The organism is Longimicrobium sp., assembly GCF_048594345.1.
Lineage (GTDB): Bacteria > Gemmatimonadota > Gemmatimonadetes > Longimicrobiales > Longimicrobiaceae > Longimicrobium.
Map to the genome: position 1 here is coordinate 1 of NZ_JBMDXM010000036.1, position 56,538 is coordinate 56,538.

General features: G+C 67.9%; 47 protein-coding genes and 1 riboswitch (1 of these 48 only partly in view). Of the genes, 21 read left to right on the forward strand and 26 right to left on the reverse strand.

Going from position 1 to position 56,538, the window contains the following annotated elements:
- The first annotated feature begins 607 nt into the window (after window positions 1-607).
- Window positions 608-3,304 carry a histidine kinase N-terminal 7TM domain-containing protein gene (locus tag ACOJUJ_RS03750; protein WP_420125506.1) on the forward strand — a complete coding sequence of 899 codons (2,697 nt, stop codon included), beginning with the start codon at window positions 608-610 and terminating at the stop codon, window positions 3,302-3,304.
- Window positions 3,305-3,436: 132 nt separating this feature from the next.
- On the opposite strand, the gene ACOJUJ_RS03755 is transcribed toward ACOJUJ_RS03750, so the two are convergent.
- The 4 genes from ACOJUJ_RS03755 to ACOJUJ_RS03770 all read right to left on the reverse strand — a co-directional run bounded on the left by ACOJUJ_RS03755 (window position 3,437) and on the right by ACOJUJ_RS03770 (window position 8,223).
- On the reverse strand, window positions 3,437-4,261 hold the full coding sequence (locus ACOJUJ_RS03755; protein WP_420125507.1) for an HNH endonuclease: 825 nt from the start codon (window positions 4,259-4,261) through the stop codon (window positions 3,437-3,439).
- Window positions 4,261-4,641, reverse strand: coding sequence for a (deoxy)nucleoside triphosphate pyrophosphohydrolase (locus ACOJUJ_RS03760; protein ID WP_420125508.1), 381 nt, complete (start codon window positions 4,639-4,641; stop codon window positions 4,261-4,263). The genes ACOJUJ_RS03755 and ACOJUJ_RS03760 overlap by 1 nt, the downstream gene beginning before the upstream one ends.
- 307 nt (window positions 4,642-4,948) lie before the next feature.
- Window positions 4,949-6,685, reverse strand: a complete 1,737-nt coding sequence (locus tag ACOJUJ_RS03765; RefSeq protein WP_420125509.1) for a DUF6119 family protein — start codon at window positions 6,683-6,685, stop codon at window positions 4,949-4,951.
- A 389-nt stretch (window positions 6,686-7,074) separates the two neighbouring features.
- Window positions 7,075-8,223, reverse strand: a complete 1,149-nt coding sequence (locus tag ACOJUJ_RS03770) for a tetratricopeptide repeat protein (protein ID WP_420125510.1) — start codon at window positions 8,221-8,223, stop codon at window positions 7,075-7,077.
- Window positions 8,224-8,739: 516 nt separating this feature from the next.
- On the opposite strand from ACOJUJ_RS03770, the gene ACOJUJ_RS03775 reads away from it, so the two are divergent.
- Window positions 8,740-9,057 (forward strand): hypothetical protein, encoded by a 318-nt coding sequence (locus tag ACOJUJ_RS03775; RefSeq protein WP_420125511.1) that lies wholly within the window; start codon window positions 8,740-8,742, stop codon window positions 9,055-9,057.
- 4 nt (window positions 9,058-9,061) lie between these two features.
- Here ACOJUJ_RS03775 and ACOJUJ_RS03780 read toward each other — a convergent pair whose 3' ends face one another.
- On the reverse strand, window positions 9,062-10,336 hold the full coding sequence (locus tag ACOJUJ_RS03780) for a hypothetical protein (RefSeq protein ID WP_420125512.1): 1,275 nt from the start codon (window positions 10,334-10,336) through the stop codon (window positions 9,062-9,064).
- Window positions 10,337-10,654: 318 nt separating this feature from the next.
- On the opposite strand from ACOJUJ_RS03780, the gene ACOJUJ_RS03785 reads away from it, so the two are divergent.
- Window positions 10,655-12,478: a serine/threonine-protein kinase gene (locus ACOJUJ_RS03785; RefSeq protein WP_420125513.1), complete on the forward strand. Its 1,824-nt coding sequence runs from the start codon at window positions 10,655-10,657 to the stop codon at window positions 12,476-12,478.
- 101 nt (window positions 12,479-12,579) lie between these two features.
- On the opposite strand, the gene ACOJUJ_RS03790 is transcribed toward ACOJUJ_RS03785, so the two are convergent.
- From ACOJUJ_RS03790 to ACOJUJ_RS03805, 4 genes are all read right to left on the reverse strand, one after another.
- Window positions 12,580-13,056 carry a hypothetical protein gene (locus ACOJUJ_RS03790; RefSeq protein WP_420125514.1) on the reverse strand — a complete coding sequence of 159 codons (477 nt, stop codon included), beginning with the start codon at window positions 13,054-13,056 and terminating at the stop codon, window positions 12,580-12,582.
- A 16-nt stretch (window positions 13,057-13,072) separates the two neighbouring features.
- Window positions 13,073-13,837: a hypothetical protein gene (locus ACOJUJ_RS03795; protein ID WP_420125515.1), complete on the reverse strand. Its 765-nt coding sequence runs from the start codon at window positions 13,835-13,837 to the stop codon at window positions 13,073-13,075.
- Between the two features lie 428 nt (window positions 13,838-14,265).
- Window positions 14,266-15,042 (reverse strand): metallophosphoesterase family protein, encoded by a 777-nt coding sequence (locus tag ACOJUJ_RS03800; RefSeq protein ID WP_420125516.1) that lies wholly within the window; start codon window positions 15,040-15,042, stop codon window positions 14,266-14,268.
- Between the two features lie 102 nt (window positions 15,043-15,144).
- A complete protein-coding gene (locus ACOJUJ_RS03805; protein WP_420125517.1) occupies window positions 15,145-15,960 on the reverse strand; it encodes a 2,3,4,5-tetrahydropyridine-2,6-dicarboxylate N-succinyltransferase in 816 nt (271 codons plus the stop codon).
- Window positions 15,961-16,530: 570 nt separating this feature from the next.
- Here ACOJUJ_RS03805 and ACOJUJ_RS03810 point away from each other — a divergent pair.
- A complete protein-coding gene (locus ACOJUJ_RS03810; RefSeq protein WP_420125518.1) occupies window positions 16,531-17,205 on the forward strand; it encodes an SCO family protein in 675 nt (224 codons plus the stop codon).
- A 102-nt stretch (window positions 17,206-17,307) separates the two neighbouring features.
- Complete coding sequence (locus ACOJUJ_RS03815; protein ID WP_420125519.1) at window positions 17,308-17,970, forward strand: hypothetical protein; 663 nt, start codon at window positions 17,308-17,310, stop codon at window positions 17,968-17,970.
- Window positions 17,971-18,143: 173 nt separating this feature from the next.
- On the opposite strand, the gene ACOJUJ_RS03820 is transcribed toward ACOJUJ_RS03815, so the two are convergent.
- The 5 genes from ACOJUJ_RS03820 to ACOJUJ_RS03840 all read right to left on the reverse strand — a co-directional run bounded on the left by ACOJUJ_RS03820 (window position 18,144) and on the right by ACOJUJ_RS03840 (window position 24,958).
- On the reverse strand, window positions 18,144-19,034 hold the full coding sequence (locus tag ACOJUJ_RS03820; protein ID WP_420125520.1) for an aldo/keto reductase: 891 nt from the start codon (window positions 19,032-19,034) through the stop codon (window positions 18,144-18,146).
- Between the two features lie 423 nt (window positions 19,035-19,457).
- Window positions 19,458-20,873 (reverse strand): acyl-CoA reductase, encoded by a 1,416-nt coding sequence (locus ACOJUJ_RS03825; RefSeq protein ID WP_420125521.1) that lies wholly within the window; start codon window positions 20,871-20,873, stop codon window positions 19,458-19,460.
- 10 nt (window positions 20,874-20,883) lie between these two features.
- Window positions 20,884-22,980 (reverse strand): hypothetical protein, encoded by a 2,097-nt coding sequence (locus tag ACOJUJ_RS03830; protein ID WP_420125522.1) that lies wholly within the window; start codon window positions 22,978-22,980, stop codon window positions 20,884-20,886.
- Between the two features lie 107 nt (window positions 22,981-23,087).
- The gene (locus ACOJUJ_RS03835) at window positions 23,088-23,636 is read right to left on the reverse strand and encodes a hypothetical protein (protein WP_420125523.1); all 549 of its coding nucleotides are present in this window, start codon (window positions 23,634-23,636) and stop codon (window positions 23,088-23,090) included.
- Window positions 23,637-24,226: 590 nt separating this feature from the next.
- Window positions 24,227-24,958, reverse strand: coding sequence for a CPBP family intramembrane glutamic endopeptidase (locus ACOJUJ_RS03840; protein ID WP_420125524.1), 732 nt, complete (start codon window positions 24,956-24,958; stop codon window positions 24,227-24,229).
- A gap of 137 nt (window positions 24,959-25,095) precedes the next feature.
- On the opposite strand from ACOJUJ_RS03840, the gene ACOJUJ_RS03845 reads away from it, so the two are divergent.
- From ACOJUJ_RS03845 to ACOJUJ_RS03860, 4 genes are all read left to right on the forward strand, one after another.
- Window positions 25,096-25,497 (forward strand): BON domain-containing protein, encoded by a 402-nt coding sequence (locus tag ACOJUJ_RS03845; protein ID WP_420125525.1) that lies wholly within the window; start codon window positions 25,096-25,098, stop codon window positions 25,495-25,497.
- A gap of 818 nt (window positions 25,498-26,315) precedes the next feature.
- On the forward strand, window positions 26,316-26,957 hold the full coding sequence (locus ACOJUJ_RS03850) for a transglycosylase SLT domain-containing protein (RefSeq protein ID WP_420125526.1): 642 nt from the start codon (window positions 26,316-26,318) through the stop codon (window positions 26,955-26,957).
- A 206-nt stretch (window positions 26,958-27,163) separates the two neighbouring features.
- Complete coding sequence (locus tag ACOJUJ_RS03855) at window positions 27,164-27,946, forward strand: gamma-glutamyl-gamma-aminobutyrate hydrolase family protein (protein ID WP_420125527.1); 783 nt, start codon at window positions 27,164-27,166, stop codon at window positions 27,944-27,946.
- A gap of 161 nt (window positions 27,947-28,107) precedes the next feature.
- Window positions 28,108-28,536: a hypothetical protein gene (locus tag ACOJUJ_RS03860; RefSeq protein ID WP_420125528.1), complete on the forward strand. Its 429-nt coding sequence runs from the start codon at window positions 28,108-28,110 to the stop codon at window positions 28,534-28,536.
- 568 nt (window positions 28,537-29,104) lie between these two features.
- On the opposite strand, the gene ACOJUJ_RS03865 is transcribed toward ACOJUJ_RS03860, so the two are convergent.
- Window positions 29,105-30,049 (reverse strand): alpha/beta hydrolase, encoded by a 945-nt coding sequence (locus ACOJUJ_RS03865; protein ID WP_420125529.1) that lies wholly within the window; start codon window positions 30,047-30,049, stop codon window positions 29,105-29,107.
- 749 nt (window positions 30,050-30,798) lie between these two features.
- Here ACOJUJ_RS03865 and ACOJUJ_RS03870 point away from each other — a divergent pair.
- Window positions 30,799-31,482 carry a nitroreductase family protein gene (locus ACOJUJ_RS03870; protein ID WP_420125530.1) on the forward strand — a complete coding sequence of 228 codons (684 nt, stop codon included), beginning with the start codon at window positions 30,799-30,801 and terminating at the stop codon, window positions 31,480-31,482.
- A gap of 119 nt (window positions 31,483-31,601) precedes the next feature.
- Here the strand turns inward: ACOJUJ_RS03870 and ACOJUJ_RS03875 are convergent, their stop codons facing one another.
- Entirely contained in the window at window positions 31,602-31,745 is a 144-nt protein-coding gene (locus tag ACOJUJ_RS03875; RefSeq protein WP_420125531.1) for a hypothetical protein, read from the reverse strand.
- 154 nt (window positions 31,746-31,899) lie between these two features.
- Complete coding sequence (locus ACOJUJ_RS03880; protein WP_420125532.1) at window positions 31,900-34,029, reverse strand: putative bifunctional diguanylate cyclase/phosphodiesterase; 2,130 nt, start codon at window positions 34,027-34,029, stop codon at window positions 31,900-31,902.
- A 12-nt stretch (window positions 34,030-34,041) separates the two neighbouring features.
- Window positions 34,042-34,133: riboswitch (cyclic di-GMP riboswitch) on the reverse strand.
- Between the two features lie 270 nt (window positions 34,134-34,403).
- Here ACOJUJ_RS03880 and ACOJUJ_RS03885 point away from each other — a divergent pair.
- The 7 genes from ACOJUJ_RS03885 to ACOJUJ_RS03915 all read left to right on the forward strand — a co-directional run bounded on the left by ACOJUJ_RS03885 (window position 34,404) and on the right by ACOJUJ_RS03915 (window position 40,358).
- Entirely contained in the window at window positions 34,404-34,670 is a 267-nt protein-coding gene (locus tag ACOJUJ_RS03885; protein ID WP_420125533.1) for a hypothetical protein, read from the forward strand.
- A 434-nt stretch (window positions 34,671-35,104) separates the two neighbouring features.
- Window positions 35,105-35,377: a hypothetical protein gene (locus tag ACOJUJ_RS03890; protein ID WP_420125534.1), complete on the forward strand. Its 273-nt coding sequence runs from the start codon at window positions 35,105-35,107 to the stop codon at window positions 35,375-35,377.
- 163 nt (window positions 35,378-35,540) lie between these two features.
- Window positions 35,541-36,026: a hypothetical protein gene (locus ACOJUJ_RS03895; protein ID WP_420125535.1), complete on the forward strand. Its 486-nt coding sequence runs from the start codon at window positions 35,541-35,543 to the stop codon at window positions 36,024-36,026.
- A 14-nt stretch (window positions 36,027-36,040) separates the two neighbouring features.
- Window positions 36,041-36,424, forward strand: coding sequence for a nuclear transport factor 2 family protein (locus tag ACOJUJ_RS03900; RefSeq protein ID WP_420125536.1), 384 nt, complete (start codon window positions 36,041-36,043; stop codon window positions 36,422-36,424).
- Between the two features lie 319 nt (window positions 36,425-36,743).
- Complete coding sequence (locus ACOJUJ_RS03905; protein ID WP_420125537.1) at window positions 36,744-38,153, forward strand: amidohydrolase family protein; 1,410 nt, start codon at window positions 36,744-36,746, stop codon at window positions 38,151-38,153.
- 352 nt (window positions 38,154-38,505) lie between these two features.
- Window positions 38,506-39,870, forward strand: a complete 1,365-nt coding sequence (locus tag ACOJUJ_RS03910) for a DUF3696 domain-containing protein (protein WP_420125538.1) — start codon at window positions 38,506-38,508, stop codon at window positions 39,868-39,870.
- On the forward strand, window positions 39,867-40,358 hold the full coding sequence (locus ACOJUJ_RS03915) for a hypothetical protein (RefSeq protein ID WP_420125539.1): 492 nt from the start codon (window positions 39,867-39,869) through the stop codon (window positions 40,356-40,358). Before ACOJUJ_RS03910 ends, ACOJUJ_RS03915 begins: the two co-directional genes overlap by 4 nt.
- Before the next feature lie 113 nt (window positions 40,359-40,471).
- Here ACOJUJ_RS03915 and ACOJUJ_RS03920 read toward each other — a convergent pair whose 3' ends face one another.
- Window positions 40,472-41,332, reverse strand: coding sequence for a DUF2306 domain-containing protein (locus ACOJUJ_RS03920; protein WP_420125540.1), 861 nt, complete (start codon window positions 41,330-41,332; stop codon window positions 40,472-40,474).
- Window positions 41,333-41,816: 484 nt separating this feature from the next.
- Between ACOJUJ_RS03920 and ACOJUJ_RS03925 the strand changes: the two genes are divergently transcribed.
- A complete protein-coding gene (locus ACOJUJ_RS03925; RefSeq protein WP_420125541.1) occupies window positions 41,817-42,470 on the forward strand; it encodes a hypothetical protein in 654 nt (217 codons plus the stop codon).
- Between the two features lie 150 nt (window positions 42,471-42,620).
- Here the strand turns inward: ACOJUJ_RS03925 and ACOJUJ_RS03930 are convergent, their stop codons facing one another.
- Window positions 42,621-42,749 carry a hypothetical protein gene (locus tag ACOJUJ_RS03930; RefSeq protein ID WP_420125542.1) on the reverse strand — a complete coding sequence of 43 codons (129 nt, stop codon included), beginning with the start codon at window positions 42,747-42,749 and terminating at the stop codon, window positions 42,621-42,623.
- A 186-nt stretch (window positions 42,750-42,935) separates the two neighbouring features.
- On the opposite strand from ACOJUJ_RS03930, the gene ACOJUJ_RS03935 reads away from it, so the two are divergent.
- The gene (locus tag ACOJUJ_RS03935; protein WP_420125543.1) at window positions 42,936-44,951 is read left to right on the forward strand and encodes an amidohydrolase family protein; all 2,016 of its coding nucleotides are present in this window, start codon (window positions 42,936-42,938) and stop codon (window positions 44,949-44,951) included.
- Between the two features lie 150 nt (window positions 44,952-45,101).
- On the opposite strand, the gene ACOJUJ_RS03940 is transcribed toward ACOJUJ_RS03935, so the two are convergent.
- Both ACOJUJ_RS03940 and ACOJUJ_RS03945 read right to left on the reverse strand, forming a co-directional pair.
- Window positions 45,102-45,266 carry a hypothetical protein gene (locus tag ACOJUJ_RS03940; protein WP_420125544.1) on the reverse strand — a complete coding sequence of 55 codons (165 nt, stop codon included), beginning with the start codon at window positions 45,264-45,266 and terminating at the stop codon, window positions 45,102-45,104.
- A gap of 522 nt (window positions 45,267-45,788) precedes the next feature.
- Window positions 45,789-46,079 (reverse strand): hypothetical protein, encoded by a 291-nt coding sequence (locus ACOJUJ_RS03945; RefSeq protein ID WP_420125557.1) that lies wholly within the window; start codon window positions 46,077-46,079, stop codon window positions 45,789-45,791.
- On the opposite strand from ACOJUJ_RS03945, the gene ACOJUJ_RS03950 reads away from it, so the two are divergent.
- Both ACOJUJ_RS03950 and ACOJUJ_RS03955 read left to right on the forward strand, forming a co-directional pair.
- Entirely contained in the window at window positions 45,963-46,709 is a 747-nt protein-coding gene (locus ACOJUJ_RS03950) for a serine/threonine-protein kinase (RefSeq protein WP_420125556.1), read from the forward strand. The two genes, ACOJUJ_RS03945 and ACOJUJ_RS03950, sit on opposite strands and share 117 nt — an antisense overlap.
- Window positions 46,696-48,018 (forward strand): hypothetical protein, encoded by a 1,323-nt coding sequence (locus ACOJUJ_RS03955; protein ID WP_420125545.1) that lies wholly within the window; start codon window positions 46,696-46,698, stop codon window positions 48,016-48,018. Before ACOJUJ_RS03950 ends, ACOJUJ_RS03955 begins: the two co-directional genes overlap by 14 nt.
- Here ACOJUJ_RS03955 and ACOJUJ_RS03960 read toward each other — a convergent pair.
- The 5 genes from ACOJUJ_RS03960 to ACOJUJ_RS03980 form a co-directional block, all read right to left on the reverse strand.
- Window positions 48,003-48,695 (reverse strand): hypothetical protein, encoded by a 693-nt coding sequence (locus ACOJUJ_RS03960; protein ID WP_420125546.1) that lies wholly within the window; start codon window positions 48,693-48,695, stop codon window positions 48,003-48,005. The genes ACOJUJ_RS03955 and ACOJUJ_RS03960 overlap by 16 nt on opposite strands.
- 168 nt (window positions 48,696-48,863) lie before the next feature.
- Window positions 48,864-52,040, reverse strand: a complete 3,177-nt coding sequence (locus ACOJUJ_RS03965; RefSeq protein WP_420125547.1) for an efflux RND transporter permease subunit — start codon at window positions 52,038-52,040, stop codon at window positions 48,864-48,866.
- Window positions 52,041-52,578: 538 nt separating this feature from the next.
- Window positions 52,579-53,751, reverse strand: coding sequence for an efflux RND transporter periplasmic adaptor subunit (locus ACOJUJ_RS03970; protein ID WP_420125548.1), 1,173 nt, complete (start codon window positions 53,749-53,751; stop codon window positions 52,579-52,581).
- Between the two features lie 131 nt (window positions 53,752-53,882).
- Window positions 53,883-55,325 carry a TolC family protein gene (locus tag ACOJUJ_RS03975; protein ID WP_420125549.1) on the reverse strand — a complete coding sequence of 481 codons (1,443 nt, stop codon included), beginning with the start codon at window positions 55,323-55,325 and terminating at the stop codon, window positions 53,883-53,885.
- Between the two features lie 533 nt (window positions 55,326-55,858).
- Window positions 55,859-56,538: the 3' portion of an HAD family hydrolase gene (locus ACOJUJ_RS03980; RefSeq protein ID WP_420125550.1), read on the reverse strand. The gene runs 7 nt beyond the window's last position; 680 of the gene's 687 nt are visible here — the last part of the coding sequence; its start codon lies beyond the right edge, outside the window; it ends in the stop codon at window positions 55,859-55,861.

Below are 56,538 nucleotides of genomic sequence, written 5' to 3' on the forward strand. Positions count from 1 at the left end.
TGTGAGGGTGTGAGGGTGTGAGGGTGTGAGGGTGTGAGGGTGTGAGGGTGTGAGGGTGTGAGGGTGTGAGGGTGTGAGGGTGTGAGGGTGTGAGGGTGTGAGGGTGTGAGGGTGTGAGGGTGTGGAATGCTCTCCAAACCCGTCCGCGAAGGCGGACATCACGTTTTCACAGCCGCGGAGATGCCCATTGAGAATCTGAACCGGCAACGTGCCGTCCGCCTGCAGGAGCGAATGAAGAATTGCTCCACAAAGTCCACCTTCGTGGACTCGGCGGCCCGACCGTGTGCGGCATCCCATGCACCGGCGCGTCCGCAACCGCGAGATCACGGGATTAGGTCCGCAATCAGCATCATTCGACCGGCGGCCGGCGCGCGATGGCCTTAGCTCAACGCGCCCCGCACTTTCGCACTTTCGCACTTTCGCACTTTCGTACTTTCGTACTTTCGTACTTTCGTACTTTCGCACTCACGCACTCACGCACTTCCCCGCCGCTTGCGGTCACCCGGCGGCCGGAGCATCTTTCATCCACCTTCCCACCCTTCCGCGCGCCCGGGACCGGGCGCTCCCCAACCGCTCCGCCGCGGCGCGCGGCGGACCGTGTGTGCGCATGGTCTGGCAGCCCACGCCCGTCTTCATCCCGCTCCTGGCGAGCGCGCTGGTGTGCGCGGCGCTGGCGCTGTTCGCGTGGCGGCACCGGCGCGTGCCCGCCGCCACCGGGTTCGTGCTGCTGATGGCCTCGTCGTCCGCGTGGGCGCTGTTCTACGCGCTCTACCGGGCCAGCGCCGACTTTCACAGCAAGCTCGCGCTGGGGCAGGCCACGCAGGTGGGCGCCATCATCGTCCCCCTGGCCTGGGCCGTGTTCGCGCTGCAGTACACGCGGCGCGAAGCGTGGCTCACCCCCCGTGCCCTCACCCTGCTGGGCGCCATCCCCCTGCTCACGCTGGTGATGGCGCTCACCAACCCGCTGCACCACGCCTTCTGGACCCGCTTTGCCCTGGTGGAGCGCGACGGACGCGCCGCCATCGACTCCCTGAACGGCTGGGGGTTCTGGCTGCACGTGGCCTACTCGTGGGCGCTGCTCTCCCTCGCCGTGGCCATCGTCGCGCTGCGGGCGCTGCGCTCCACTCACCTGTACCGCCGCCAGGCCGCCGCCATCGTGACGGCCGCGGCGGTTCCGTGGATCGGCAACGTGCTGCACCTGTCGCAGACGGTGCGGTTCCCGGCCAATCCCGGCCCGTTTCTGTTCGCGCTGAGCGGCGCCGTCTTTTTCTGGGCGATCTTTCGCCTGCGGCTGCTGGACCTGGTGCCCGTGGCGCGCGAGGCGCTGGTGGAGGAGATGCCGGACGGCGTGGTCGTGGTCGATGAGACCGGGCGCGTACTGGACCTGAACCCCGCCGCGCGGCAGATCCTGGGGATCCGGGGCGAGGTGGTGGGGCGCCCCGCCGCGCAGGTGCTGGCGCCGATCGCCGCGGCGCTTTTGGCGGAGCGGATCCCGGACGGCGCCGCGGGGGCCATCCGGCTAACGCTGGGGGAGGGGCGCGCGGCGCGGCAGGTGGACGTGCGGGTGCGCCCGCTGGCCGCCGCGGGGGCCGACATGGGGCGGCTGCTGGTGATCCGCGACATCACCGAGGCGGAGCGGCGCGAGGGAACGCTCACCCTGCAGCGCGCCTACCTGGACCAGCTGTTCGAGGCCGCGCCCGAAGGGCTGGTGCTGCTGGATGGCGAGGACCGGGTGCTGGACGTGAACGGCGAGTGGGTGCGCCTGTTCGGCTGGCAGCCCGGCGAGGCGGCGGGGCGCAGCATCAACGAGCTCATCGTCCCTCCCGCCCTGCTGGCGGAGGGGATGGCGCTTACCCGGCAGGTGCTGGCGGGGGAAAAGGCGGAGCTGGAGACGGTGCGGCAGGGGCGCGACGGCCGGCAGGTGGACGTGCACGTGACGGGGACGCCCGTGTTCGCGGACGGGCAGCGGGTGGGGACGTGGGGGATCTACCGCGACATCTCGCGGCGCAAGGCGGCGGACCGCATGCGCGCCGAACTGCTGGAGCGCGAGCGCAGCGCCCGCGAGGCTTCCGAGGCGGCGGAGCGGCGCACGGCGTTCCTGGCCGAGGTGGGGACGCTGCTGAGCGCCTCGTTCGACTACGCCAGCGGCTTTCGGCAGCTGGCGCGGCTGGCCATCCCCGAGCTGGGCGACTACTGCCTGATCGACGAGGTAGAGCCGGACGGCGGCACGCGGCGCGTAGCCGTGGCGCATCGGGATCCGGAGGCCGAGGCGCGGCTGCTGGCCGACGTGCGCAACCCGCCCGACGCGGACCCCGAGCGGCGCCCCGTGCTGCGCGTGGTGCAGACCGGCGAGCCCATGCTGGTGCCCCAGGTGACGCCGGAGCTGGTGGAAAAGCTGGCCCATGACGAACACCACCGGGAGCGGTGGATGAACAACCCGGCGCGTCCCCGGTCGTTCATCATCGCCCCGCTCACGGCGCGCGGCCGCACGCTGGGCACCATCACCCTGGTGAGCACCGACCCGCGGCGGCGCTTTGGGCCCGAGGAGCTGGCGGTGGCGCAGGAGGTGGCCCGCCGCGCGGCGCTCACCATCGACAACGCGCGCCTGTACCGCGAGGCGCGCGAGGCGCTGCACGCGCGCGACAGCGTGCTGGGCGTGGTGAGCCACGACCTTCGCAACCCGCTCACCGCCATCCTGCTGAACGTGGACGCGGCACTGGCCTCCGGCACGCTGCCGCGGGCGGCGCGCGAGGCCATGGACGGCGTGGTCCGCAGCGCCGAGTCCATGGACCGGATGATCCAGGACCTGCTGGACGTGGCGCGGCTGGAGGCCGGGCAGCTGCGGGTGCGGACGGCGCCCTGCGCCCCGGCGGAGCTGGTGGACGCGGCGATGGGGCTGATGCGGCGGCTGGCGGAGGAGCGGACGATCCGGCTGGTGGCCGCGGTGGACGACTGTCCGCCCGTGCGTGCGGACCGCGACCGGGTGCTGCAGGTGTTCAGCAACCTGGTGGGCAACGCGCTCAAGTTCACGCCGCCGGGCGGGGAGGTGACGGTGGGCGCGGCACCGGAGGAGGGCGCGGTGCGCTTCTGGGTGCGCGACACCGGCCCCGGCATCGCGCCCGAGGACGTGGAGCGTCTGTGGGAGCCGTTCTGGCAGGCCGAGGGCCCCACCCGCGGCGGCGGCGCCGGCCTTGGCCTCGCCATCGCCCGCGGCATCGTGGAAGCCCACGGCGGCCGCGTCTGGGTCGAAAGCCAGCTAGGCGCCGGCACCACGTTCGGGTTTACACTAGGGGCGGAGGGATGACGGTATCCGCTGCGGTTACTTCGCGAGGTCGGGGAACGCTTCGTGGATCGTTAGAGCAAGTCAGCTCCACTCATTTTCCGACGCCATCAATCGCAAATGTGCGGCGCCAGGCCACAAAAGAGCGCTGCAAGGCTAAGAGTTTTCGATAGCCGCGACGCAATCAGCGAGGTGCATGTTGTAGTCGTGTCCATCTGCACCGTAGTGGACTCGTTTGTGGCAATTCGCACACAGCGCAATCACCCACAGTGGGTGATCGGGCCCACTATCTGCGCGGCGACGGATGTGATGCGGCTCCAGGTACGGGGTGCCTTTACGGGTTAGAAAGGGTGCTGGCTCTCTACATCCTTCACAGTACCCATTCGCGCGGCGAAGTACATACACCTTGATTACATCGCTGCGGAAGTAGGCTTTGACGTTCCTCTCAGCGGCGGCTCGTTCAATGCTATCTTGTGCAAACGCTGCCCGCTTAAGATCCTCCAATGGTCGCTGCCACAATGAGCGCGGCCCAACCTCAGCATCGCTTGGGGTAAGGTCCGGCACACCAACTGCCGGGGCATCCACAGCTAGTTCGAATACGATTACTTGCCGCACATCATTATTGCGATCAGGGGCACTAGTATAGTGGTGCCTTGTATAGACGGCTTGACCCTCATACTTGACTAAGCCACGTGTCTCATACTGAAATAGATGCAGTGCTTTGCCTGTCTGCAGGTGAGTGTACATGGCACGGTTCCCGCGGATCATCTGCATATCACCAATTTGCCCCTCACCCGTATACCAGAACGAGCCGTCATCTTGAAAGCCGTCATGGTACCCATACTGCTCGCCTTGTTCACCAGAGAACAGCAGGATTATCGGGTGCCTAGATGGAGTGCTGATCCCGCCCTGTCCTTGGCCGCCAACAGCGCCATGGATATCCCGCCGACGGTAGGTCTTTCCTGAGATGAACGCAAGCATCAGGCGGTTCTGAGGTAGAAAGATGCGAAAGCGTGATCGCTGGGAGCGAGCGGATACGACAGAAGCTGAGCGGGTTCACACCACACGATTTCCGAGTGTTCTAAAGCGACGGGCTCGCCTTCGACCGTTGCGTGGAGAAAGAGGATTTCAAAGCCGCTACGCTGATCCACGCGCGAGAACAGCACTTCGCCAACTTCGGTAGTTTGAACGGCAAGTTCTTCCGCTAGCTCCCTTGATACAGCTTCGGGAATGGACTCGTCGGCGTGAACTTTCCCTCCAGGAAACTCCCATAATCCACCGTGCCGCTTGCCCTGCGGACGTTGGCAAATCAATACGCGTCGATCGCGCTCAATTACTGCGGCTACAACGGGTTGCAACATCGAATGGTTGACAGCGGCAGCGGATGAGTTGGCAGGCCTTTAGATGCAGTGGAGTTAGTGACGAGGACCCATCCGACACGTTCGACCACTTTACCCGCGACCAGGCGTAATCCGAGCGTATCACAATACGCCACGGCAAGAACGAGGGCAAGTCCTAATTTACCACTTCGGCCGGTGACGGGAGTTCGCCAGGTAAACGCAGAAAAGCTAGCCGAGAAATCTCAGCTAGCTCTTCGGGGTTCTGAACTCGTCCGGAATGTGAGCGTTTAACCTGCTACGAACTCGGTACAACGGAGCCGTCCAGGTGTCATGCCGCTGCCGTTCGCCGCCTGCGCCGGGGCGCGGTGGAGGAGGTCTGGGGGGGATCTGGAATAACGATGCGGGCAAGTTCCACGTCGAAACCACACCGCACCAGCTTGCGAGCATGCGATGCCAGGCTCGCCTGCGCGAAAAAGGGCAGGTCTTCTGGGATTCGAAAGTCTGTTGGACAGGCTATCGCGTATACTACCTTTAGGCCGGCCAGCCGGGCGGTTTGTGCAGTGAACGAGGGTTGGAACACACCGTTGATCTTATCAAGGACGAATTGCCGGTACTCCGGTACATCCACTAAGAGTTCGGCTGAAACCAATCCCTGTGCATAGAGGTGACTCAAGTCGGATGAACCTTCGTACTTCTTAACACAGTAGAACCGACCATCTGGACCGAGAAGGTCACAAACCTCGATTCGACTATTACCACCTAAGTTCTGACGGAAGAGAACCTTGTCAAAAAGGACAAGCCCATGGGCTGTGGAAACACGAGCGTTATACTCGTCCTCTCGCTCGCGTCTGTAAGTTGCGCTGGCACCAGATGTGGATGGGAGCCAATTCATTGGAGGTAAAACAGCCCAGTTTTCCAACACTGGAATTGCCGCTATGCGCTGACGGATTTTAGCTACGTGCCCGTGAGCCACCTCATACCAACCACCGTCGGACAGAACGAAATACCTCTGCCGACCGTTAGGATCTAGAAGTCTTATCTCAAATACAAGGTGCTTAAAAAGGGACTTTCTATCACGAAGTGCTCCGTCTGCATCATAGTGATAGAGAGTTAAGTTTTTGGGCTCAACGTCGAGCACCTGGGCTTCATCAAGCACGTTGAAGAGGGTACCCACCCCGAAAGGTGCGAGTTGAACGCGCCGACCACGCGTAGGAATGTGCAACTCTGTTTCTACGACGTGTTCGGCCAGATCCATTGGCAAGATCATCGAGAGGCGGTCGCCTCTTCTATCGCGTAGCGCATCCCTCAGATGATCTTCAAGAATGCTGATGATTTTTTTGTTCCGGAGACGACGTTTGTTCGCTGCAAACTTAAAGCGACTCTCATACTCTCGAGAAGAGTATTTCTCCAACAGCAAGGAACAAAGCGCTTCGAACTGATGCCATTGGATTTGACGGAATAAGGCTACGGACTCCGATCCCGAAATCTGGTCTGCGAAATCAGTCTCACTCGGAACTCCAACCATGCCGCCCACGACCTCGAGTTCGGGATCAAAATCCAACTCCCATACTTCACCTTCGAAATTTGTGCGGAGTCGCTTCTGTTGGGTGCGTGTGCCTAAATCGCGTGCATCAACACCACGAACCTTGTCAGGATTGATAGAGTTGAGGCTTACAGTTAAACCAAAATCGTCCTCCACGCGGCTGTGATCCACAGCCAGGTGACCCATACCCTGAGTTAGCGCAAGAAAGCGTTCACCTAATTGCGGATGCGAAACTCGAAATATTACAACTAGCGAGTTGTACTGGTTCGCCAGAAAGTCACCATCCCAATCTTCCGCAGCGGCTCGTGGAAATGCTGCACGGAAATCGCAATGTGCATCAAAGAAAGCAATCCAGGCAGGCACACCTCGTTTATTACGTTGCAAATACACCTGCACATTCGCATTTTCTTGACGAAGCGGTATCTGGACGTAAGGATCTTCAATAGAGGTCAGCTTCCCCTCAAGGAAGACTTCTTCGAAATTCTCCACAGTGTCATCAAAAAGCGAAAAGACAAGCTTCATGGGGGTTCTCGCGGGAACAAAGGACCTTCGAAGTACAGACTCCGACCAAGGAGCTGCAGTGGGAAGAGACGCTGAGTTCCGCTGGAGAAGCGTTGGCGACAACTCTGCGCATATTTACAGTAACATCGTAGGGCTAGTCCATCAATGGCGCCTTACAGGCGAATCTCACCCGGAATGCGCCAACGGTCACTAGAAATGACCAGGCAGCCCCGCACTCGCCACTGGAGCGTAGGAGAGTCCCTGATCGAAAGGCAGAAAGAAAGGCTCGGACGGTCTGCTGCACGCGCAGCCAGTCGTACACATAGCCGGCGGGCTTTGCCCAACTGAGCCCAGATCATAGGAACGCAGTGCGGGGCGATACTTTCGGGGCTGATGAACTCCGGCTCCGATCAGATCTCCACCACGCGCGCCTGGCGATGGCTGTTAACGAGGCCCGCCAACTCCGCCACTTCGCCGGCGGCGGGGCCGCGGCGGTGCTCGGGGCGAAGGTCGTTGAAGGCGCGGACGGTCTGCTGCACGCGCAGCCAGTCCTGCGCCTGGCTGGCGGCTTTGCCCAGGTGGGCCAGGGCGGCGGGAACGTGGGGGGCGGTGCCGGGGCGGTCCTTCAGGGTCCAGGCTTCCTTCCAGCTCATCTCGTAGGTGCGCGCGTCGCCCAGGGCGGCGCTGGCGTGGGCCAGCAGCGCGTGGCAAACCATGCGCATCGTCGGGTCGGTGAACACCGAAAGCTGCCGCCGCAGAAGGGGCACGGCGCGCTCCCATTCGCCGCGGCGCACCAGCAGGTGCGTCATGTCGTGCAGCAGCTCCGGGGCGCGGGGGTGGGCGCGGCCGTACGCACGCTGGGCCAGCGCCCCGAACCGCTCCGCCTGCTCCAGGTCTTCGCCGGCGGCCATGCGCACGCGCATCAGCCCGTGCATGGACTCGGCGCGCACGGTGCGCAGCTGCTGCCGGCGGGCCACGCGCGCCGCGTACAGGTAAAAGCGCTCCGCCGGCTGCAGCCGCTCGGCGCGCAGGTAGCGGTCGCCCAGCAGCACGCAGGCCGCGCCGTAGCTTTCCCACTCCTTTGCGCGCCGCGCCAGCCCGATCGAGCGCCGCAGCCAGGTCTCGGCCCGTGCCGGCCGCCCCCACTCCAGCGCCAGCCGCCCCACCTCCAGGGCGGGAGCCGGGTCTTCCGGTGAAGCCAGCGCCGCCGCCTGCGCAAACGAAACGGCCGTCCCCATCCCCCCCTTGGCGCGCGCCCAGCGCGACACCTCAAGGCACATCAGCGTAACCACCGCCGCGCTGGCCTGGGCGCTGTGCGAAACCACCGTGGCCAGCGTGCTCAGCGCCAGGTCCAGCTCGGGCTGCAGCCGCGTCTGCGACGTGTACTCGCGGCGCCGGGCCTCGGCATTGGGCGAGAACAGCGCCGTCCGCCGTTCTTCGGGGGTGGCGGCCCACAGCGACACGTCACGCAGCGCCGTCCACAGCGCCAGCGACAGCTCCGCGGGGAACTCGTCCAGCACGTGCACCCCCTCCAGCGTCTCACCCGGTTCGCGGGTCACCGCCGGCGGAAGGCACCACGGGCGGTGCGATCCGCGCCTGGAGCCCGCACCCCGGCGTGCATTTCTTCCCTTCTTTGGCTGCTCCATTGTCCACCGCTCCTTGATGCCGTGCGCCTTTTTTCGGACCAAATGCACAACGTGAACGCCCAAGGTGCCCGCGGCTCCGGGAGCGGAAAAGTCGTGAGGAGAGGCGTATTCGGTATGGGTGGGGTGATGTGATCCGTCGGTGCAGTGCCACGGCTTCCTCATGCACTGCAACCGGACCCGCGTATCCCCTGCTACCGCATCGATACGGGGTCGTGATGATGGGATCGCGGATGACCAGCAACCGGACCGTGGAGCCGGGACAGGTTGCGTTCCGAATGAGTCAAGTGTTCACAAGGTGGCGATTTTGTACTGTATGGTTCGTATATAGCCGCGTGGAGTGGCGGGACAGGTGTGTAACAATGTACAATATAAACAGCCGGGCGGTTGCCCGGCTTCACGCGACCATCCCACACCAGACGGGTCCTCATGATGAGCCATCGCATTCTCCCCGCCGCGCTCCTGCTGTGCGCCCTTGCCGCCGCCTGCGGCGAAAACCCCGCCGGCAGCGACACGCACGCGCAGCCCGCCGGCCCCGCCTACGACGGAGGATTTACGATGGGCTCCGGGAACAGCGCCACGCAATCAAGCGGCTACACGATCGGTTCGGGGAACAACGAAGTCGAAGGCGGCTTCACCATCGGCTCCGTGAATGAGGCTACCGAAGATGATGGCCTTGCGCCGTCCACCGCCCCCATCTCTGACGACGCCGCGGGCCGGGGCGGCTTTACGATGGGCTCGGGCAACTAAGCAGTTACACGGTCCCGAGCCGATCAGGGCCATACTGCCGCCGTCGCTTCCAGGTAGGACCGCGCCACGCAGCCAGGCTGGCAGCAATTTCCCGCGCCAGTTGAAGCACCTGACTTGACCGCACATCGTCTGGCGGAGGGGCAGGGCCCCTTCGCCGCACGTCCACATTTGCCAGAACCGCGCGTGCTACGCGGCCGGCTTCGGCCTCCGTGCGTTTCTCCGCGATCTCGAGGGCTCGTGACGCGTACTGCTCGGCTTCTTCCCATTCCCCCAGCAGCCACGCACCCCAACCAAGATTCGCGAACGCGGGGGCCGCATGCAGATCGAACAACCCCACACGCCGCAGCACTTCGTCCACCGCGGCGCGGTATCCGGCCGCGTCGTTCATCCCGGCTGTAGCTCGCGCCAGGGTGCTCCATCCGATCACCTGGTCAGGCGGCGGAATCCGTGTACTCATCACCGCCTTGAGCAGCGGTACGGCGGCGGAATACAAGTCCATCCGTACGAGGAGAAAGCCCACATCGTGCGCCAGCGCCGGGAATCGGGCGTGGTGCCGCGGATACCAGTCCAGCGCCTGCCGTGCGTGCAGTAGCGCTTCTTCAAAGTCTCCGCTTTCCGCAGCCAGAGCCATCAGGTCGTGCTTGGTCTGCGCCGCGAGCCACTTCTCCCCGGAAAGGCTGCGTGCGGCCCGTGCGGCGGTAAAGTAATGGGCACGGGCCGCGGCCATGTCGCCGTACCCCTTCTTGATGTGGCCGAGCCCCAGGTGCGCACGGACGTAGGTGCGCCACTTCCGCCGGATGCGCGCCAGCGTCACCGCGCGTTCATAGAAGAGCGCCGCCCGCATCGCCTCGCTGAAGATGCGGTTGGCGCGGCCGGCGGCGAGGGCGAGGCGGCCGCTCTCCGGCACCAGGGCGGCGGCGGCCTCGGCGCACTGGATGGCGGGCTCGGCGGCGCCGCGCTCCAGGGCCCAATCGCTGATGCGCAGCAGGGCATCGGCCGCGTCCCTGCGCGAGCCGATGCCGTGCAGATACTCGGCGACGGCGCGCAACGCGTCGTCCAGCGGCGGCACGGCCCCGTACGCCGCGTGAAAGCGGTCCAGCCACTCGCCGGGACCGGACGCTTCGCCATCGTCTTCTCCGCGTACGCGCCACACGGCGTACCACACGGCCCAGGCAAAGTCGTCGCCCGCGTCGCGCAGGGCGGGGAGCAGGGCCAGCGACGGCCGCGGGTCGGGCGCGCGTGGAACCAGCCGCGGGTGGATTCCTCTCAGGCGGTTCATCATTCGGCGGGACAGGCAGAGCAGAATATACGGATCGTACACACGCCCAACATTAGGCCGTCAACCCGTTAGGCGCCATAGTGTGTCTGACCCGCACAAGCATTTTACGGGCAGAGAGCGCGCTTCGCCTGCATTTGGGAGGACCGGTTGGGCGGCAAAGGAGCCGCCTGTCCGCGTGGCGTCTGGAGCAGGGCAGCCGGGTCGCGCGTTCCGGCAGCCCCGCGGGACGCACCATGTTACGCCGGTTCGCATCTTGCCACAGATCCGGGTTCTGGCCGGCACCCGCCGGCGCGGGACAAGATGCACGGGCAACGGCACATGGCTCAGGGACTCGAAAGTCTGCTCACCGGCCACACGCTGGTGAAGCGGTACCAGATCGAAGAGGTGATCGGCCGGGGCGGCTTTGCCGTGGTGTACCGCGCCATGGACACGCGCCTCAGCCGCCCCGTGGCGGTAAAAGTCATCACCCTTACCGCCACCGATCCGGAGCACCGCGAGACCTTGCGCCAGCGGCTGCACAAGGAGGCGCAGGCCGCCGCCAGCCTGCCGCACCACCCCAACCTGGTCACCGTGCACGACGTGGGCACCGACCCGGAGCTGGGGCTGGATTTTCTGGTGATGGAGATGCTGCGCGGCGAAAACCTGTCGCAGGCGCTCTCCACCGGGGGAAAGCCGCCGCTGGACCGCGCCCTGTGCATTCTGCGCGACACCGCCCAGGGGCTGGCCGTGGGGCACCGCGCCGGCCTCATCCACCGGGACGTAAAGCCGGGGAACATCTTCCTGGCCGAAGGGATCGAGGGGAATCACGACGACGTGCGGGTGTGCCTGCTGGACTATGGCATCGCGCAGGCCATCGAGGACGACCAGACCGTCACCCGGGGGATGGGCGCCAACCCGCTGTCGCCCGCGTTCGCCTCGCCCGAGCAGGTGCGCGGCGACCGCAACCTGTCCGCGGCCACCGACGTCTTCAGCCTGGGCGTGGTGGGATACCAGCTGCTCACCGGCGAGCGGCCGTTCACCAGCGAGCCGGGGCAGCTCCCCACCGGGTGGACCGTCCGCAAGCCGATCCGCGAGCTGAACCCCGAGGTTCCGCCGCAGGTGGAGCAGGTGGTGATGAAGGCGATGTCGGTGGAGCCGGGCGACCGCTACCCCGACGCCGACCACTTTGGGCAGGCGCTGGCCGCGGCCACGCACCAGCCGCTGCAGAGCCGGGTGCACGCCGCCCTGGCGCACGTCGCCGTCCCGCCGCCGGTGATCGACTCCGAAGAGGACGACGGCACCGTCATCTCGCCGGCACCCGCCGCCCTCCACGTGGTCCCGCCGGCCGTTGAAGACGACGACGGCACCGTGATCGCCCCCGCGCCCGCGCATCCGCGTCCGGCCGCGCACGCGAGCACCCGGGCGCATACGGTTCCCTCCACCGCAGCCACGCGCCCCAAGCGCCGCTGGCCGGTGGTGCTGGTGGTGGCGCTGCTGCTGGTGGCGGCCGCCGCGTGGGCGGCCATGTCGGGCGGCGGCGGGCGCGAAGATCCCAACGTGAACGCCGTGCTCCCCGGCGACGAGTCCGGCGAGGCGCCGTCCGCGAGCGAGGGCGGCGTGGTGGCTCCGCAGCCGCAGCCGGACGCGCCGCTGAGCCGCGAGGGCACAGGGCTGGGCGGTGACCAGCCTTCATCGCCCGCGGAAGGCGGCGGCGTCCCCGCGTTCGAAGGCCAGCCGTCCGGATCGCGGCCGTCCGGTGGCGCGCAGCCGCAGCCGTCCGGCGGCCAGCCCCGGGTCAGCCAGCCGTCGGCGGGGCAGCCGCAGCAGCCTCAGCCGCAGCGGCCCACCGTCACGCAGCCGCAGCGTCCGGCCGTCACGCAGCCGCAGCCTCAGCAGCCGCAGAGGCCGCCGGTTCAGCAGCAGCCGCCGGTCAGCCGGCCGCAGCCCCAGCCGCAGAATCCGCCGGCGCAGCAGCCGCCCGTGCAGCAGCCCCCGGTGCAGCAGCAGCCGCCCGCGCAGCAGCAGCCGACGCAGCCGCAGCCGCGCCCGGATCCGCCGCTCCTGGGCCGCCCCGTGGAGCCCACGCCGGCGCCGACCCCGCCGCCGGCGCCCAACCCCAACGCGCCGCGCGACACCATCCGCATCGGCAACCCGCCGCGCTGAACGCGCGGCTCAACGACTGGGAATCCAGCCGCAAAAAATCGAGCGGCGGGCTCGGGGGACACGTGCCCCCCAAGCCCGCCACGAGTGAAACTGCCGCGCACTTACTCCTCTTCGTGCTCCGTCCCTGGCCACGGCGGCGGCTCATCCCCCACCGGGTCGCCTGCCTGCCGCCGCCGCACCCATTCCCCAAGCGCAGCACAACCCTGCTCCCAATCCGCCACGTACCCCGCAATCTCTTCGTCTCCCGCGCGACGTGCGGACTCCGTGGGCTCAGCGCCGGGCGGAAGCCCTTCGCGCCTTAAAGCGGTGCGGACCGCCATCCACCGCATGCCTTCCCACCGTGCGGCCATGTACGCGTTTACGCGCTCCCGCAGGTCTTCGGACAGCAGGGCAAGCGCCGCAAAACCCTCGTCACCGATGGACCACCCCCCCTCGTACGTGCCGCTCGACAGTAGTTCTGCCAGCATGTGCGCGGCGTCTCGCGCGACCTGCTCATCGTCCGTCAGGGCAAAGGCACGAAACAACTCGTCTTCGGTGAAGGGTAGATCCCTCTCGTCGATGTAGCGCGATTGGTCCACGGTACTTGCCTTCGCGTCAGAAGTCCGGGTGTCCGGGTCCCATCACCATATGCAGGTCACTATCCACGACGGTCAAGGTTCCCACCCAGTGCCGTCGGGTGATCCACGCACCCCGGCACCACACTGTGATGGTGCCAGCTTGTGCGATCCACCAGGCGTCCTTGCTGGCCGTGGGCAAGCCGATCTCATAGGTGGCCGGTGACCTGCCCCCCGTCAGACGCTTGAACGGGTACGTAAAGGTGCTCGTAAAGCTAAATTCATGGTTTCGCCCTGCGACCGTGATCAGTGTCGGTTGCACGTTTCCAAGGAAGGGCGACGGGCAGATGGTGGACTCCTTCTCGGGCGGATTGCAGTCCTCACATTCCGGCGCGCACGGCTCCGAGTACGATTCGATGCAGATCGCGCCGGGGTCGCCGGGGCCGGTGCCGCCGGGCGGCGGAGTGTACCCGCCCCAGCTGCCGCCGTCCCCGCCGCCAGGGCACGACTGAACGCCTGCCGCCTCCTCCGGATCAGTCGGCGCCCCTATCGACTCCTCGCACTCTCCACCACCCTCGTCGCAGTCCCAATCCAGTTCCATCCATGGTTCGCACCATCCCCCGCTGATCGGCGGAAGCACGCACAGCCCCTCGCTTACGCATCCCTGCGGCGTCGCCGTCTGTTCGTCCTGGACGGGAGCGGCAAGGTCCGGCGCGTGATCTGATTGAGTGGGGGTGTCAGCACACGCTCCGAGCGTGAGCACAACACTCGCGAGCATCAGGAGCCGTAACAGCAACTTTCGCATGTGAGCCTCTCTCTATCGAAAGGGTTTGCAGGATGTTGGAGCGATTTGAACCGAACAGATGATTGCAATTTTCTCATTCGAACCCAATCTGCCTAAAACGCAAGAGCACAAAACAAGCGCAATGGTAGGCGCATTACCGCAGGCCGTCAACAATCGCCTTGCCGGTAGCTTCCAACCTTGCTTGACCTTCCCGCCCGGTCCGATGCTCTGGCGCCCTGGCGCCGAGTGGAATCTACTGTCAGGTTTCTCGTGACGTGGCCGTGGGGGATCCCCGCAGCCTCGTGCAGTTGAAGCCCCGGTCGGCGAGCGTAACAAGCCGCACGGGGCTTATCGCTTTTCCAGCAGCGGGTTTACCCGCTCATCCCACCCGCCCGTCCACGCCCGCTCAACCAACACCCGCCTTCCGCTCACCCATACGCTCGCCCACCTCAACAGAACATCGGCGCGGCCAACTCGGCCTCGCCGCTGGTCCAGACGAGCTTGAGCGGGTCGGGCGAGGTGCGGACGAAGTAGTTCTGCACGTAGCGCACACCGTCGATCACCTGGTCCGAGGGGATGTGGGTGTGGCCAAAGACGTGCACGCGGGGCTGGATGCGGCGGATCTGCGCCTCGATGCCGGCGGACCCGGCCACCAGCGCCAGCCCCTTGAACGACAGTCGGTGCACCGACGGCACCAGGTCCGGCCGCGGCACAAAGTGCGAAAAGGTGATGACCGGCGCGTCGTAGGCGTGCACGCGCGGCTCGTTCATCCGCAAGAACGCTTCGTCCACCCGCCTGATCGCCGGCGGCCATTTGCAGAAGTAGCGGTCCGACCACGCCTCCAGCTCCTCCTCCACCGCCTCGCCGCGCACGTCGAACTCCTCGTGGTACCACGAGAACAGTGGCACCACCCACGCCCCGCCCACGCGCGCCGGCTCCGTGCGCACACCCGCCTGGTCGCACACGCGCAGCACCGAGCGAAACTTCTCCATGCTGTCGCGCTGCTCGCCGCGCACCCACAGTTCGTGGTTGCCGGGCACAAAAAAGACTTCCGCGAAGCGTCCCGCCAGCCATTCCAGCGTGTCGCGCAGCACCGCCTCGTTGTCGGCCACGTCGCCCGCCACGATCAGCGCGTCGTCGCGGTGCCCGGCCAGCCCCGCGCGCTCCAGCGCCGCGCGGTTCTCGCGAAAGTCGGTGTGCAGGTCAGAGATCGCGTAAATGCGCATGGGATAATGCCGCCGCCGTCCGCGGGTTCTTCAGCGGACGGCGGTGAGTGGATGAGCGAAGCGAGCGGGCGCGGCTGACCGTCATCGATCGAAGGCGCCCTCTCACACCTGCACGTTGAACGTCCGCAGCACGTCGTTCAGCGAGGTCTTTTTGTCCGTCGATTCAGTGCGCCGCCCGATGATCAGCGCGCACGGCACGCCAAAGGTCCCCGCCGGGAACTCCTTGGGCATGGTTCCGGGGATGACGACGGAGCGCGCCGGCACCCGCCCCCTGGTGATCACCGGCTCGGCCCCGGTCACGTCGATGATGGACGTCGATGCCGTCAGCACCACGTTGGCCCCCAGCACCGCCTCTTCCTCCACCACGCATCCCTCGACCACGATGCAGCGCGACCCGATGAACGCGCCGTCCTCGATGATCACGGGCGACGCGCTGGGTGGCTCCAGCACACCGCCCAGGCCCACGCCGCCGGACAGGTGCACGCCCTTCCCCACCTGCGCGCACGAGCCCACCGTGGCCCAGGTATCCACCATGGTCCCCGCGCCCACGTACGCGCCGATGTTCACGTAGCCGGGCATTACCACGCAGCCGGGCTCCAGAAAGCTTCCGTAGCGCGCCACGCCGGGCGGCACCACGCGGATTCCCTGCGCCTGCAGGTCCGTCTTCGTGCGGATCTTGTCATAGAAACGCAGGTCGCCGGCGTCCATGGGCTCCAGCGGCCGCAGGGCGAAGTAGAGGAGGATGGCTTCCTTGACCCACGCATTCACCCGCCACTCGCCATCCGTCTTTTCCGCCACGCGCACCTGGCCGCGGTCCAGCAGGGCGATGGTTTCCTCCACCGCCTGCGCCACTTCGCGCTCCTTCAGCCGCTCGCGGTCCTGAAAGGCCTGCGAGATCAGGGTCTGCAACTGCTCCATCGGGTTCCGTCCTGGTGATGATTCCGCCGTTCCGCCGCCCCGTGTTTTCCGGCGCGGAACCTAGCCCGGCGCCCTCGATGCGACAAGCGGACCGCTGGGAGGTGAACGGGTGAACGGGTGAGCGGGTGATGCGGAGCGCTTCGGACGGGCCTGCGCGGGCGCCCCCTCCGGGCGAGCACCACTCGCCCACCTCCCCCGAACCTGCCGGGGGAGGTTGGGTGTGGGGCTAGGATCGCGGCGTTGCTGACGGGTTTGAGCGGGATGATGGGCGCCTCCCTCCCCGACCCTCTCCCGCAAACTGCGCGGGGGAGGGAGGTGCGACGCACCTCGTCGAAACGAGATCGACTTCTCCCCTCTCCGTGAGGAACGAACGGGGAGGGGCCGGGGGAGGGGCACCCCGTCGGCGCCAGCCCGATGCCCGTCGTCCAACCTGAATCCCCTCTTTCACCCGTTCACCCGTTCACCCCTTCACCCCTTCACCTCCGCCCCCCGTGATCCAAACGCCTGAGTGTATTACATTTCCGCCGCCGCGTACGCCGCGGCGGCGAAGCACCCTTACTCGGCTGGACGATGGACGACTCGCAGAAGACGGCTCCCGCGCCGCGGCTGGCGCTCTGGACGTGCGTGGTGGTGATGGTGGCGATCGTGGTGGTAGCGGCCATCGCCGCGGCGCCGCGGCCCACGCCGCGCTTTCACGGCACCACCTACACCGAGGTGCTTCCCGCCGGGGATTTCGCGCTCACCGACCATGAAGGGCGGCCGGTTTCGCTGCGCAGCTACCGCGGCGCCCCGGTGCTGCTGTTCTTTGGCTACACCAACTGCCCGGACGTCTGCCCGCTCACGCTCGACAAGCTCACCCGCGCCCTGCGCACCGCCGGCCGCCGCACGGAGGACGTCCGCATTCTGCTCGTCACGCTGGATCCCGCGCGCGACACGCCCGCCGCGCTCAAAGCGTACGCCGCGCGCTTCGGCCCGGCGGTCACCGGCCTGACCGGCGACAGCGCAAGCCTGGCAAAAGCGGCTGAGGGCTACGGCGCCTACATCACCCGTGCGCCCGCCCAGCCCGCCGTCCACGCGCACGGCGCCCACGCGGCACCTCCCGCGGCCGTCGCCGCGGCGATAAAGACCGTCCACCCGGGCGCCGTGTACGGCATCGACCGAAACGGAAACCTGCAGGTGGTCATCTCCGACGGCGCCACCCTCGAGCAGGTGGTGGACGACGTACGCACCCTTGCGCGCCTTTGACGGGAAGCAAGTTTTCCCGCACATCGTAGTCCGCCACTCCGCCGCCCCCCTCCGGCGGCCAGCCGCCGCGCGCCCCATCCACCCCCGCCGCTCCGTCCGCTCGTGATCTACTACCTTGCCGTCGTGGCCGGCGTGTACGCGGTGTTCCTGGTCGCGCGCAACGCGGACCGCCGCAGCCGCCGCGATTGCGCCACGCGGCTGGGCGCCCTGTACCGCCTGCGCTCGGAGTTCTGGCGTCTGCGCGTGTGGGCCGCCGATGCCGGGGCGCGGGGCGACAGGGAGGCCGCCGCCGGGCTCAACGTCCAGGCCGCCGAAAAGCTGCCGGAGATCAACCGCCAGACGCTTTCACTGCGGCGCGACTACAACGAATACGTGGCGGAGATCGGCTGGCTCCCCGGCACGCCGGACGAGGAATTGCGCGACATGGCCGAGGCGGTGACGGTCTCGTCGCTGGTGGGATACGACCGGTGGATCACGGGCAAGGGCCGCACGCCGGTGGAGTCCGTCATCAACCCGAAGGCGACGATCGAGGAGGACGCCCTCTCCGCCCGCCTGCACGGGGCGTTCGGGATCGTCGTCGGCGTGGCGATCGGGTTCTTCGTGTACCTGCACACCTACTCCGGCCGGGCTGATGGGACCATGGGGATGATGATCTTCTACATGGCTCTCAGCGCCGCGGTGCTGGGTTACGTGGCCTCCCAGGTCAAGGACTCGCTCTGGCACGCCCTTAGCCGCTCCACCCGCTTCGCCCGCTGGACTCCCTGACCGACCTGCGCGCGCGAGTGCCCATGAAGTTGAAGCCCTGTCCGGCTCGCTTGCGAGCCGGACAGGGCTTATCGCTTTCCCAGCAGCGGATTCATCCGCTCATCCCACGCCGCTCATCCTCGCCGCGCCACCCTCACACCCTCACACCCTCACACCCTCACACCCTCACACCCTCACACCCCGCCCTCCTCCGGCAGCGCGCGGAAGGCGTCCTCCAGCTCGCGGCGGGTGCGGTCGTCCAGGCGCAGGGACGCGGCGCGGACGCTGCTTTCGATGCTCTCGATGCGCTTGGCGCCGGGGATGGGCACCAGCGACGGCGAAACGCCGAGCATCCACGCCAGCACCAGCTCCTCCGGCGTGGCACCGCCGTGCCGCTGGCCAATGGCGCGAAGATCCTCGCTCTCACGCAGCACCGGTACGCGCCGACGCCCGCCCACCGGCGAGTAGGGGAGAAAGGTGATGGAGTTCTGGTCGCAGTAGCGGATGATGCCGTCCAGCTCCGCCGACCGGTCCCACGGGTTGAAGCGGTTCTGCACCGAGGTCACGGGGACGATGGCCAGCGCCGCCTGCAGCTGCATCAGCGACACGTTGCTCAACCCCACCGCCGCCACCTTTCCCTCCTCGTACAGCCGCGCCATCTCGCTTACGCTGTCGGCGAACGGCACCCTGGGGTCGGGCGCGTGCAGCTGGTACAGGCCAATGCGGTCGGTGTTCAGCATCCGCAGGCTGTGCTCGCAGGCGCGGCGCAGCTGCTCCGGCCGGCCGTCGCGCTCCCAGCGTCCCTCCGGCCGCACCAGGCCGCCCTTGGTGGCCACCAGCACGTCGTCGCGCACGCCCAGCTCGTCCAGCGCCTCCGCGATCAGGGCTTCATTGTGGCCGACGTCGTCCTGGCCCATGCAGTAGGCGTCGGCCGTATCGATAAAGTTGACGCCCAGCTCCACCGCGCGGCGGATCACCTGCTTGGCATCTTCGCGCTCCGGCCGGCCTGGAATGGAAAGTGGCATGGCCCCCAGCCCGATGCGCCCCACCCGCCGCCCCGTCCGCCCCACCTGCACCTGCTGCATGTCCGTCTCCCCGTTCCGTGTTACGCGACCTGCCAGACGTTCAAACTGCGGATGAAGCGTGTCCCCGGGCAACCGTCCGACCAGAGTGCGGCTCCGGCACCGCGCAAGTACCCAGGCGCCGTGCGTCCGCACCCGACACCGCGCCCGAACGGCCCCGCCTTAGCGGTTGAAACCGCGGCTGGAACGTCACAAAGTCCGCTTTCGCGGACTGCACCCGCGGGCTCCGCGTCGTCAATCATCGGACGCAGCGAGATGCCCTTCGAAGCGCCCGAACCCTGGCGGCATCCCAACCTCCCCCAGTCTTTTTTGGGGGAGGTGGGCGAGGTTTACGAGCCCGGAGGGGGCGCCGCGGGCGCAGTTCGATACCGTTCGCCGAGCCTCATCACCCCGTTCACCCGTTCACCCCTTCACCCGTTCACCGCCTCACTCCTCCAGATCCGCCCACCGCACCAGCTCGCGCAGCGGCGAACGCCCGTCGTGGTGCCACCAGGGCGGCGGCCACGCCATCTTGCCCAGCGGCGTGAACCGGCTGGCGCCCACGCGGGCCAGCGCCGTCGCCAGCGCGCGCGTTTCGTCCGCGTCCGCGGCGATGCCGACGGTCTGCAGCACGGGCGCATACCGTTCCACCAGCCCCGGCACGTCGGCCAGCGAGGCCACCGGCTTCACCCGCACCACCCGGTTCAGGCATGACGCCGTAAAGTCCGGCCGCGGATCGTACAGCACCGTCCACGCCGTTCCCTCGCCGCTGGCGTGCAGCCGCGTGCCGCCGCCTCCGGCCTCGGCAAACTCCGCCTCCGCGCGCAGCTGCCGGATGGCGGACGACTCACCGGGGGCCAGCGTGCCGCGCGGCAGCTCGCCCTCCACCAGCGCCATCTCCTCCGCCAGCATCGCGGACCACGCTTCGGGGGATACGGCGCCGCCCTCCTCGGCGTAGAACAGGTGCGGCGACACGCACCCCTGCTGATCGAACGTGGACGCGTCCAGCGCCGCCCCGCGCGCCGCCGCCCGCGCCGAATCCCCCGAGAGCGCCCCCCGTCCCACGACACCGAACGAAACTTTGGGCCCGTAGCCCAGGAACTGTCCCGTGGGCGGCGTGCGGGCGCGGATGGACGCCACCGCCTCCGCGCCGCCGTAGACGACCACCGCGTCCGCGTCCGCCAGCGCCGCGCGCTCCATGATCTCGTCGCCGCCGGCCCAGTACGTTACCGCCAGGCACTCGCCGATCCGCGCGTCCGCCTCCGCCACGCCGCGGGCAAAGAGCGCCGCCAGCAGAGGCTCGCCCACCGCCGCCTTGCCGAGCGTGGCCGCCTTGACCAGCAGCGAGCGGATGATGGAGGTCACCGCCACCCCGGGCACGTTGCCGCTGAACACGTGCACCGCCAGCCGCGGGCCGAACGCCGCCTGCTGCCCGTGCGCGCGCGGCGCGGGATGAAATCCGTCCAGCACCCGCGGGTCGCCGAACTCCGCGCGCAGCAGCTCGCGCAGTCGGGGCGCACGCCAGTCCGCGGCCATGCGGTCCAGCACCAGCCGGATCATGGGCGCGCTGTACGCCGTCACCGCGGGGAGCGCGCGCTCGGCCGCGCGGCGCAGCGGGTCCGCCGGGTCCTGGAAACGTGCCGCCACGCGGTCGATCACCCCCACGATCTCCGCCACCGGCCGGTGCGCCAGGTAGCGGTCGCGCGCCGTGCCCAGCGCCTCAACCTGCCGCTTGAGGTCCACCGGCGACACGCGGGGCAGCCGCACCTCGAACGCATCCTCCCCGCGCCCGTACGCCCACGTGCTGGTGCGCGGGTGTTCGATCGCGGGGAGGTGAAAGGCGTCGATGACGTCGGACCGCATCAACGGAAGTTCACAGAAAGTCCCAGAACGACGGGTTGGCCTCCACGATCACCTCCCACACCCCGTTCTCCCCCAGCCCGCGCGCCACGTCCACGCGGATGATGTCGAACAGCAGCCCCACCCCGGCACCCACGGAGAACAGGCTTCCCGTGCGCAGCGGCCGCGGCTCGGGCACCACGCTGGTGAACGGCACAAAGCCGACCGCGCCCTTGCGGCGGTCCGCCCACCCCGCCGCCGCGAATACGCGGCCGCGCACGAAGGGGCGAAACAGCTCCGCCGCGTACCCGGCCCGCGCGAAGGCGAAGGTGTGGCCGCCGTACGAGCGGAACCCGTAGCCCGGCACCGTCCCCCGGCCGCCCAGCAGAAACTCGCCCTGCGGCGGCACGTCACCGAACGCCGCGCCCGCGGCCGCGTCCAGCGTGAGCTCCGATCCGCCCGACCCGCGCGAGATCCAGCCCGCATCCACCCGCGGCCGCCAGTGGCCGTAGCGGACGAACTCGGACGCCAGCACGCCGGCATCCACCGTCACCCCCACCCCCAGCCCGCGCGCCCGCTCCGCCGGCACCACGCGGCGCACGGCCACCGAGCCGCCGTAGAACTCGCCCTCCGCGATCGGGCGCACGGGGCGAAAGTGCGATCCGCCGCCCAGGAGGGAGAAGTCCGTCTCCAGCCCCGCCTGGCGGTGCAGCTCCGCGCGCAGGCGGAACGCGCCGTTCCAGCCGCGTCCCACCGGCCGGTCCGCCCGCAGCTCCGCGCCCGTGGCAAAGTACGGGTCCGTAAAGTCGTAGCCGGCCACCAGCGCCGTGACGGAGTTCATCGCCCCCGAAATCACCTGCGTGCCCACGCCGATGTCGCGCAGCTGGTTGGCGTACACGCCCATCCCCAGCCGGTCCGGCAGCGCACCGCGCCACAGGTCCACCTCGCCAAACCCGTGCTCCGCCGCCGTCGCGTAGCCGCCACGTATCCCCAGCGACCAGCGCTCGCCCGGCGTAAAGCGGGCGCCGGGGGCGATCGCCAGCCCCTCTGCGCGGTTGTAGCGCACGGTGCCGGTGGCGCTGGACAGGTCGATGCGCGTCCCCGGCAGCCCGCTCAGCAGCCGCCGGCCGACCAGCTCCGCGGCCTCGCGGCGGATGTCGCCCAGCTCGCCCGTGGCGCTCAGTCCCGCCTCGCGCAGCTCCGCGTCCATCGGCTGCTCAAAGGCGAACGCCTCGCGCTGCGCCACGGGGACGGAAACCACGCGCCGCCCCGCGAACTGCGCCAGGTCCAGCCCCTGGTTGAAGCGGTAGTTGCCGATCCGCATGGTTCCGCGGATCATCCCGCCCGCCGGCAGCCCCAGCTCCGGCACCTGCCGGCGCAGCTCCACCTGCTGGCGGTTGGGGAGCCAGAAGCGTCCCTTGTACAGCCCGTTCTCCAGCAGGACGTTGATGTAGTCCAGCTGCTCGTCGACGTACGAGACCGGCGTAAAGGTGAACTCCATCCGCACGATGTCGCCGCCGCGGCGGTCCACGAACACCGAGCCCACCAGCGCCGGCCGCGACGCGTCCTTCGGCCGCACCTGCACCTTGTAGACGCGCACCGGCTCGTCCGCGCCGGGCAGGCGGATGGTGGTCGAATCCGCCAGCCGGTAGTCGTACGCCGACGGGCCGGCGCTCGACGCGGGGTGCAGCACGTCGGCCACCTCGTCGCCGTCGCCCAGGCGGATGAGGTCGCCAAAGTTGTCCTGCACCACCGTCAGGTGGTCTTCGTGGTAGCGGATGTTGGTGGGCAGGTTGCGCTCATCGCGCAGCCCGATGATGCGCTGCCTGGACAGGTTGGGCGCCTTCCAGAACACGTCCAGCGCCACCTGGTCCGTCTTGACCAGCGTGCGCTCGCCCGTGTCGCGGCGGTCCAGGTAAAAGTAGATGTAGCCGCGCGCATCGGCCTGGTAGTCCACCATGCCGGTGTCGCTGAGCGCCACCTGCCGGCGCTCCTGGGCACGCTGGATGAGCTCCAGCGCGCGGCCGGAGTTCCACGCGCCGTCGTCCTGCGCGGCGGCGGCGGCCGGCGCGCCCAGCAGCGCCGCCAGGGCCAGCGCCGCGCGCGTCACTGTGCGTCGCAAACGGATCATTCCCGAATCCTGATGATGACGGCGCGGGCCCGCGCAACCTTCGCGCCGGGCCCGCCCGGGTTCAGCCTCGTGGTAATTGTAGCGAACGGACCGCGTTCGCGCCTCTTTCAGCACCCGTCCAGGTCGAACGCCACCTGCAGCGTGCCGTTGATGGAGGCCTGCAGCCCCTCCTGGCTGATCCCCGCCGCGGCAGCGTAGTCGGCGCGCGCCACGGGGTACGCGAACCCCCCCGCGTCGCCCGTAAAGCGGTGGCCGGCCGCGTCGTAGTTCAGCAGCAGCGTCTTGGGAAACAGCAGCGCCGCGGCGTTGCCGGTGGACGGCAGCGAAAGGCTGATCTGGTCTTCGCGGTACCCGATGGAGCCGCGCACCTGCTCCAGGAACTGCGTCTGCTGCGCCGTATACGCCAGGTCGTACGAGCCGTTGACCGCCAGGGCGATGGACGGCATGGGACGGTTGGCCGGCGGCGTGGTGTCGATCACGCTGGTCAGCAGGTTGGCCGCGGGGAGCGCCGTGTTGCTGGGCTGAAAGCGCAGCGTGCACAGCGCGTACACGCCCTGCACCTCCTGCGGCGTGAGCGGATTCGAGCGGGTTCCGCCTCCGCTGTCGCAGGCGGCCAGCAGGGCGAGCGCGGGAACGATGACAAAGGGACTGCGCATGGGCACGGCTTCTCCGTTGGAGATTGTCAGATTGTCTGCTGTGGATCGGGCTCGCGGACCGGCGCGCATCGTCCGCCGGCGCGGTACGTACCCGCGAAGGGTCCCGATCGGTTCCGTCGGGGGTGGTAACAGGCCGGTGGATGAGCATTGAACTGCGTCCGCAGTGTGCCCCTCCCCCGGCCCCTCCCCGTTCGTTCCAAACGGAGAGGGGAGAACGAGCAGAGAGAGCGAGGCTCGACGACGGGCATCGAACTGGCGCCCGCGGGCGCCCCCCTCTCCCGGCCTCTCCCCCCCGAACTGCAGGGGGAGAGGAGAACTTCAATCCCGTTTCCGAAGGTGCGTCGCACCTCCCTTCCCCGCGCAGTTTGCGGGGGAGGGCCGGGGAGGGGGGCGGCCCACCATCCCGCACCCGACCTTCCGAAGCGCCGCGATCCCTACCCTACGCAACCTCCCCCGGCGGTTTCGGGGGAGGTGGGCGAGTGGTGCTCGCCCGGGAGGGGCCTGCGCCGGGGCCCGTGGAAACACAAGGTATCATCCGCCACGCGAGCCCGGTAGCCGCCACGCTCGCACGCTCGCACTCTCGCACTTCCCTACCCCTGCCCCGCCAGCACCAGGAACACGTCGTACAGCGCGTGGGTCCACGCCGCCACGCCAAAACCGCGCACCATGTACAGCCCGCTGAACGCCAGCCCCGCGATAAAGCGGAAGGTAAAGCTGTTCAGCTCCAGCGGATACGCGTAGGGCCCGATGTAGTGAAAGGCGGAGAAGATGAAGGCGGATACCACCACCGCCAGGACCCCGGACGTCGTCCGCCGCACGCCCACCGCCACCAGCAGGGCGAACAGGCCGCCCGTCAGCAGCACGCGAAAAAGCAGTTCCTCGTAGATGCCGGCTCCCAGCGAAAGCACCACGCCATCCAGCAGCGGCAGCCTGGTGATCGACCCGCCGTCCGCCGCCATGCGTACCATCCCGCCCAGCAGCACCTGCGTGGCCGCGGCGATCAGCCCGCCAAAGAGCACGGCGTAGGCGGCGCTCTCCGCAAGCATCCCGGCGAAGTAGCCGGGGCGCACGGGAACGCGCTTTCGCTTTTGCTCCAGCCCCACCATCACCGCCGCGCCCACGGCCAGCACGGCGGTAAACGCAAGGGTGCCGCTCAGCCCGCCGGCGGCCAGCAGGGTGCGCAGCAGCACGTCGGCGCCGTTGCGCATGCCGCCGCCGCGCCCCGAGATCATCATCGCCCCGATCTCGTACAGCACGAGCAGCGGAAGCGCGAAGAGCAGCGAATAGGTATGCGTGCGCGTGTTCTCGAAGTATCTTCGCATTGCCGATTGGGTGCTACGCGGTCCGCCCACGGGCGGCGGCTGGCCTGCCGATTGCGAAATCCATGCGTTCCAGAGGCCCCTGTCTCCTGTTCAAACGGAGGCGGCGGGCGAAAAGTTTCCCCACACGTGGTGAGTGGATGCGCGAAGTCCGTCTGGGTACGGGTCGGTCGATGATGATCCTGGCGCTGGCGTCGGTGCTCGTCCAGGGGTGCGCCCTGCTGGGTGGCGGCCGGCCCGCGGAGACGCCCGCGCAGGCGCAGGAGCGGCAGACACAGGAGGCGGCCATCCGCCGCGAAGTGGAGGCGCGCCTGGCCGCGGAGCCCTCCATTGGCGCCGGGCGGCTGCGCGCGGAGGTGAACGGGCGCGACGTGCACCTGCACGGCGCGGCGCCCGGCTTTGGCGCGCTGCAGTGCGCGCTGGCCAACGCGGGCCTCGTCCCCGGCGTGCGGCTGGTGGTCGACTTCATGGTCCTGGAGCCCGGGCCCCGCACCGTCACCTGCCTGGCCCCGCGCGTCTTCGCCGCGTCACCGCGGGCTTAGCCGTCCGGCTAAGGCCGGGTCGCGTTCTCCGCGCGCCGGCACGCGGGCCGCACCGCAATCTCGCCGCAGCACGCCCCGTCCGCATCCCCCGCAGGGCGTTCATCATGCTAGGATTCGCATCCGCCGCCCGTTCGCCGCAACGTCGAACAGTGCGACCACCTGTGGGCGCTGGCGCCGCGGGGGGAGCGGGCTGCGCAACTCCGACACGCCGCAGTTCTCCCTCCCCACCGCGCAGAACGCCGACGCCGACAGCGTCCGCCGCGACATCGCCCTTCGCGCGCCGTGAAGCTCGCGGCAGCCGAACATCGCAACCCGTCATCCTGAGGGAGCGCACCACGCGGAATCCGAATCTGCACAAGACTTTGCGTGCGACCGAAGGACCTTCTCTCCGCCACCGGGAAGCCAGAGGGCGGGGCATGAAGTCAGCCTCACGCTTCTGCCGGCAAGGTCCTTCGGTCGGCGCCAGGGTGTTGTGTATGAGCAGGGTATGGAGCGGCGCCTCCCTCAGGATGACTGGCACAATTCGAGGTTTCTCGACACCCTCTCAGCCTCAGGATGACTGATAGCGCGATCGAGCGTCAAACGAGTCGGCCGGGGACGGGAATAACGCCGTACCTGCTTGTGATTTCATGCCAGGCGGAGACACGGCCGTTCCGCCGGGAAGCGCATTCGTGTAGTTTACGGGCATCCACGGACACCTGAGCGACCCGATCTACCCGATGTCCAAGCCTCCGCGCAGACGCGTAAACGCCCAACGCCGCAGCCCTCGTCGGGCCCGCGCGCGCGTCCGGCCGATGGGCCGGCCGTCGCGCGGACGCGTGGCTGCGGCCGCGGCGCTGGTGCTGCTGCTGGCGCTGCTGCCGCCCATGCGCGCCGTGGCCGCGGGCGTGTGGTCGCGCGTGGAGCAGGCCGTCGCCGCCACCCGCGCCGCCGAGGCGCGCGGGCGGGTGATCGCGCAGTACGCGCGCCGGTACGGCATCTCCACGGAGCTGGCGGCGGCGATCGAACAGGCGGCGCGGGCGGAGGGGATCGAGACGGAGCTGGCGTTTCGCCTGGTGCGGGTGGAGAGCGCGTTCAAGCCCGACGCGGAGAGCTACGCGGGCGCGCTGGGGCTCACGCAGGTAATGCCGGCGACGGCCAACTACCTGCAGCCCGGCATCACGCGCGCGCAGTTGCTGGAGCGCGACACCAACCTGCGCCTGGGCTTTCGCTACCTCAAGGACCTGCTCGCCGTGTACGACGGCGACGCCGAAGAGGCGCTGACGGCGTACAACCGGGGCCCGGGCACCGTAGCGCGCATTCGCCGTGGCGGCGGCGACCCGGCCAACGGCTACTCGGACCTGGTGCTGGGCCCGCGCGGCGGATCACCCGTGAACCACGTGCGCCACGACTCCGCCACCGCCACCACGCCCCCGCCCGCCCACGAGCTCGCCCCCGCCCGCCTTCCCGCGGATTTCTGATCACCCGCTCGCCCTCCCCGCTGACGGAAAGTCGCTGGGGTGGATGGGAATCGCAGCGGCGGGAAACGGATGTAGTGCGGCGGGGTACGGAGAGGTTGCCGGAGGCGGGCGGATTCGCGATACTTGGATCACGGCCCCGATCTTGCCCTCCCGCGACTGACTACCGGAAATCACGTAAGTCGCGTATCCTCAGCAGGTTGTAAACAATGCGCCAGCGGCCCGTCATCGGCATTGCCACCCAGACGCTGCAGTCCATCGACCGGATTCCGGAAGACCTTCCGGCGTCGTGGGTAATGAACCAGCGGTACTTTCACGCCTGCACCAGCGTGGGCGCGATCCCCTGGATGGTGCCGCTGCTGGACGACGATCTCGAGACGCTGCGCGCCATCTACGACCGCCTGGACGGCGTGTTCATCGCCGGGGGCGTGGACATGGACCCGCAGTCGTACGGGGCCGAGCGCCACGAGCTGTGCGGCCGCACGGACCCGCCGCGCGACTTTGTGGAACTGCAGTTCGCGCGCTGGGCGCTGGCGGACGGCAAGCCGGTCTTTGGCGTGTGCCGCGGTCTGCAGGTGATCAACGTGGCGGCGGGCGGCTCGCTTATCCAGGACTGCGACGGCCTGTTCGAGGGCTCCATCAAGCACGACTACTTTCCCGGCGCGGGATGGGCGCGCGACTACCTGGCGCACGGGATTCGCGTGGCGCCCGGCTCGCGGCTGCACGCCGCGCTGGGCGAGGACGAGGTGATGGTGAACTCCATGCACCACCAGGCGGTGGAGCGCATCGGCGAGGGGCTGGTGGCCACGGCGTGGGCACCGGACGGGCTGATCGAGGCGCTGGAGGGAACGCGCGAGGGGCAGTTTCTGGTCGGCGTGCAGTGGCATCCGGAGATGCTGCTGGACAACGACGAGGGCACGCACCGGCTGTTCGAGGACTTTATCGACGCCGCCAACCAGTACCACAGCGCCGGCACCCTCGCCTTTGCCTGATCCAGGCGACGCGGTACGGAAGATGGCAAAGCCCCGGCTCTCCTGCAGAGCCGGGGTTTTTTCGTGAGGTGCATCCCGCGCGAGCCGCTTGCGTGGAATGCATCCGGCGAAGCAGTGTTGATGATCCTCCCCTGCACCCTCTCCATCGAACACGAGCCGCCATGCACCCGCCGTCCCGCTGGCTCAGCCTTGCCGCCGCGCTGTGCTATGCGATCGCGCTTCTGCACGCGGTCATCATCTTCCTGGATCCACACGCCTACGGGTACGTCGGCGCGCCGCAGCTGGGGCGGGCAAAGGCGGCGGGTTACGCGTACCCCGACCTGATGAGCGCCGGATTGGCGCTGGTGTTCGCGGTGTTCGGCGCGTACGCACTGTCGGGCGCGGGACGCATCCGGCGGCTGCCGCTGCTGGCCGTGGCACTGGTGCTGATCGGCGCCGTGTTCACGCTCCGCGGGCTGGTCCTGTTCCCTCAGCTTGCGCAGCTCGCGGCGGGGACCGGTGCGCCGCCGCGCATGGCGGTGTTTTCATTTGTTTCGCTGGTGACGGGGGTGGCATTCCTGGCGGGAGTGCGTTCGCGCCGGTCAGCCTGAGGGCGTGAGCAAGCCGCTGGATGAACGCCGCGAAAGCCCGCTTCTCCGTCGAGAAGCGGGCTTTTGGGTGTTGGAGCAGGTGAGTCGGCCGGGGCGTAAGGGCGAATGAATTCGCTGCAACAACTACACGAATTCCGCCTTCGCGGAATGGCGGGTTCGCGGCAGTTCACGGTACCGTGCGCGTGGAGGGGCCGAAGTGTGGCCCGGCGGGTCGGCAACATCCCGGAGAGCGATTAAAATCGCGGCAACAACCTCACGCTGTCCGCCTTCGCGGACACGGCAGCCAGGCTGTCTGCGACGTCCCACGCACCTGCGCGTCCGCAGCAGGATCGTCGCCGCGAATCCATCCCAATCGCCAAAGTGCCGCGGCCACATCGCCCCGATGCATCGGCAACACGCAACCTCCCCCAGGTTTTTTTGGGGGAGGTGGGCGAGGTTTACGAGCCCGGAGGGGGCGCCGCGGGCGCAGTGCGATGCCCGCCACACCCTCACACCCTCACACCCTCACACCCTCACACCCTCACACCCTCACACCCTCACACCCTCACACCCTCACACCCTCACACCCTCACAGCGGTTCCGACCTCCGCACCACGCGCTTCGCGCGCTCGGGGACGCCCAGGAGAAAGTGCAACTCGCGGCGCAGGCGGCGGGCCCAGGCGCGCTCGTTGTGCTGGCCGCCCATCTCCACCACGTACAGCAGGTCGCGGCCCTCGCGATAGCCCTTCTGGGTGAGGATGTCCTTCAGGCGCCGCACGTCGTGCAGCTCGTCGCTTCCCTCGCTGGTGCCCACGTCCAGGTAGATGCGCCCGGGGACGAACGGCCGCTCCTTGACGAACGGGTAGATGGAGCGGCCGCCAAACCAGAGCGCCGGGCTCATCACCCCCGCAAAGCCAAAGACCTTGGGGTGCTTGAAAAAGGCGTACAGGCTGATCAGCCCGCCCATGGAGGACCCCGCGATGCCCGTGCTCTCGCGCCCGGGCATGGTGCGGAAGTCGCGGTCGATGATGGGCTTGAGCGTATGGACGATGAACTCCAGGTACGCCTCGCCACTGCCGCCCTGCTGGTGGCGGCGGTCGTGCCAGGGGCTGTACTCGTTCAGCCGCTCCTTCCCCAGGTTGGGGATGCCGACCACGATGGCCTCCAGCCCCTGCTCGCTGGCGGCCTCGAGCGTCTGGTCAACCTCCCACTCTTCGCCAAAGCTGGTGGCCCGGTCGAAAAGGTTCTGCCCGTCGTGCATGTAGACGACGGGGTAGCGGCGATTGCTCCGGCCGTACGAGGGCGGCAGATAGACCAAGATGTCGCGCCGGTTGCCCAGTTGCGGGCTTTCCAGCTGCTCCAGCACCTTCATGGTGCCCACGACGGTGTGGAACGCGCCGTCGTCCGGCGCCGGGTAGTCCATCCACACCGTACCGCCCGATTCCGTCCCGCCCTCCGCCGTCTGCTGATGCTCCGGCTGAGTCTCCGGTGCCTGCTGCTCCGCGTCCACCGTCTCCGTGATATCTTCCGTCATCGTCCGTCGAGGTTATCTCATTGGGCGTGTTGATCTTCCATCCGGGGCCTGCATCTTCACGAACCGTTCCGCGCACGTGCCCTGCCCGCAACACAAAGGCGCGGCTCCAGAGAGCCGCGCCGGGTGCCGTGCGGAAACTAACGCTGCCCGCCCGCGTCCACCACCTCGCGACACCGGGTAGCCGGGAGCGCCACCCGGCGGCATATCGACCGTTCGCGCAGGCGAATGAATGAAAACGCGGCGGGCCGACAGGCTCGGTCCGCCGCGTTCTTTCTGCCTGCCCTGCCGGTTACGGGCAGATGGGGCACGGGGAGCGCTGGCACCACACGCGATCGTCGCACGCGCATTGGATCGTCCCCGGCTGACAGGCGAGTGCGGCTTGGCGGTCCGGAGCCGGCTCCGCCATGGCGCTGCGCACACCAAACCCTGTCGTCGCCAGGATCGCGGCGCCAAATGCCAGGCGCACGCCTCGTGAAACAATCCGGTCCATGGCACATCCCTCCGCTGAAGATGGAGCATACGTACCCGGCGCGAAGTCGCCAGAGCACCCCATTCGGCGCAAAAAGTGTGCTTAGCGACTTCAACGCGACGTCGCGTCAGATCTCGCGAGGCGCGGGAATGGTGTGCGAAGCGGAGCTTCAGGATGCACGACGCATGTGTGCCGACGGGGCACCCATGCTCCGGTCTTGGACAGCGCGCGCCGTAACCCGTTATCATCCCCTCCGCACATTTCAGGGGAGATGAAAGGGATGGTTGAAGATCGGGCAAAGGTCGTGGACGGCGTGATCCGCGAGCGGCGGACGTCGAAGGTGATGGCGGACGCGCCGCTGCCTGCGGTGGATGCGCGCGCGATGGTCGAGGCGCTGGCGGCCACGGCGGGGTGGGCGCCGTTTCACCGGGTGGCGGCGCGGGTGCACCAGGAGTCGGGAGCGCTCACGTCCATCGTGCCCTGGCGCTTTTACCTGCTTGATGCGGACGGCTGCCGCGCGCTGCGCCAGGCGCTGCTGGAGCGTGGCAACACCAGCAAGATCCCACGGATGCTGGCGGCCGCGTCGGCGCTGGTACAGGCCACCTGGCTTCCCAACCCGCCCAAGGGGCCGGTGACGGGGCTGTTCGAGGCCACGGAAGAGAACATGGAGCACGTGGCCGCGGCGGGTGCGGCCGTGCAGAATCTGCTCCTTGCCGCCACGGCACGCGGCATCCGCAGCTACTGGTCGTCGGGCGCTGCGCTGCGGGGGCCGGAGGCGTTCGGGTGGATGGGGATTCCCTCGGGCGAAATCCTGCTCGGCTCCCTCTTCCTCTTTCCCGCCGATACGGGTGAGGCCGAGGTAAGCCCCGGCAGCCATCGCGACCGCCGGGGCGCGCCGGCGGACTGGGCGCGGTGGGTGGATCTGGATTTCGATCGGGGTGTTGCGGCCGCCGGCGGCGCGTAGGTCACCGCGCTCTGCAGTGCTTCCTGGGCACTGCCGCTCTGTCGAACCCTTTCGATTCAACAAAGCGGCCGGTCGGAACATCCGACCGGCCGCTGGTTGCGTTTACGGAAAAAATCTTTCTAGTAGCTGAACGTCCCGGCTACGTCTCCTCCGGGGATCCCGGGGCCGGTGAGCAGCGTAAGGTCCTTGAGCGCGGGCAGATCGGTGATCTCCGGTGCAATCCACGCAAGGCGAGCGGCCGGCTGGTTCAACGCAGAGGACATCAGGTTTTTCGTGCTCGGGTGGGGAGGAAAGCGCAAGTTCGTACGGAATGCAACAGCCGCAAACATACGCATTCATCATGCCATCACAAGACACGTTTTGCGAAATTGCCACGCTGGCCGTCCGTTCCGGGCAGCGCACTTCCGCGCGCTTCGGTCACATCTGCTGCACGGGCAACGGTTTCCACGCGCTTACCTGGCCGGCGTCCATTGGGCGTCCGAACAGAAAGCCCTGCGCGTCGTGGCAGCCCAGGCGCTGAAGCACGCTGCGCTGGGCGACGGTTTCAACGCCCTCGGCGGTGAGCGTGAGGTTAAGCGCCTCGGCCAGCGCCACGATGCTGCGGACGATGGCTTCGTCGGCGGCGCTGTCGCCGATGCGCTGGATGAACGTGCGGTCGATCTTGAGCCGGTCGAAGCCGAACTGCCGCAGGTAGCCCAGCGACGAGTACCCGGTGCCAAAGTCGTCCAGGCAAATGCCCACGCCGTGCTCGCGCAGCGCCGCCAGCACCGAGGCCGCGGTCTGGAAATCTTCGACGAACGAGGTTTCGGTGACCTCGATGATCAGCCGGCCGGGTGCCACGCCCGCCTCCGCCAGCGCGCGCTTGACGTCCTCCACCGCGCGCGAATGCACCACGTGCCGCCCGCTGAAGTTCACGCTCACCGGCACGCCGCGCAGCACGCGATGGTTCTCCCACGCCTTGAGCTGGCGGACGGCCGCCGACAGCACCCAGCGGTCCAGCTGCACGATGGCTCCCGTGGCCTCGGCCACCGGCAAAAACGCCTGCGGACCCAGCAGCCCGCGCTCCGGATGGTTCCACCGCACCAGCGCCTCCAGCCCCTGCAGGGTGCCGCTCTCCAGGCAGACGATGGGCTGAAAGCGCAGGGTGAGCTCGTTGTTGGCGATGGCCCGCCGCAGGTCCTGCTCCACCTGCAGCACGGCGGCCTCGTGCTCCAGCACGCCGGGCTCGCTGAAGCCGTGGTGCCCCGCGCCAAGGGTTTTGGCCTGGTACATGGCGCGGTCGGCCATGGCCAGGATCCCCTCGGGCGAGTTGGCGCTCCCGCCCAGCGCCACACCAATGCTGGCCGACGCGTTCATCTCGGCGTCACCGATGGTCACGGGCTCCGCCAGCAGCCGCTGGATACGCTGCACCACGCTCAGCGCGTCCTGCTCCCGCTCCACCCCCCGCAGCAGCGCGGCGAACTCGTCCCCGCCAATGCGCGCCACCAGGTCCGTGGGGCGCACCGACGCCGCCAGCCGCTCGCCCACGATGGCCAGGACGGCGTCGCCGGCGGCGTGGCCCAGCCGGTCGTTGATGGCCTTGAAGCGGTCCAGATCCACAAAAAGGACGGCAAACCCGCCGCACCCCTTTTCCCCCCGCCCCGCGCACGCCTCCTCCAGCGCGCGCAGAAAGGCGGTGCGGCTCAGCAGCCCGGTAAGCGGATCGCGCTCGCCCTCGTGCGCGGGCGACACGGCGTCCCGCTGCACGCTCAGGTCCTCGCTCCACGTCACCAGCCCCAGCGGCCGGTCATCGTCCGTGGCCACCACGTCGGACCACAGGCGCACGGGAAAGCGGGTGCCGTCGCTGCGCACGTTCACGCGCTCCCGCATCCACCGGTGCACCGGCCGCGCGGGAACCGCCATGTCGGCGCTCCACAGCTCCGGCGGCGCGAGCGAGCGGGCCGGGCGGCCGTACATCTCCTCCAGCCGGTAGCCGTGCATCTGCGCCTCGGCCGGGTTGGTAAAGACGATGCGCCCGCTGGCGTCGGTGATGGTGACACCCAGGTCCACGGCGTACAGCGCCCGCTCCAGCAGCGCCAGCCGCTCCTCGGCGGTGCGCAGCGCGTCGCCGGCGCGCAGCAGCCGCAGCTCGGCCAGCGCCACGTAGACCAGGCTTTCCACCCCCGTGCTCTCCGCGGCGGTCCACGGGCCGCGGTGCAGCACCAGCAGGCTGCCCAGCGGCTCCCCGTCCCCCGCGGCCAGGCGCACGACGGCGAAGGAGGCGTCGGCGAGTCCCGCGTCCAGCCCCTGCGGCGGGCTAAGCACGTGCGCCCTGCCCACGGCCCCCGCGCGCAGGCTGGTGCCGTGGTGCAGAACGACCCTCAGCAGCACCTGCTGCAGCTCGGGGGCGCCGGCGGTGTGCAGGGGCGCGCCGCCCGCCTCGGGCACCAGCGCGGCCGCGGCCAGCTGCAGGCGCGCCACGGCGTCTGCGGGAAGGCGGGAAAGGATTTCCCCAGCGGCGGAAAAGGCGCCGGGGGTGAGTTCTGGGGTCTGGGGCAGCGTGCGCATGGATAGCACCTGTTCGGCAACCCGACCGGCATGGCCGCATCGGTGCGGCGGTAGCCTCGTAGGCTTTGCGTCCCCGCCTTTCAGCGGGTTTGCCGTTGTCGTAGGTGCCCGGCGCGGAAGGCGTCCAGGCGAATCGAGATTTTCCCGACGGGGCATGATGGCTCCGCCCGCCCCGCGCCGCAAGGAGCATTCCTCGATCCGCGTGCGGCGGGTCTGGAATCCCGGCGTGGCCGCCGGTGCACCTTGCCCTTGTTTCGGCACACCACTATTTCCCTTTGCGACGCCAAAGGCAAGACTCGCCGCCCTCAGTGCGGTGCAAGTGCGTCGGGCGAAATCGCCTCGTGCCGCTGGTTCACATCCAGAAAGGGATCCACATGAAGAAGATGCGTCTGAATCCGGACCAACTGGCGGTGGAGTCGTTCTCCACGGACACGCGGGATCGGCGTGTACGAGGGACGGTACAGGCTCGGCAACTCTTCTCCGACCAATGCGCCAGTGCGAATTGCGAGTCGACGGGCTGTGAGGACGACACGATGGCGAACTGCACCGAGGGATGCTACTTCCCGTTTTTGAGCCGGGATGCCGCGGCGTGCGACAACCGTGACGTTCAGCCGACCATGCAGCCGGGCTGCGTCGCGTAACGTGAACGCGGCCGGTGCACGAAAGGATCGCTGATCCGCGGTCTGAGCCGGTGACCAGACACGCGGCGCCGCTCCGCTGAGCCGCGTTCCTGGCTCGTGTGACGGTTTCCCCTGCACGCCTGCCGGCTGATTGCGGGGGCGTCCGTTGACGAAACAACGGATTGGCGTAGATTTGTGGAGCAACGGGAGTCGCGTCCCTGGAAGCCGTCCTCCTCCGCCCGCGGAGAAGGACGGCCCGGGCCGCGGCTCCTTTTTTCGTGTCCCACATCCGCCATGTCTCCTTCCCGGAGACCGGCGGGTCCCGATTTTCACGCAGTCACCGCGAGGTGCAACATGGACCAGCACGCGCGCCGCTGAGCGCCGCCGCCCCAGGGCGTCGCGCCGGCGGAGACGATGATCATCCACCCATGGCAACGACGACCGGAGAGACATCCATGAGCACCACGGGACGCTACTACGTGCGCGACCGGCAGAGCGGCCGGCTGTTCTGCGTAGAACCCATCAACCGGCGGGACCAGAAGCTCGACGACCTGAACTGGACCAACGGCGGCATCGACACCGTGCGCGGCGGAGCCGTCCGCGAGGAGGACTCCATCATCACGGCGAAGAACGGGTTCCGCGCCATCACGTACCTGCCGCCCGGCACCAGCCCCGACGGGTACATCGAGATGCTGGTGAAGGGCAGCCCCTCGGCCACACAGGGCTGACGAACAAAACCGGCGCCGTGGAGAGGATTTCCACGGCGCCGGTTCCCCCTGCGCATCATCCCCGGCCGAAGGGCATTGTTGCTGCATGCGGCCATGCACGCCCAGGCGGGCCGCACAAGACGGCGGTCTCCAGGATCCATCCACCGCTGGGGAAAGACGGCAGATGGCGGACGAAACCATGCCAAATGCGCCCCGGCGTACCGCGATGCACGAGGCGCTGGCGGTGTTCCTGGGCGAGTGGAAGGCGCAGGGCACCTCCTACGGCGGCACGGATCAATCGGGCGATGATCCGCGCGCCAACGGCGTGGAGTGGATCAGCGAGCACCGCGGCTACTGGCACACGGGAGCGTTCTTCCTGGTGCAGGAGGAGCGCGCGCGGCCCGGCGGAATGGTGTTCGACACGCTTTCCGTCATGGGCGTGGACCCGGAGCGCGGCGGCTACTTTGCCCGCAGCTTTGAGAACCACGGCTTCTACCGCGACTACCCGGTCACGCGCGAGGGCAAGGTGTGGACGTTCTCCGGCCAGACCGAACGCGCCACCATCACCTTCAGCGACGACGATCGCACGCAGACCATCGCGTGGGAATGGAAGCCCGAGGGCGCGTGGCTGCCGCTGTGCGACCGCGTGGCCACACGCACAGACCCATGACCGGAGATCCCCCCATGGCTGGCCCGCTGGAGACGGTGAAGCGCGCCCTGCAGGCCTACGTGAACAAGGACCGCGCCGCCATCGAGGAGGTGATCGCGGACGAGTACCGCTTTACCTCGCCCGTGGACAACGCGCTGGACCGCGCCACCTACTTTGCGCGCTGCTGGCCCGGGAGCGAGGTGATGACGGGGGTGGATGTTCTCCATGGCACGGAAGACGGCGATCTCGCCTGGATCGCCTACGAGAGCACGATGGCCGGCAAGCGCTTTCGCAACGCGGAACTGCACCGCGTCCGCGACGGACGGATCGTGGAGACGCAGGTCTTTTTCGGCTGGACGCTGCCGCACCCCGCGCCGGCCGGCGGTTTCATCGAGAACGAGGGCCAGGACCAGGGCTGAGGCGACTCGTCATCCGACCGATCAGGACCCACCCAAGCGGCGCCGTGGAACTCTCTCCGCGGCGCCGCTTTCGTCGCGCGGTGAGCCGCCGCACCCTGCTCCAGGTTCGGGCGGAATCTCGTCCCCGGGGCGCAACGGGGCTGCCGCTCACGGGTGCCACGGGCAGTTCGCCGCCGCGTGCGGGCAGCTTGCCGGATGGCGGTTGCGACGGGGGGAGGGACGATGGATCGTTCGGGGACGGCGCTCACCCCAGGGCGGGTGCGGCGCCGGTCCGGAGCCGCCGCGATGGATGGATCTCCGCCTTATTCCCCGACGCTGAATGCGTATGCCGCGCCTGTTCCTGATCCTGGCGGGATTGCTCGCCTGCGCCTGCGGCCGCTCCGCCGCGACCCACCCCGCGCCCGAGCCGGGCATCACCCTGGCGATCGTCGGCGTGAACGTCGTCCCCATGATCCGCGACACGGTGTGGCGGGGCCAGACGGTGCTGATCGGTGGCGGACGGATCGCGCGGATCGGGCCGGCCGGGGCCATCGCCGTTCCCGCGGGTGTGCGAACGATCGACGCGGGAGGCGGATACCTGGTCCCCGGGCTGTGGGACATGCACGTGCACACGCTTTCCCAAAGCGATGCGTTCCTTCCGCTCTTCATCGCGCACGGCGTAACCGGCGTGCGCGACATGGGAGGCTACCTCGACAGCCTGCGGGTCGTCCGCGCGCGGCTGGCCCAGGGACTCACCCCCGCGCCGCGCCTGTTCGCCCCCGGGCCCCTGCTGGACGGACCACGGCAGCGCTGGAGCCACGCCATCGCCTGGCACCTGGAAACGCCGGAGCAGGCGCGGGCGGCCGTGGACTCGCTGGCGCGGGCGGGGGTGGATTTCGTCAAGGTGTACGCGTCGCTCTCGCCAACGGTGTACGAGGCCGTCGCCGAGGCGGCCCGGGTGCAGCGGCTGCCGTTTGCCGGACACGTGCCGCTGTCCGTCAGCGCGGCGGCCGCATCCGACGCGGGACAGGCCACCCTGGAGCATGGCGGGCTGGACATCACCGTGGGGGATTGTGCCGCTGACGCGCGGACTCGCTCCATGGGCCTGCTGGGCGTGTGGGGCCGCGACGGCTACGGCCCGTACCTGCAGGGCAAGCTCGCGCTGCTCGCGGATCGCGACCCGGCCTGCGCCGCCGACCTGTACGCGCGCTACCGGCGCAACGGCACCCACGTGGTGCCGACGATGGTGAACGAGCTCAAGGACAGCGCCACGGTGGACTGGCCGGCGCTGCAGTACGCCGATTCCGCGAGCCAGGCCGCCTGCCGCGGCACGGTGGAGACGTTTCACCAGGCAGACGCGCACACGCGCCGCGACTACTACGCCGTCTTTGTGCAGGACGTGGGCGCGCTGCACCGCGCGGGTGTTCCGCTGCTGGCGGGCACCGACGTGCCCAACCCATGCGTGGTCGCCGGCGCAAGCCTTCACGGGGAGCTGGAGCGCCTGGTACAGGCCGGACTCACCCCGTACCAGGCGCTGCGCGCAGCAACGGCGGACGCGGCGCGGTTCCTGGGCGTCGGCGACTCGCTGGGCATCGTGGCGGAGGGCGCCGCCGCGGACCTGGTGCTGCTGGACGCGAATCCGCTCGCGGACATCCGCAACACCCGCCGCATCCGGCTGGTGATGCGCGGCGGCACCGTGTACGACCGCGCCACGCTGGATTCCCTGCTGAGCCGCGCCCACGCCCGGTAAGCGGGGCAGCAGCAGCGGGGGCTGCGGCAGGGGCAACACGCGTGTGGTGGATGAGAACGGAAGCGGCGCGGCCTTCGGGAGCCGCGCCGCTTCGCCGTTCTCACGGCGAGCCGCCGCACCACCGCCACGTCCCAGGCTTGTGGAGGTAACGCACAACAGCTCACTGTCGGGTTTTCCGCGCGTACCCGTTGCGTCCGTGCCGGCCCCTGTGTAAGCCTCCACCACCGTTCTTCGCGAGACTGGCGGATGGGGCTGGCATGGACAATCTTGTGGTAAATCGCAGGCGCAATCGGCGCATTGCCGTAAGTTCTTTCTGCGTGCTGGCCGGCACCGTACAGGAGCGCGGTTTCTGATGCTGAAGCAACTCGGACTGGAAAACTTCAAATCCTGGCGTTCCATCGGCGGCCTGGGTTTGGCACCCATCACGGGCCTTTTCGGCACCAACAGCTCCGGGAAGACCAGCATCATTCAGGCGCTGCTGATGATGAAGCAGACCGTGGAATCATCCGACCGCAAGCAGGTGCTTAACCTGGGCGACGATTCGGACCCTGTGCGCCTGGGTACGTTTCGCGAGATGCTGCACCAGGGGAAAGGACCATTTGAGTTCAACCTGCACTGGACACTTCCCCAAGAACTCACCATCCCCGACCCCGCCCGTCCCGATGCCACAATGTTCTCCGGGACGGAGATGAACTTCTGCACACGCATCCACGCTGCCGGAAACAAAGGCCGGATGCGGGTGGAGCGGCTGGAATACCGCTTCGCGGATCGGACCTTTGCCATGCGCCGCAAAGAACGGCAGGAGCACAGCTACGAACTGGAGGCAACCGGAAGCGGATTCGGCTTCAAGCGCCTCCGCGGGCGCGCATGGGATCTTCCCGATCCCGTGAAGAGCTACGGCTTTCCCGATCAGGTAAAGGCGTACTATCAGAACGCCAGCTTTCTTTCGGACCTTGCGCTCGCGTTCGAAGAGCAGATGAACCGTGTGTACTACCTGGGACCGCTTCGCGACTATCCCAAGCGGGAGTACACATGGGCCGGCGCCGAGCCAGCCGACATGGGACAGCGCGGCGAGCGGGTGGTGGACGCGTTGATGGCATCGCAGGAGCAGCCCAGGATCTCGCGCGGTAAAGGGACCAAGGCGTTCACGGTGCAGGAGTACGTAGGCTACTGGCTCAAGGAACTCGGCCTGGTGCACAGTTTCAGCGTGGAACCAATCACTCCTGAGAGCAACCTGTACCGCGTGTGGATTACGCGTAGCGCGGGTGCGCCGCCGGTCCTGATCACGGATGTGGGATTTGGCATTTCGCAAATCCTCCCCGTGCTGACGATTTGCTATTACGTCCCCGAAGGCTCCACGATCTTGCTGGAACAGCCGGAAATCCACCTGCACCCCGCCGTGCAGTCGGGACTGGCCGACGTATTCATCGACGCTATGAAACGGCGCCGGGTACAACTGGTGCTGGAGAGTCACAGCGAACACCTGCTGCGACGGCTTCAACGCCGCATGGCTGAAGAACAGATTTCGCCTGAGCAGGTGGCGCTGTACTTCGCCCATGATGAACAAGGCATGTCGCGGCTGAACCCGCTGGAGGTTGACGAGTTTGGCAACATTCGCAACTGGCCACCCAACTTCTTTGGCGACGAGATGGGAGACCTGGCCGCGATGGCCGAAGCCGCCATGCGCCGGCAGATGGCAAGGCGAGGCACTGCATGACGCACTGGGCGGTGGACACCAACGTCGCACGCGTTGCCAACTACCCGCACGATCCCACGCATGCCTCGCCGGAGTGCGTGCTGGAATGCGTGCGCCGCATCCGCGAGGTTACGGCACGGGGCGGTCTGCTGCTGGACGACGGCTGGCGCATTATCCGCGAGTACCAGAACCAGCTGCGCAGTACAGGCCAGCCGGGCGTGGGCGATGCCTTTTTGCGCACGGTGCTCACGCGCCATGCGGACCCCTCGTGGTGCACGCTCGTGCCAATCACGCCGCAGGCGGAGCGTGGCTTCAAGGAGTACCCGGATGACCCGGCCCTCACCGCCTTTGATCCATCCGACCGCAAGTTTGTCGCGGTCGCACTGGCCGGCCCGCAGCCGGCCGTAGTCCTCAACGCGGTGGACCGTGACTGGTGGGAGCACCACCCGGCACTTCAGCGGAACGGCGTGCGCGTCGAATTCCTTTGTCCGGGTGAAATGGAGATCTGAAGCACGAACCCAGGCACGATAGAGAGCAGCGGCGCGGCCCCCTCGGGAGCCGCGCCGCTTCGTCTTGCATCCAGCCGATCCACGTGTCTCGAACTCGCGACCGGCGCCGCGGCTCACCCCGGCAGCCGGGCCAGGATGGCGGGGCCCCAGTAGATCTTGGTGAAGTAGTACGTGCCCAGCAACAGAAAGCCCGTCGCGACCACCAGCACGCCGGCGGCGGCCAGGCGCACGGCCGGCCGCGTGGCCGCGCGGCGCCCACGGATGAACGCTTCCGCTACCAGCAGGTTGGGCAGGTAGAACCAGAACGCCATCACCCGGTCAAACACGCCCGTGAAGTTGTCGGCGTGCCCGACGCCGCCCGTCAGCAGGACCCAGAAGCCGTAGTCCATCCGGTACAGCCACGAGCCAATGGCCAGCGCGAACAGGCGCAGCGCCCACGCGCGGTGCGCCTCCATCCGCCCGGCGCGCGCGTGGCGGATGGTCTGTACCGCCGCCAGCACCGTCAGCACGCCGTACAGGCCAAAGCCCACGTCCATCACCGCGCCGCCGATGGTGCCCTTGGTGACGATGAACGTCAGCCCGCCAATGCCGGCCAGCATGGACGCCAGCACGTACACGCGCCCGCTCCAGCGGTGCACGGCGGGAAAGCGGTCGCGCACGGCGCCGATCAGTTGAATGCACCCCAGCGCCAGGATTACGCCGCCCGCGAAAAAGTGCAGGCCAATGCCGGCCGTGGCGGCTGGCGTCTCCGGATCGTGCAGGCCCGGCAGCACACGGTTCCACGCCGCCATCTCGCCCTCGGCCAGGGCGCCGGCGTAGAAAGCCAGGATGTACAGGCCAAACAGCGTCGCGCTGATCCACACCGTCGCCACCAGCGCCGTCGCGCTCCAGCGCAGCACCTTCTCGCTGGCCGTGCGGCGCGGTGCGTGACGGTAGATGGACGGAACGGCGACGGCGGGATCCACCGTGGTCATGCGCTTACCTTCGGAGGGGATGTGACGCGGGCCGCGAGCGCGGCCGAATGCAGGACGCGTCCGCCGTGCAGGCGGGACGCGGGTAGGCTGGGTAGCCGAAAGGTAACGAATCTGCCGCGCGTCTCCAAGCCGGAATGATCGTGACCCGCGATTCCTTGCGTCGAAGCGCGGGACAGCCTGGCCGCGGAGTTCGTTCGATCGGCTGCAGTCCGGAATGGCTACGCGTTGCCGTCCGATGCGCGATATCGTCTGATAAGGATATCCGGTTCATATTTACGGTTGAACGAAGTGCGATCCAGCGGGGGCTGATCAACAAGCAACCATCATCATTCCAGTGCACAATTATCCGTGTGAAGGGTGAGAGAAAGTTCTTGACCGGCGGAGAGATTAGGTATATGGTAGGTCTTGAAAAGAACTGTACTGCGGGGTGGCGCCTACGTGCCGCCCGGGTTGGTTCCTCCCACACCTCTTCCTGGAGGACGTGATGAACGGAACGCTGGCACGCATCAGTCGCACCGTCGCCGCCGGCCTCGCGCTGGCTATCGCAGCCGCCTGCTCCGACGCCGGCGGTGGCAACCCCGCAAGCCCGGACGGCGCCCAGCCGCGCTTGCTGACCGCGGGCGGCTATCAGCTGCTTTCGTCGAGCACCACGCTCCATCCCACATCGGGGCTCACCGCCGTCAGCTACACGATCGGCATGCCGTCGTCGGGGCCCATCCGCCTGAGCTTCAGCGGGCGCATCAACTGGAGCAGCACGGCCGGCAACAGCAACGTGCTGGAGATCCTGGTGAACGGGAATCCGGTCACGCTGAGCAACAAGTTCATTCCCCAGACGTACTGGTACAGCAACCAGAGCTTTGGCGAGGACTACTACGACGATCGCGGAGCGGCGTGGGGCCAGCCGGGTTACCTGTGGGGCCTGTTCTGGAGCCCCGACTTTACCGCCAACGACATCCCCAGCGACCCGTACGCCGTCTGGCACGGCGACGCGTACTCGTACGACCTCGACATCACCAACCTGGTCAACCTGGGGGCCAGCAACACCATCACGCTCACCAACCGGGGCGGCTGGGTGATCTCGGCCACCGGCAACACGCCCAACGTGGTCCTGCAGACCCTCGCCATACGCAACTTCTGACGTTGCAGACGGCTGACGACGAACGGGCGGGGGATCATCCCTCGCCCGTTCGTCTCATTCTGCGCCGCTCCGCCACCGAACGAGGAAAGCGGCGCGGCCCCCTCGGGGAGCCGCGCCGCTTCGTCCTGCATCCAGATCCGCCGACAGCCGTCAGTCCGCCGCCACCGGCTCCGGATCGCGCACCGCGGGGGCGGCGTGCACTACGCGCGGGGCGTGGCTGGCGCGGCCGCGGCGCAGGCGGTTGGTAAAGCCTTCCAGCGTGTAGACGACGGGGATCACGAACAGCGTCAGCGGGGTGCTGGTGATCAGCTCCGGAGCGCGGCCGGGCCCGGGGTTTCTCGTGCACGAAAGCCACCTGTTCGACGGAGGCGATTCGCGACAGATTGCCCAAGCGTTTGAAGCAGCGCGCAGAGCGTCATGCGCGCGCCGCCGCCCCCAGGCCCGTCCCCGAACACGTCGCATCCCATGCTGATCGCCCTGCTCTCGCTCGCCCTGCAGACGCCCGTGCCCGCGCCCGCCCAAGCGCAGCCGGCGCAGTACGTGGTCCTGAACCACGGCCGCCCAGCCGGCGACATGCGCGTCACCCGCGACGCGGACTCCGTGGTCGTGCGCTTTATCTACCAGGACCGCCAGCGCGGCCCGCGCGTGGAGACGCGCTACTGGCTGGCGCCGGACGGCGGCCTGGTCAGGATGGAGTCGCGCAACCTTCCCGCCGGCGCGCCGCCTTCATCGGTGTGGGACCGCTTCGAGGTCGTTGGGCAGCGGGTGCGGTTCGGTTCGCCGAGCGACTCCGCCGGCGTACCGCGCGAGCCGGGCACGTACTACAACCCCCGCGCCGGCACGCCGTACGACCAGGCGCGGCTCGCGGCGCACCTGCTGCGCCAGCCCAACCGCACCACCCGCATCATCCCCGTCGGCACCGCCACGGCCGAGGTCGCGGGCGAGGCGAGCGTGGCGGTGAACGGCACGCCCCAGCGCGTGCGCCTGGTGATGGTCAGCGGGCTGGGCCTGTCGCCGGACGGCGTGTGGCTGGACGAAGCGGGCGAGCTGTTCGCCAGCCAGGCCGGCTGGTTCATCACCGTGCGCCGCGGCGCCGAGGACGCGCTGCCCACGCTGCGCGCCATCGAGCGCGAGTACCACGCCCGGCGGGCAGAGGCGGTGGCGCGCCGCTTCGCGGACCATCGCACGGGCCCGCTCGTCATCCGCAACGGCGACGTGTTCGACAGCGAGCGCGGCACCATCCGTCCCCGCACCACCGTCGTCATCCAGGGCGACCGCATCACCGCCGTGGGTCCCGCGGACTCCGTGCGCATCCCCGCCGGCGCCCGCGTGATCGACGCGACCGGCAAGACGGTGCTGCCGGGGATGTGGGACATGCACACCCACCATCACTTCATCGGCGAAGAGGCCAACGGGCTGCTGTTCCTGGCCGCGGGCATCACCACCGTGCGCGACGTGGCCGCGGACATCGACGGGGCGCTCTCCGAGCGGGAGCGGGAAAAGGCGGGCACCTACCTGGCGCCGCGCCCGATCCTGGCCGGCTTCATCGAGGGCCCGGGGCACTGGGCGGGGCCGTCGGACGTGCTGGTGCGCACGGAAGCGGAGGCGCGCGCCTGGGTGGCCCGCTACGACTCGATGGGGTACCGCCAGATCAAGCTCTACAACCTGGTGCACCCGGACCTGGTGCCCACCATCGCGGAAGAGGCGCACAGGCGCGGCATGCGGCTGAGCGGGCACGTGCCGCGGGGGCTCACCGTCCAGGGCGCCGTCACGCTGGGCTTCGACGAGATCAACCACTCCGCGTTCCTGTTCTCCACCTTCTTTCAGGACTCGCTGTACCTGCCGCGCATGCGGGCCTACAGCCAGGTGGCCACCGGCGTGGCGCCCACGTTCAACGTGGACTCGCCGGAGATGACGCAGCTGATCCTGTTCCTGCGCGACAAGGGGACGGTGGTGGACGGCACCTTCAACCTGTGGCAGGACCGCTCGCCGCTGCCGGACGGAACGGATCCCGTGTTCGGCCCCACGATCGCGTGGCTGCCGGAGGTGCTGCGCCGCAACATGACGGTGGGCGGCACGGGCAACCCGCAGGAGGCGGCGCGGGCGCAGGCCGCGAGCGCCAACTACCGCCGCCTGCTCAAGCGCCTGTTCGACGCGGGCGTCACGCTGGTGGCGGGCACGGACAACTTCCCCGGCCTCTCCTTTCACGGCGAGCTGGAGATCTACGAGCGCGCGGGCATCCCCGCGGCCAGGGTGCTGCAGATCGCCACGATCGTTCCCGCGCGCGTGATGAAGGAGGACACGGACTACGGCAGCATCACCACCGGCAAGGTGGCTGACCTGGTGATCGTGGACGGCCGTCCCGCCGAGCGCATTACCGACATCCGCCACACCACGCACGTGGTGCGCGCCGGCAAGCTGTACGACACGCGCGCGCTGTACGAGGCCGCCGGCCTGACCCAGCGCTTCGAGCGCCGCTGACCCCGGCGGCTCCCACGGGCCTTCCGGCCAACCCGCAGCCCCCTAGACCGCGCTGAAGCGGGGCCGTGTTCCAAGGCACTCAGCGTTGCGAGAGCACCCCCACAATGAGGAAAGCGGCGCGGCCTCCTTGGGAGCCGCGCCGCTTCGTCCTCAGGCCGCCAGCCGCCGCACCACTTCGACCGCGCCCTTCTTGTAGACGGTGATGCACACCAACTGGCCCGCGGGGTCGATTACCATCCAGTTGCGGTCCTTCTTGCGGATCGTGTAGCCAGTCTGCTGCGATGCGGAAGCGGCGCTCTTCTGCGTCCTGGTCATCGTGCACCTCCAGTGGGCTTGACCCTCGGCGCCCGGCAGGGCTACTCTTGGTGAGCGGGCGGCCTTCGGGTCGGTTCGCGGTAAGGCTGTCGGTCAGCATCTTCTCAGGATGATCCGGCAGCCTTGCTTTTCGCCCTGCTGTATATATTATAATCGACAAGTGAAATTTTGTCAACCTCAACATCGACACAGATGGACTTCAAAACGGCTACGGACCGTGTGGCCGGCTGCATCACCCACGCAGAGATCGCCGACGCGTGCGGGGTGTCGATCCAGACGATTCGGCAGGCGCGGATGGATCCAACCTCTTCGAGCTACAGGAATCCACCTGCAGGATGGGCATCGGTACTGGCCCATCTAACCAGAAAGCGTTCTGAAGAGCTACGAAAATTTGCCGACCATCTTGACCAAACGCAAATTGACTAAGAAAATACAGGAAGCGATTGCGAAAGTCTGCAGCGCGCTGAGTCTCTCTCGTGCTCCACAGCTCGCTCTGGCTCGGATCAGTGAATTGATCGCTGTTTATAGCAGGGTCGCATAGCCGCAGGTGAAAGGACAGTTCGCGGCAACCTCTACATGGGCAAAGGCGCAGTGCAGCATACCCTTGAAGAAGTTCAGAGCGCGCTCGGGCACCGATACGCCGTAGCCGGACAAATCGGTGAAGGTGCCCAAGGCTTTGTTTATCGAGCAACAAGGTTGAGAGCGGTTGATGAATCCCCTGCCGATGATGATGTTGCAGTAAAGATCTATCTTGGTGACGGTCAAGACGAGAGAGTGCGTCGCGAAATCAGTGCGATGAGCCGAATCCGCCATCGTTCACTCGCCACGTTGGTGGAGGCCGGCGAACTCACTCTAGCTGATGAGCGTCTACAGTATTGCGCTTGGGAACATATCCGCGGGACAGCATTAGATCAACGACTCCAAAGCGGTCCTCTCGCGTTACGGGCGCTAGCGGCTGTGGGGCGGGATGTCGCCGGCGCAATCGGTACGATCTGGGTTGATCGAATTGTTCATCGGGACATTAGCCCCAAAAACGTGATGCTGCGTACGGGTGAACGAGAGGCGGTTCTAATCGATTTGGGTGTTGCCCGTCATCTGGGCAGCCCTTCCCTGACCGAGTATGGTTTTTCCTGGGGCACTCCAGGATATCTTTCCCCGGAGCAGTGCAATGGAGTGCGAGATCTGACGTGCAAGTCGGATATCTTTGCTCTTGGCGTGGTTTTGCTTGAATGTGCGTCTGGGAGACACCCTACGAGGCGACTGCAGCAGCCGTTGATCACCTCACCGCCTCGGGCCGCGTCAGTGATGCCGACTATGCCCGTAGTCCTAGCCGAGATGATTGACGCCATGCTCAGCGTCCGTGCGGTTTCTCGCCCGCGACCTGACGAGGTCGCTGCAACTATGGCCAGTTACTTGGAAGCGACTGCGAATGTTTTATCGTAATACTCGATACGCCTTCAAATTGCCCGTGGGAGCGCCGAGCGGCATCGCCGGGGCAATCATCAATGCCGCCGCGGTGCCTCGCTATCAACTTATCCGCAAGGGTCGCACGAAGATGCTCCGCGCAAGCGGCTATCTTCAGCACCGGCTGTTCGATCCGCAGTTGTATCTTGCCGGGCTTGATCGTGGCCGTGCTTCCGAGCAAGCGGCCCTCCTCGCAAGCTATCCTTGGTTTGCCAACCCAGACGTACCCGAGTTCGACACTAAGGTGCATCGCCGGTTGAAGGACTGGGAGGCGAAGTACTTGGACACGTTGCTTGGATCTTGGGAAGGAAAGCCTGCAGAAGACAACGCGACCATTGCTGAACGAGCTTCGGCCGCCGTTGAGTTCCAATTAAAGCTCGAATGTGAAGGGCTGATCTTAGCCGCGCCTTTAACGCGTACGGCGTCCGGGGGCCTCGACGTAGAGATGCGGTGGCTGGATGCCGGGATCGAGGCTGCCCAAAAACATCGTGCTGCTGTTCCTGTTTTTGCCACAGTCGCGCTTACACAAGATCTATTGTCCAGTGCGGAACCAGAACAAAATCAGTTACTCTCCGCATTAGCTGATCAACTTACGGCCCGAGAGGTTGCCGGTGTATATTTGACGATGGAACAGACGGTAGAGACAGATTATGTGTGCCGCGACGAGAGAACTTTGAAATCTTTGCTGGGATTCGCTGACGACATAGTTCGGATCGGGCGCCTGCGTCTGGTTGTTAACAGTCTTGGCAGTTTTGGTGCAGTGATGTCGGCAGCGGGAGCAGAGATTTTTGCGAGTGATTTCTACCGCTCTGCCAGAAGTTTACGCTTAGCAGAACTGATCGACAAGTCGGGCGGAACTCAGATGCCGCGTTACTTTTCACCTGCACTTTTGGGGGACATCGGCCTTGAGAACGATCTCGCTAACATTTCGAAAGCGAAGATGTTGAAGCGTGTGCGGCTAGATACTGTCGCCGCGCAAGGGCTTCATGACGGCTTGGAAGATTCGCATGAGATCGTCTTCGAATGGCAGCATGAACGTCAGCGCGTGGCGAACGCTAAAGCTCACTATTTAGAAGCGATGGTGCGAATCGGAAAGACGCTTTCTGCTATGGAGACGGCCGAGCGTGTCGCGTTCGTTCACAAGTGGTTGAAGAAGACGGTCAAGCTCGCGAATGACCTTCGGGGTATAGGTATCTCGAGCGGGTATTACACGGAGTTGAGCCATCAGCAGGTTTGGCTTAACGCCTACGAATGGTGGATGCGCCGCGCTGGTTATCTCCCGGCTTGATCTTCCATCTGTAGTCGTTGTGCTCTTCTGAGCTTTGAGGCAGCGAGCCATCGAGCACCCGAAATGGGAAGATGATCTCGCGGTGTAGATACGACCTGAACGACTGGCCCGCAGAGTAATGCCAATCCGATCCCATCCTCCTGGAACTCTGCTTGGATCATCGGAGTGATCTTACATTGATTGCGGTCGAGCACGACCCAAGCGCTGTTTGCGAACGCGAGGTAGCTTCGTGCTTGTTTCAACGCCACGCGCCATCGCGCCAACTTTGCTTCGAGCGCAACGATCTGCATGTTCTTAGTTGTTGCACCGCTCGCTAATTCGAATGCCCCATTTGTGCTATGGAGGAAACCCTTCCGCAAAAGTTGCCCTAGTGTTTCGTTCGCACGGCCACTACGCAGGCGAAAGGCGTCTTGTACAGCGGTGGCAGTAGCTACTCCTCTTTCTTCAATTAGCGCCAGCACGTGGCAGTCGAGCGCTGTCAATCGGTGCTCAAACTGGGCTGTCCGCTCGCCTTCCCATAATGCCACTAGCAGATCGGGGATCACCCGACCGATACTCGGCTCGCGCGCAACAAAGGACTTGGTTTCGGGTCCGAGTCCCAAAAGTGTCCGACAGGAAGCCATCATTGGCTCAAGCATCTCTTGCTCTAGCCTGAATGGCTGGGCGAATTGAATCATCTGTAAACTAGGCTCGGGGCTTCGTAGCTCTGGTAAGCGGCGTACGCTAGTCGTGAAACTCTTCCAGGGCAATGCTCATCGGAACTAAAGCGGCGCGGTCCTCGGGAGCCGCGCCGCTTCGTCTGCATCCGACGATCTGCCGCCGCGCTATCGCGCGACTCGCCGCCCTCAATCCGCCGCCACCGGCTCCGGGTCGCGCACCGCGGGGCCGGCGTGCACCACGCGCGGGGCGTGGCTGGCGCGGCCGCGGCGCAGGCGGTTGGTAAAGTCGTCCAGCAGCGTGTAGACCACTGGCACCACGAACAGCGTCAGCAGCGTGGACGTAATCAGGCCACCGATCACCGCGCGGCCCATGGGGGCGCGCTGCTCGGCGCCTTCGCCCAGCGCCATGGCCAGCGGCACCATGCCAAAGATCATCGCCACCGTGGTCATGATGATGGGCCGCAGCCGCACCCGCGCCGCCGTGAGCAGCGCCTCGCGCCGGCCCATCCCCTCCTCGCGCTGCTGGTTGGTAAAGTCCACCAGCAGAATGCCGTTCTTGGTCACCAGGCCCATCAGCATGATGATGCCGATCATGGTGAACACGTTCAGGTTGCCGCCCGTCAGCAGCAGCGCCAGGCCGACGCCGATAAAGGAGAGCGGCAGCGCCAGCATGATGGCCAGCGGCTGAACAAAGCTGCCGAACAGCGACGCCAGGATGATGTAGATGAACACCACCGCCATCCCCAGCGCCGCCAGCACGTAGCCCTTGGTTTCCTCCAGGTTCTGCACGTCGCCGCGGAAGACGGTGCGGTAGCCGGTGGGCAGGTTGGCCGCGTCCAGCGCCGCGCGCGCCTCGTTGGCCACGTCGCCCATGGCGTAGCCGGGCAGCACGCCGGCGCTGATGCTGATCTGCCGCTCCAGCGACGACCGCTCGATCTGCTGCGGGCCCATGCCGCCGCGCACCGTGGCCACCTGCGACAGCGGGATCATCGCCGTGCGCCCCGTCGTGGGGTCGGTCGAGCTGCTGGGCACCACGATCCCCGCCACGTCGCCCGCGCCCGTGCGCACGCTGTCGGGGTAGATGACGACCACGTCGTGCGAGTAGCCCTGCTCGTCTTCCCACTGGGTGGCACGCTGGCCGGTGAACAGCGGCTGCAGCGTCTGGGCAATGCTGCTGATGCCCACGCCCGCCGCCCACGCCTGCTCGCGGTCCACGTCCACGTCAAGCTGCGGGATCTCGCCTTCCTGGCTGCTGGTGGGCTCGGCCATGCCGGGCACACTCTGCAGCACCTCCATCACCTGCTCCGCCGCCAGCTTCAGCCGTTCCTGCTCCGGCCCCTGCACGTTCACCTGGATCGGCTGGCGAAATCCACCGAAAATCGTTGGCGTGCCGGTGATGTTGGCGCGCACCCCGGGCACCCCCATCAGCCGCCCGCGCAGCGCGTCGCTGATCTCCGCCTGCGACCGCTCGCGCTCTCCCTTTTCCTTGAGCTTTACGAAGATGCGGCCGCTGTTGGGCGTTCCGCGAAAGCCGCCGCCGATGGACATGTAGGTAAAGTCCACCTCGGGCATCTGCCGCAGCATCGACGCCACCTGGTGCCCGCGGTCTACCGTGTACTCCAGCCGGCTGCCGGGCGCCACCCGGAAGTTCACGTTGAACTCGCCGCCGTCAAAGTCCGGCACCCAGGTAAAGCCCAGGGTGGGAATGATGAGCATGGACGCGACGATGCACGTGCCGGCGAACCCCACCACCGTCTTGCGGTGGTCCAGCGCCCACGCCAGCCAGCGCGGATAGCGGTCGGCCACCCGCTCGAACCAGTCGTTGAAGCCGCGGGCCGCGCGCTGGATAAAGTTCCCCCGCTTGCGCCCCGGCCCGTGGTTCTCCACCTCGGGGTCCGGCCACACGCTGGAGAGCATGGGATCCAGCGTGAAGGAGACGAACAGCGACACCATCACCGCGAACGCCACCACCACGCCGAACTGAAAGAAGATCAGGCCGATCTGCCCACCCATGAAGGCCACGGGGATGAACACCGCGATCACCGCCAGCGTGGTGGAAAGCACCGCCAGGCCGATCTCGCTGGTGCCCTCGCGCGCCGCCCGGTGGTGGTCCTTCCCCATCTCCACGTGCCGCACGATGTTCTCGCGCACCACGATGGCGTCGTCGATCAGCAGTCCGATGGCCAGCGACAGCGCCAGCAGCGTCATCGTGTTGATGGTGAACCCGAACATCCACATCCCGAAGTACGCCGAGATGATGGAGATGGGCAGCGCCAGCCCCGTGATGATGGTCGACCGCCAGCTGTTCAGGAAAAAGTAGATGATGGCGATGCACAGGATGGCGCCTAGGATCAGCTCGTGCTGCACCGACTCAAGGCTGGCGCGGATGCGGCGCGAGTCGTCGCTCACCACCGTCATCTTTACGTCCGAGGGAAGCGACTCCTGCAGCTCCGCCACCTCGGCGCGCACGCGGTCTGCCACCTCGACCGTGTTGCTGCCGCTGATCTTGAGGATTTCGACCGAAAGCGCGCGGCCGTCGTTGAGAAAGCTGGCGCTGCGCGCTTCGGCCGTGCCGTCCACCACCGTGGCCACGTCGCCCAGGCGCACGGGTACGCCGTTGCGCACCGCCACGGTCACGTCGCGAAACGCCCGCGGGTCTTCCACGCGGCCGGTGATGCGCACCAGCCGCTCCTGGTCGCCGCGGCGCACGCGGCCGGCGGGCACCTCCTGGTTTTCGCGCTGCAGCGCCTGCATCACCTGCTGCGGCGAGATGGCGTAGGCGGCCATGGCCGAGGGGTTCAGCTGCACCTGGATCTGCCGGTCGCTGCCGCCGATCAGGTTTACGCCGCCCACGCCGGGAATGGCTTCCAGCCGGGTGCTGATCACCTCGTCCGCCAGCTCCGTCAGCTCGCGCAGGGGCCGGTCGCCGCTCTGCACCGCGATGGACATGATGGCGCGCTCGTTGGGATCGAAGCGGATGATGACCGGGTCTTCGATGTCCTCGGGGAGCTGGCGGCGCATCCGGGCGATCTTGGACTGCACCTCCTGCTGGGCCTCCATCACGTTCACGCCCAGCTGCAGCTGCACGCGCACCAGCGAGCTGCCCTCCTGCGAGGTGCTGGTGATCTCCTGGATCCCCTGCACGGTGTTCAGCGCCTCTTCGATGGGGCGCGTGACCTCGCGCTCCATCACCTCGGGGCTGGCCCCGGGGTAGGAGGTCTGCGCCACCACCACGGGGTAGCTGACGTCGGGGTATTCGTCGATGGCCAGCCGCTTGTAGCCGGCGATGCCCAGCACCACCAGCGTCACCATCATCATGGTGGCGAACACCGGCCGCTTGATGGATACGTCGGAGAGGAACATCCCGCGTCTCCCGATGATCGGATTCAGAAAAGAAGAACCACCGTCACGCGATTCCTCTCCGGAGCGAAGCCTCAGGCCCCGCCGGAGCGATTGAAATCGCGGCTACAACCTCACACCGACCCGTTTGAACGAGCATCGAACTGCGTCCGCGAGGCGCCCCCTTACTCGCTTAGGCTCGCACCTCCCCCAAAAAACCCTGGGGGAGGTGGACTTCGATCCCGCTCCGACGGGCATCGAGCTGGCGCCAGACGGCGCCCCCTTACTCGCTTAGGCTCGCACCTCCCCCAAAAAACCCTGGGGGAGGTGGACTTCGATCCCGCTTCGACAAGGTGCGTCGCACCTCCCTCCCCCGCGCAGTTTGCGGGGGAGGGCCGGGGAGGGGGGCGGCTGGCTCACCATCCCGCACCACCCTGTCCGAAGCTCACCGCCGGCTGCCCTGCAATCAACCTCCCCCAGTCTTTTTTGGGGGAGGTGGGCCGGTGGTGCCGGCCCGGAGGGGGCGCTCGGCCGACGCAGCCCGATGCCCGTCGTCGAGCCCCTACTTCCCCTTCTCCGCCCCGCCCTTGGCCGCGCCGCCACCTTCGCCGCCGCGGCCGCCCTGGCCAGCCATGCGCACCGCCATCCCCTTCCCCAGCACGCCCACGTTGCCCACGATCACCTGGTCGGCCTCGGACACGCCGTCGGTCACCTGCACCAGCCCCTGCGCCTCGTCCTTCAGGCCAAGGGTCACGGGGACCACGTCCACCTTGCCGTCAACGACGCGGTAGACCACCTCGGGCCCGCCCTCGCGGCCTTCGCGGATGGCGGAGGCGGGGACCACCAGCGCCCCGTCCACCACCCGGCTCACGATACGGCCGCTGGCAAAGGTGCCGGCGCGCAGGCGGCCGTCGGGGTTGGGCACCTGCACGTACACCGTCACGGAGCGCGACCCCGGATCCACCGACGGGCTGATGCGCGCCACGCGGCCGGTGAACTCCGTCCCATCCGCCGTGAACCGCACCGACTGCCCGGCCTGCACCGCCGCCGCCGCACGCTCGGGGACGGCGGCCGCCAGCTCCAGCACGTCGCCGCGCACCAGCGTAAACAGGGCGGCGTTGCGGTTGATGTGCTCGCCCGGGTTTACCGTGCGCCGCTCGATCACACCGCTTACGGGGGCCACCACGCGGGTGTCGCCCACCTCGCGCCGGCTGGTGCCGCTGCGCGCCTGCGCGGCGGCCAGCCGGGCGCGCGCCGCGGCGACCGCCTGCTGGGCCACGCGCACGTCGCGCTCGGGGATGGCGCCCTCGCGGTGCAGCTCCTGGTTCTGCTCCAGCGTCCACTCCGCCGTGGAAAGCTCGCTGCGCGCGGCGGCCACGTCGGCGGCGGCGCTGCGGGCGTTGCCGGCCTGGTCGCCGCCGTCGAACACCGCGAGAAGCTGGCCCGCGCGCACCGCCTCACCCTCGCGCACGTAAACGGCGTCCACGTCGCCCTCCAGCCGGGCGCGCACCTCGGCGCGCTCCAGCGGCTCCAGCGTGCCGGTGATGGGGATGGCGTCTTCAAGCGGGGCCAACCGCGGCTGCGCCACGTCGGTGGCCGCCAGCGTCACGCTGGGCCCGCCCCGCCCGCCCGCGCCACCCGGCGCCCCCTCGGCCTTTTTGGAGCACGCCGCCGCGCCGACGGCCAGGGTGGCCACCACCGCCGCGCGAAGAGAAACACGCAGAGTCGTCTGCATCGATCGATCAGAAGAAAGGGATTGGGTGCGAAAGTACGAGAGTACGAAAGTACGTTGCCTGATCGCACGCGCGTTGCCTCTCATCGAGCACTCTCGCAGTTCCGTACTCTCGTACTCCGTACTTTCGTACTTCATGGCGTGGGCAGCGGGCGGCCCAGCGCACGCGCCAGCTCCGCCGTGGCCAGGTACAGGTCGAACGTGGCGCGCGCCTCGTTGGTGCGCGCGGTAAGCAGCGCCAGCTGCGCGTCGCTCACCTCCAGCTGCGTACCCAGCCCGCGAGAATAGCGCAGCGCGGCCAGGCGAAACGCCTCCTCGGCCTCGGCCACGGTCTGGCGCACGGCGTCAAAGGTGGCGCGCGCGGCGTCCATGCGGGTGCGGGCGCGGGCCGCGTCGGCGCGGGCGTTCTCCGCCGCCTGCACCGCCTGCAGGTCGGCGATGGCGGCTTGGGCGCGCACCTGGCGCAGGTCGTTGCGCGCGCGGTTTCCGTCCCACACCGGCCAGCTTACCGCGACCTGCAGGGACCGGTCCGAAAACCAGCCGCCGTTCTGCTGCGTGCACACGCGCCCCGGCTCGCTGCCGTCGGGGCAATCCACCGTGTCCAGGCCGCCGGGACGCACCGGCAGGCTCCAGTTGAGCGGGAACGCCTGGTAGCCCTGCACCAGGTTCACGGAAACGGTGGGGAGGAGCGCGGCGTTGGCCGCCCGCAGCGAGGCGTCGCCCGCCTGGGCGCGCAGCCGCGCCGCGCGGACGGCGGGCAGCGCGTCCAGCGCGGCGGAATCCACCAGCGCGGCGCCGGCCAGTGCCTCGGCCGAGGCGCGGACAGCGGCGGCGTCCAGCTCCGTGCTCAGCCGCAGCGGCTGCTCCGGCGGCAGGTTGGTCAGCCGCCGCAGCTCCTGCAGCGCCACGTCGCGATCGCCGCGGGCCTGGATGAGCGCGGGGACCAGGTTGCTGCGCTCCACCCGCGCCCGCAGCACGTCGTAGCGCGATCCGCGCCCGCCCTCCTCGAACTGCTCCGCCTGGCGCACCCGCTCCTCGGCCAGCAGCAGGTTCCTTTCCTGGATCCCCACCAGCCGCACGGCCAGCTGCGCCGCCAGGTAGGCGTCCAGCGTCTGCAGGCTCACGTCCAGCTCCGCGCCCGTCACTTCGGCCGTAGCCGCGTCGCGCAGATTCGCCGCGGCGCGGGTGGCGTTGCGCACGCGGCCGCCCTGAAACAGGGGGACGCTGAGCGTGGCGTTGGTGTTGTAGGTGTTGGGCTGGTTGAAGATCTGCCCCACCGCTTGGGCCCGGGCGTTCTCGTACACGTGGCTGAAGGTGCTGCTCAGCCGCACCGTGGGCAGGCCGCCCGCCTTGGCGCTCCCCACCGCGGCGGTGGCGGCGTCCAGGCGGCGCGTGGCCAGCCCCACCTCTTCGCCGCCGCGCGCCAGCTGCAGCGCCTGCGCCAGCGGCAGGTCAAGCGTGTCGCCGCCCTGCGCGGCCAGCGGCGCCGCCGCCAGGGCCGCAAACACGAACGCGGCCCCGCGGAGTGCGCGGCGGCCTGCGTCGAAAGGTGCCCTGGAGGGCCGGATGATGTGCATCTATGTCGTGCTCCGGGTCCGCCACGGGGCGGACGGGGGTGCTTCGGATAAGGCAGAACCGGCCGGATCTGTATCCAAGCCGTTGAAGCCTGCTAATTTAGCCGCAGAGGTGGACGGATTCAACCCGCGCGTTCCACGGCTCAGCAGGTTGGACACCGCAGGGAGCCGGAGCGTTGGATGAGGGATGGATTAGGGGGGAGGGCGTCGATGGAGCCGTGGGAGCACTTCGAGAAACCTGCGGTGGCAACCGGCGGCGTGGTCACCGGGGTGGGCCCACCCCGGGTGGGCTAAAGCCCACGGCTGGAAAGGCCATAAGCCCTGTCCCGGCTCGCTGGCGCTCGCCGAACGGGGCTTCACCTGCTCGTGTGGGCCACGCCCGTCGCGCGTGAAGCGTAAAGCGGCAGCCCAGAGCCGTCCACGCGCACTCCACCTTCGGGTTTCACGGCACCCGCCAATCCGCGAAGGCGGATTTCGTGTAGTTGTTGCAGCGAATTCATTCGCCCTTGCCGGCCGCCACACCCAATCCGGCCTCCTCAGCACCACGTCGCGAACGCGCGCGTGACGTCGGAGGGGCGGCCAAAGATCCAGTCGGGGTTCATCGCCGCGATCTTGCGAACGAACTCCTCTGCCTCGCCGGGCTCGGTCTTGGCCCACAGCGCGGCACCGATGCGCATCCCGGCGTTGCGGCCGGCCTTCATGTCCACCGGGCTGTCGCCGATGTAGACCGCCTGCTGCGGCGTGATCCCCAGCGCCTCCACCGCCGCCAGCAGGCCGCCCGGGTCGGGCTTGGCGGCGTGCACGTCGTCGTCCGTGATCACCACGTCCCAGTTGCCTACGTCCGAGTACACGCGCGTCACGTCCCACGCGTCGCGCCCTTTGCCCGTTACAATCCCCAGCCCCAGCCCGGCGGTGTGGAGCGCCGTCAGCATCTCGTGCACGCCGGGGTAGATGTCCTCCGACATCATCATGAACAGCTCGCCGTATAGCTGGGTCATCTGGGCGTGGCACTCCAGGCCGCGCCGCTCGCCCAGCCAGTCGGTCAGGAAGCGGCGCTCGGAGGCGGGGCGGCGGGCGGCGGTCTCCTTGTCGGTGGGTGCGTAGCCCAGGTGCGGCTCCAGCGCGCGCCGGTAGCACTCCAGGTACAGGCGATAGGTGTCGATGAGAGTGCCGTCCAGGTCAAACAGGATGGCGGCGGGCGGCGCGAGGCGATGTG

Bases quoted from the DNA above. Each gene is read 5' to 3' on its own strand.
- ACOJUJ_RS03750 (WP_420125506.1), top strand. From the start codon at position 608: ATGGTCTGGCAGCCCACGCCCGTCTTCATCCCGCTCCTGGCGAGCGCG.
- ACOJUJ_RS03755 (WP_420125507.1), bottom strand. From the start codon at position 4,261: ATGCTTGCGTTCATCTCAGGAAAGACCTACCGTCGGCGGGATATCCAT.
- ACOJUJ_RS03760 (WP_420125508.1), bottom strand. From the start codon at position 4,641: ATGTTGCAACCCGTTGTAGCCGCAGTAATTGAGCGCGATCGACGCGTA.
- ACOJUJ_RS03765 (WP_420125509.1), bottom strand. From the start codon at position 6,685: ATGAAGCTTGTCTTTTCGCTTTTTGATGACACTGTGGAGAATTTCGAA.
- ACOJUJ_RS03775 (WP_420125511.1), top strand. From the start codon at position 8,740: ATGAGCCATCGCATTCTCCCCGCCGCGCTCCTGCTGTGCGCCCTTGCC.
- ACOJUJ_RS03780 (WP_420125512.1), bottom strand. From the start codon at position 10,336: ATGAACCGCCTGAGAGGAATCCACCCGCGGCTGGTTCCACGCGCGCCC.
- ACOJUJ_RS03785 (WP_420125513.1), top strand. From the start codon at position 10,655: ATGGCTCAGGGACTCGAAAGTCTGCTCACCGGCCACACGCTGGTGAAG.
- ACOJUJ_RS03795 (WP_420125515.1), bottom strand. From the start codon at position 13,837: ATGCGAAAGTTGCTGTTACGGCTCCTGATGCTCGCGAGTGTTGTGCTC.
- ACOJUJ_RS03800 (WP_420125516.1), bottom strand. From the start codon at position 15,042: ATGCGCATTTACGCGATCTCTGACCTGCACACCGACTTTCGCGAGAAC.
- ACOJUJ_RS03805 (WP_420125517.1), bottom strand. From the start codon at position 15,960: ATGGAGCAGTTGCAGACCCTGATCTCGCAGGCCTTTCAGGACCGCGAG.
- ACOJUJ_RS03810 (WP_420125518.1), top strand. From the start codon at position 16,531: ATGGACGACTCGCAGAAGACGGCTCCCGCGCCGCGGCTGGCGCTCTGG.
- ACOJUJ_RS03820 (WP_420125520.1), bottom strand. From the start codon at position 19,034: ATGCAGCAGGTGCAGGTGGGGCGGACGGGGCGGCGGGTGGGGCGCATC.
- ACOJUJ_RS03825 (WP_420125521.1), bottom strand. From the start codon at position 20,873: ATGCGGTCCGACGTCATCGACGCCTTTCACCTCCCCGCGATCGAACAC.
- ACOJUJ_RS03830 (WP_420125522.1), bottom strand. From the start codon at position 22,980: ATGATCCGTTTGCGACGCACAGTGACGCGCGCGGCGCTGGCCCTGGCG.
- ACOJUJ_RS03835 (WP_420125523.1), bottom strand. From the start codon at position 23,636: ATGCGCAGTCCCTTTGTCATCGTTCCCGCGCTCGCCCTGCTGGCCGCC.
- ACOJUJ_RS03840 (WP_420125524.1), bottom strand. From the start codon at position 24,958: ATGCGAAGATACTTCGAGAACACGCGCACGCATACCTATTCGCTGCTC.
- ACOJUJ_RS03845 (WP_420125525.1), top strand. From the start codon at position 25,096: ATGCGCGAAGTCCGTCTGGGTACGGGTCGGTCGATGATGATCCTGGCG.
- ACOJUJ_RS03855 (WP_420125527.1), top strand. From the start codon at position 27,164: ATGCGCCAGCGGCCCGTCATCGGCATTGCCACCCAGACGCTGCAGTCC.
- ACOJUJ_RS03860 (WP_420125528.1), top strand. From the start codon at position 28,108: ATGCACCCGCCGTCCCGCTGGCTCAGCCTTGCCGCCGCGCTGTGCTAT.
- ACOJUJ_RS03865 (WP_420125529.1), bottom strand. From the start codon at position 30,049: ATGACGGAAGATATCACGGAGACGGTGGACGCGGAGCAGCAGGCACCG.
- ACOJUJ_RS03870 (WP_420125530.1), top strand. From the start codon at position 30,799: ATGGTTGAAGATCGGGCAAAGGTCGTGGACGGCGTGATCCGCGAGCGG.
- ACOJUJ_RS03875 (WP_420125531.1), bottom strand. From the start codon at position 31,745: ATGTCCTCTGCGTTGAACCAGCCGGCCGCTCGCCTTGCGTGGATTGCA.
- ACOJUJ_RS03880 (WP_420125532.1), bottom strand. From the start codon at position 34,029: ATGCGCACGCTGCCCCAGACCCCAGAACTCACCCCCGGCGCCTTTTCC.
- ACOJUJ_RS03885 (WP_420125533.1), top strand. From the start codon at position 34,404: ATGAAGAAGATGCGTCTGAATCCGGACCAACTGGCGGTGGAGTCGTTC.
- ACOJUJ_RS03890 (WP_420125534.1), top strand. From the start codon at position 35,105: ATGAGCACCACGGGACGCTACTACGTGCGCGACCGGCAGAGCGGCCGG.
- ACOJUJ_RS03895 (WP_420125535.1), top strand. From the start codon at position 35,541: ATGGCGGACGAAACCATGCCAAATGCGCCCCGGCGTACCGCGATGCAC.
- ACOJUJ_RS03900 (WP_420125536.1), top strand. From the start codon at position 36,041: ATGGCTGGCCCGCTGGAGACGGTGAAGCGCGCCCTGCAGGCCTACGTG.
- ACOJUJ_RS03905 (WP_420125537.1), top strand. From the start codon at position 36,744: ATGCGTATGCCGCGCCTGTTCCTGATCCTGGCGGGATTGCTCGCCTGC.
- ACOJUJ_RS03910 (WP_420125538.1), top strand. From the start codon at position 38,506: ATGCTGAAGCAACTCGGACTGGAAAACTTCAAATCCTGGCGTTCCATC.
- ACOJUJ_RS03915 (WP_420125539.1), top strand. From the start codon at position 39,867: ATGACGCACTGGGCGGTGGACACCAACGTCGCACGCGTTGCCAACTAC.
- ACOJUJ_RS03920 (WP_420125540.1), bottom strand. From the start codon at position 41,332: ATGACCACGGTGGATCCCGCCGTCGCCGTTCCGTCCATCTACCGTCAC.
- ACOJUJ_RS03925 (WP_420125541.1), top strand. From the start codon at position 41,817: ATGAACGGAACGCTGGCACGCATCAGTCGCACCGTCGCCGCCGGCCTC.
- ACOJUJ_RS03935 (WP_420125543.1), top strand. From the start codon at position 42,936: ATGCTGATCGCCCTGCTCTCGCTCGCCCTGCAGACGCCCGTGCCCGCG.
- ACOJUJ_RS03940 (WP_420125544.1), bottom strand. From the start codon at position 45,266: ATGACCAGGACGCAGAAGAGCGCCGCTTCCGCATCGCAGCAGACTGGC.
- ACOJUJ_RS03945 (WP_420125557.1), bottom strand. From the start codon at position 46,079: ATGGCGGATTCGGCTCATCGCACTGATTTCGCGACGCACTCTCTCGTC.
- ACOJUJ_RS03955 (WP_420125545.1), top strand. From the start codon at position 46,696: ATGTTTTATCGTAATACTCGATACGCCTTCAAATTGCCCGTGGGAGCG.
- ACOJUJ_RS03960 (WP_420125546.1), bottom strand. From the start codon at position 48,695: ATGATTCAATTCGCCCAGCCATTCAGGCTAGAGCAAGAGATGCTTGAG.
- ACOJUJ_RS03965 (WP_420125547.1), bottom strand. From the start codon at position 52,040: ATGTTCCTCTCCGACGTATCCATCAAGCGGCCGGTGTTCGCCACCATG.
- ACOJUJ_RS03970 (WP_420125548.1), bottom strand. From the start codon at position 53,751: ATGCAGACGACTCTGCGTGTTTCTCTTCGCGCGGCGGTGGTGGCCACC.
- ACOJUJ_RS03975 (WP_420125549.1), bottom strand. From the start codon at position 55,325: ATGCACATCATCCGGCCCTCCAGGGCACCTTTCGACGCAGGCCGCCGC.